At 74.2% G+C, this 54,489-nt stretch carries 56 protein-coding genes, 3 pseudogenes and 1 riboswitch (2 of these 60 only partly in view); of the genes and pseudogenes, 33 read left to right on the top strand and 26 right to left on the bottom strand.

Features of this window, described 5'->3' with window-relative positions; genetic code table 11:
- The 5 genes from F3L20_RS11520 to F3L20_RS11500 all read right to left on the bottom strand — a co-directional run.
- A protein-coding gene (locus tag F3L20_RS11520) for an urease accessory protein UreF (protein WP_150154154.1) crosses the window boundary here: on the bottom strand, positions 1–367 show its 5' portion. It extends 308 nt beyond the left edge of the window; 367 of the gene's 675 nt are visible here — the first part of the coding sequence; it begins with the start codon at positions 365–367; the stop codon falls past the left edge of the window.
- Entirely contained in the window at positions 367–2,088 is a 1,722-nt protein-coding gene (locus tag F3L20_RS11515; protein ID WP_150154153.1) for an urease subunit alpha, read from the bottom strand. The genes F3L20_RS11520 and F3L20_RS11515 overlap by 1 nt, the downstream gene beginning before the upstream one ends.
- Positions 2,081–2,392 carry an urease subunit beta gene (locus F3L20_RS11510; RefSeq protein WP_024884914.1) on the bottom strand — a complete coding sequence of 104 codons (312 nt, stop codon included), beginning with the start codon at positions 2,390–2,392 and terminating at the stop codon, positions 2,081–2,083. The genes F3L20_RS11515 and F3L20_RS11510 overlap by 8 nt, the downstream gene beginning before the upstream one ends.
- 14 nt (positions 2,393–2,406) lie before the next feature.
- Positions 2,407–2,709, bottom strand: a complete 303-nt coding sequence (locus tag F3L20_RS11505) for an urease subunit gamma (RefSeq protein ID WP_150157298.1) — start codon at positions 2,707–2,709, stop codon at positions 2,407–2,409.
- A gap of 355 nt (positions 2,710–3,064) precedes the next feature.
- Positions 3,065–3,694, bottom strand: a complete 630-nt coding sequence (locus F3L20_RS11500; RefSeq protein WP_150154152.1) for a TetR/AcrR family transcriptional regulator — start codon at positions 3,692–3,694, stop codon at positions 3,065–3,067.
- Positions 3,695–3,797: 103 nt separating this feature from the next.
- On the opposite strand from F3L20_RS11500, the gene F3L20_RS11495 reads away from it, so the two are divergent.
- Positions 3,798–4,799 (top strand): ABC transporter permease, encoded by a 1,002-nt coding sequence (locus tag F3L20_RS11495; RefSeq protein WP_150154151.1) that lies wholly within the window; start codon positions 3,798–3,800, stop codon positions 4,797–4,799.
- 250 nt (positions 4,800–5,049) lie between these two features.
- Here F3L20_RS11495 and F3L20_RS11490 read toward each other — a convergent pair whose 3' ends face one another.
- Positions 5,050–5,337, bottom strand: coding sequence for a type II toxin-antitoxin system Phd/YefM family antitoxin (locus F3L20_RS11490; protein WP_150154150.1), 288 nt, complete (start codon positions 5,335–5,337; stop codon positions 5,050–5,052).
- A gap of 64 nt (positions 5,338–5,401) precedes the next feature.
- On the opposite strand from F3L20_RS11490, the gene F3L20_RS11485 reads away from it, so the two are divergent.
- From F3L20_RS11485 to F3L20_RS11475, 3 genes are all read left to right on the top strand, one after another.
- Complete coding sequence (locus F3L20_RS11485; RefSeq protein ID WP_150154149.1) at positions 5,402–6,037, top strand: ATP-dependent Clp protease proteolytic subunit; 636 nt, start codon at positions 5,402–5,404, stop codon at positions 6,035–6,037.
- Between the two features lie 7 nt (positions 6,038–6,044).
- Entirely contained in the window at positions 6,045–6,353 is a 309-nt protein-coding gene (locus F3L20_RS11480; protein WP_150154148.1) for a hypothetical protein, read from the top strand.
- A 346-nt stretch (positions 6,354–6,699) separates the two neighbouring features.
- Positions 6,700–6,887: riboswitch (cyclic di-AMP (ydaO/yuaA leader) on the top strand.
- A 3-nt stretch (positions 6,888–6,890) separates the two neighbouring features.
- Positions 6,891–7,364, top strand: coding sequence for a C40 family peptidase (locus tag F3L20_RS11475; RefSeq protein WP_145826058.1), 474 nt, complete (start codon positions 6,891–6,893; stop codon positions 7,362–7,364).
- 130 nt (positions 7,365–7,494) lie between these two features.
- Here the strand turns inward: F3L20_RS11475 and F3L20_RS11470 are convergent, their stop codons facing one another.
- Positions 7,495–7,971, bottom strand: a complete 477-nt coding sequence (locus F3L20_RS11470; protein ID WP_150154147.1) for an ATP-binding protein — start codon at positions 7,969–7,971, stop codon at positions 7,495–7,497.
- Positions 7,972–8,183: 212 nt separating this feature from the next.
- Here F3L20_RS11470 and F3L20_RS11465 point away from each other — a divergent pair, with 212 nt between their 5' ends.
- Together F3L20_RS11465 and F3L20_RS11460 are read left to right on the top strand one after the other, a co-directional pair.
- Positions 8,184–9,044, top strand: coding sequence for a helix-turn-helix domain-containing protein (locus F3L20_RS11465; RefSeq protein WP_145826060.1), 861 nt, complete (start codon positions 8,184–8,186; stop codon positions 9,042–9,044).
- A 9-nt stretch (positions 9,045–9,053) separates the two neighbouring features.
- On the top strand, positions 9,054–9,278 hold the full coding sequence (locus F3L20_RS11460; protein ID WP_145826061.1) for a DUF397 domain-containing protein: 225 nt from the start codon (positions 9,054–9,056) through the stop codon (positions 9,276–9,278).
- Positions 9,279–9,480: 202 nt separating this feature from the next.
- On the opposite strand, the gene F3L20_RS11455 is transcribed toward F3L20_RS11460, so the two are convergent.
- A complete protein-coding gene (locus F3L20_RS11455; RefSeq protein ID WP_150154146.1) occupies positions 9,481–10,608 on the bottom strand; it encodes an 8-amino-7-oxononanoate synthase in 1,128 nt (375 codons plus the stop codon).
- A 146-nt stretch (positions 10,609–10,754) separates the two neighbouring features.
- On the opposite strand from F3L20_RS11455, the gene bioB reads away from it, so the two are divergent.
- The 4 genes from bioB (at position 10,755) to F3L20_RS11435 (ending at position 14,757) form a co-directional block, all read left to right on the top strand.
- Complete coding sequence (gene bioB, locus F3L20_RS11450) at positions 10,755–11,987, top strand: biotin synthase BioB (RefSeq protein WP_150154145.1); 1,233 nt, start codon at positions 10,755–10,757, stop codon at positions 11,985–11,987.
- The gene (locus F3L20_RS11445; protein WP_150154144.1) at positions 11,980–13,260 is read left to right on the top strand and encodes an adenosylmethionine--8-amino-7-oxononanoate transaminase; all 1,281 of its coding nucleotides are present in this window, start codon (positions 11,980–11,982) and stop codon (positions 13,258–13,260) included. Before bioB ends, F3L20_RS11445 begins: the two co-directional genes overlap by 8 nt.
- A gap of 1 nt (position 13,261) precedes the next feature.
- On the top strand, positions 13,262–13,978 hold the full coding sequence (gene bioD, locus F3L20_RS11440; RefSeq protein WP_150154143.1) for a dethiobiotin synthase: 717 nt from the start codon (positions 13,262–13,264) through the stop codon (positions 13,976–13,978).
- Between the two features lie 68 nt (positions 13,979–14,046).
- A complete protein-coding gene (locus tag F3L20_RS11435; protein WP_150154142.1) occupies positions 14,047–14,757 on the top strand; it encodes a class I SAM-dependent methyltransferase in 711 nt (236 codons plus the stop codon).
- Here the strand turns inward: F3L20_RS11435 and F3L20_RS11430 are convergent, their stop codons facing one another.
- The gene (locus F3L20_RS11430; protein WP_150154141.1) at positions 14,758–15,132 is read right to left on the bottom strand and encodes a fic family toxin-antitoxin system, toxin component; all 375 of its coding nucleotides are present in this window, start codon (positions 15,130–15,132) and stop codon (positions 14,758–14,760) included.
- Positions 15,133–15,135: 3 nt separating this feature from the next.
- A complete protein-coding gene (locus tag F3L20_RS11425) occupies positions 15,136–15,375 on the bottom strand; it encodes a toxin-antitoxin system antitoxin component (protein ID WP_024884898.1) in 240 nt (79 codons plus the stop codon).
- 174 nt (positions 15,376–15,549) lie between these two features.
- On the opposite strand from F3L20_RS11425, the pseudogene F3L20_RS11420 reads away from it, so the two are divergent.
- The 8 genes and pseudogenes from F3L20_RS11420 to mug form a co-directional block, all read left to right on the top strand.
- Positions 15,550–16,344: pseudogene (locus F3L20_RS11420) on the top strand (ABC transporter ATP-binding protein); the annotation flags it as partial.
- Between the two features lie 401 nt (positions 16,345–16,745).
- Positions 16,746–19,313: an ABC transporter permease gene (locus F3L20_RS11415; RefSeq protein ID WP_150154140.1), complete on the top strand. Its 2,568-nt coding sequence runs from the start codon at positions 16,746–16,748 to the stop codon at positions 19,311–19,313.
- 77 nt (positions 19,314–19,390) lie between these two features.
- The gene (locus tag F3L20_RS11410) at positions 19,391–19,816 is read left to right on the top strand and encodes a GNAT family N-acetyltransferase (RefSeq protein WP_150154139.1); all 426 of its coding nucleotides are present in this window, start codon (positions 19,391–19,393) and stop codon (positions 19,814–19,816) included.
- A 157-nt stretch (positions 19,817–19,973) separates the two neighbouring features.
- Positions 19,974–21,356, top strand: a complete 1,383-nt coding sequence (locus F3L20_RS11405; protein WP_150154138.1) for a hemolysin family protein — start codon at positions 19,974–19,976, stop codon at positions 21,354–21,356.
- Positions 21,353–22,366: a hemolysin family protein gene (locus tag F3L20_RS11400; protein WP_150154137.1), complete on the top strand. Its 1,014-nt coding sequence runs from the start codon at positions 21,353–21,355 to the stop codon at positions 22,364–22,366. The genes F3L20_RS11405 and F3L20_RS11400 overlap by 4 nt, the downstream gene beginning before the upstream one ends.
- 71 nt (positions 22,367–22,437) lie before the next feature.
- Positions 22,438–23,229, top strand: a complete 792-nt coding sequence (locus F3L20_RS11395; RefSeq protein WP_150154136.1) for an SGNH/GDSL hydrolase family protein — start codon at positions 22,438–22,440, stop codon at positions 23,227–23,229.
- A 73-nt stretch (positions 23,230–23,302) separates the two neighbouring features.
- Positions 23,303–24,745, top strand: a complete 1,443-nt coding sequence (purB, locus tag F3L20_RS11390; RefSeq protein ID WP_150154135.1) for an adenylosuccinate lyase — start codon at positions 23,303–23,305, stop codon at positions 24,743–24,745.
- Positions 24,746–24,789: 44 nt separating this feature from the next.
- Entirely contained in the window at positions 24,790–25,290 is a 501-nt protein-coding gene (gene mug, locus F3L20_RS11385) for a G/U mismatch-specific DNA glycosylase (RefSeq protein WP_150154134.1), read from the top strand.
- 60 nt (positions 25,291–25,350) lie between these two features.
- Here the strand turns inward: mug and F3L20_RS11380 are convergent, their stop codons facing one another.
- Positions 25,351–25,785 carry a hypothetical protein gene (locus tag F3L20_RS11380; protein ID WP_145826073.1) on the bottom strand — a complete coding sequence of 145 codons (435 nt, stop codon included), beginning with the start codon at positions 25,783–25,785 and terminating at the stop codon, positions 25,351–25,353.
- A 144-nt stretch (positions 25,786–25,929) separates the two neighbouring features.
- Between F3L20_RS11380 and F3L20_RS11370 the strand changes: the two are divergent.
- A pseudogene (locus F3L20_RS11370) lies at positions 25,930–26,265 on the top strand (response regulator transcription factor); the annotation flags it as partial.
- Positions 26,266–26,372: 107 nt separating this feature from the next.
- Positions 26,373–27,530: an ROK family transcriptional regulator gene (locus tag F3L20_RS11365; protein WP_024884885.1), complete on the top strand. Its 1,158-nt coding sequence runs from the start codon at positions 26,373–26,375 to the stop codon at positions 27,528–27,530.
- A 45-nt stretch (positions 27,531–27,575) separates the two neighbouring features.
- On the opposite strand, the gene F3L20_RS11360 is transcribed toward F3L20_RS11365, so the two are convergent.
- Both F3L20_RS11360 and F3L20_RS11355 read right to left on the bottom strand, forming a co-directional pair.
- Positions 27,576–28,337, bottom strand: coding sequence for a GntR family transcriptional regulator (locus tag F3L20_RS11360; protein ID WP_150154133.1), 762 nt, complete (start codon positions 28,335–28,337; stop codon positions 27,576–27,578).
- A 176-nt stretch (positions 28,338–28,513) separates the two neighbouring features.
- Positions 28,514–29,401, bottom strand: coding sequence for an RNA polymerase sigma-70 factor (locus F3L20_RS11355; protein WP_150154132.1), 888 nt, complete (start codon positions 29,399–29,401; stop codon positions 28,514–28,516).
- 164 nt (positions 29,402–29,565) lie between these two features.
- Here F3L20_RS11355 and F3L20_RS11350 point away from each other — a divergent pair, with 164 nt between their 5' ends.
- The 7 genes and pseudogenes from F3L20_RS11350 to F3L20_RS11320 all read left to right on the top strand — a co-directional run bounded on the left by F3L20_RS11350 (position 29,566) and on the right by F3L20_RS11320 (position 36,569).
- Entirely contained in the window at positions 29,566–30,396 is an 831-nt protein-coding gene (locus tag F3L20_RS11350) for an alpha/beta fold hydrolase (protein WP_150154131.1), read from the top strand.
- A 212-nt stretch (positions 30,397–30,608) separates the two neighbouring features.
- A complete protein-coding gene (locus F3L20_RS11345; protein WP_240810877.1) occupies positions 30,609–31,598 on the top strand; it encodes a DUF4129 domain-containing protein in 990 nt (329 codons plus the stop codon).
- Entirely contained in the window at positions 31,595–32,128 is a 534-nt protein-coding gene (locus F3L20_RS11340; protein ID WP_150154129.1) for a hypothetical protein, read from the top strand. The genes F3L20_RS11345 and F3L20_RS11340 overlap by 4 nt, the downstream gene beginning before the upstream one ends.
- A 64-nt stretch (positions 32,129–32,192) precedes the next feature.
- Positions 32,193–33,199: pseudogene (locus tag F3L20_RS11335) on the top strand (AAA family ATPase).
- A complete protein-coding gene (locus tag F3L20_RS11330) occupies positions 33,196–34,542 on the top strand; it encodes a DUF58 domain-containing protein (protein WP_150154128.1) in 1,347 nt (448 codons plus the stop codon). Before F3L20_RS11335 ends, F3L20_RS11330 begins: the two are co-directional and overlap by 4 nt.
- Entirely contained in the window at positions 34,539–35,141 is a 603-nt protein-coding gene (locus F3L20_RS11325) for a hypothetical protein (RefSeq protein ID WP_150154127.1), read from the top strand. Before F3L20_RS11330 ends, F3L20_RS11325 begins: the two co-directional genes overlap by 4 nt.
- A 159-nt stretch (positions 35,142–35,300) precedes the next feature.
- Positions 35,301–36,569 (top strand): GNAT family N-acetyltransferase, encoded by a 1,269-nt coding sequence (locus F3L20_RS11320; protein ID WP_150154126.1) that lies wholly within the window; start codon positions 35,301–35,303, stop codon positions 36,567–36,569.
- A 566-nt stretch (positions 36,570–37,135) separates the two neighbouring features.
- Here F3L20_RS11320 and F3L20_RS11315 read toward each other — a convergent pair.
- Positions 37,136–38,323 (bottom strand): trans-sulfuration enzyme family protein, encoded by a 1,188-nt coding sequence (locus F3L20_RS11315; RefSeq protein WP_150157297.1) that lies wholly within the window; start codon positions 38,321–38,323, stop codon positions 37,136–37,138.
- A gap of 60 nt (positions 38,324–38,383) precedes the next feature.
- Here F3L20_RS11315 and F3L20_RS11310 point away from each other — a divergent pair, with 60 nt between their 5' ends.
- On the top strand, positions 38,384–38,875 hold the full coding sequence (locus F3L20_RS11310) for an Lrp/AsnC family transcriptional regulator (RefSeq protein WP_024884874.1): 492 nt from the start codon (positions 38,384–38,386) through the stop codon (positions 38,873–38,875).
- Between the two features lie 32 nt (positions 38,876–38,907).
- Positions 38,908–40,596, top strand: coding sequence for a DUF885 domain-containing protein (locus tag F3L20_RS11305; RefSeq protein WP_150154125.1), 1,689 nt, complete (start codon positions 38,908–38,910; stop codon positions 40,594–40,596).
- A 15-nt stretch (positions 40,597–40,611) separates the two neighbouring features.
- On the opposite strand, the gene F3L20_RS11300 is transcribed toward F3L20_RS11305, so the two are convergent.
- The 3 genes from F3L20_RS11300 to F3L20_RS11290 are packed head-to-tail and all read right to left on the bottom strand — an operon-like array spanning position 40,612 to position 42,546.
- The gene (locus F3L20_RS11300; protein ID WP_150154124.1) at positions 40,612–41,457 is read right to left on the bottom strand and encodes an SDR family oxidoreductase; all 846 of its coding nucleotides are present in this window, start codon (positions 41,455–41,457) and stop codon (positions 40,612–40,614) included.
- A gap of 57 nt (positions 41,458–41,514) precedes the next feature.
- Positions 41,515–42,027: an immunity 21 family protein gene (locus F3L20_RS11295; protein ID WP_150154123.1), complete on the bottom strand. Its 513-nt coding sequence runs from the start codon at positions 42,025–42,027 to the stop codon at positions 41,515–41,517.
- 45 nt (positions 42,028–42,072) lie between these two features.
- Positions 42,073–42,546, bottom strand: a complete 474-nt coding sequence (locus F3L20_RS11290) for a rhodanese-like domain-containing protein (RefSeq protein WP_150154122.1) — start codon at positions 42,544–42,546, stop codon at positions 42,073–42,075.
- 94 nt (positions 42,547–42,640) lie between these two features.
- Between F3L20_RS11290 and F3L20_RS11285 the strand changes: the two genes are divergently transcribed.
- The gene (locus tag F3L20_RS11285; RefSeq protein ID WP_150154121.1) at positions 42,641–43,087 is read left to right on the top strand and encodes an Lrp/AsnC family transcriptional regulator; all 447 of its coding nucleotides are present in this window, start codon (positions 42,641–42,643) and stop codon (positions 43,085–43,087) included.
- A 10-nt stretch (positions 43,088–43,097) separates the two neighbouring features.
- Here the strand turns inward: F3L20_RS11285 and F3L20_RS11280 are convergent, their stop codons facing one another.
- The 5 genes from F3L20_RS11280 to F3L20_RS11260 all read right to left on the bottom strand — a co-directional run bounded on the left by F3L20_RS11280 (position 43,098) and on the right by F3L20_RS11260 (position 49,268).
- Positions 43,098–46,088: an AAA family ATPase gene (locus F3L20_RS11280; RefSeq protein WP_150154120.1), complete on the bottom strand. Its 2,991-nt coding sequence runs from the start codon at positions 46,086–46,088 to the stop codon at positions 43,098–43,100.
- Positions 46,085–47,239, bottom strand: coding sequence for an exonuclease SbcCD subunit D (locus F3L20_RS11275; RefSeq protein ID WP_150154119.1), 1,155 nt, complete (start codon positions 47,237–47,239; stop codon positions 46,085–46,087). The genes F3L20_RS11280 and F3L20_RS11275 overlap by 4 nt, the downstream gene beginning before the upstream one ends.
- Before the next feature lie 117 nt (positions 47,240–47,356).
- Positions 47,357–47,983: a YigZ family protein gene (locus F3L20_RS11270; protein WP_150154118.1), complete on the bottom strand. Its 627-nt coding sequence runs from the start codon at positions 47,981–47,983 to the stop codon at positions 47,357–47,359.
- A 23-nt stretch (positions 47,984–48,006) separates the two neighbouring features.
- The gene (locus F3L20_RS11265) at positions 48,007–48,546 is read right to left on the bottom strand and encodes a SixA phosphatase family protein (RefSeq protein ID WP_150154117.1); all 540 of its coding nucleotides are present in this window, start codon (positions 48,544–48,546) and stop codon (positions 48,007–48,009) included.
- The gene (locus tag F3L20_RS11260; protein ID WP_206338887.1) at positions 48,543–49,268 is read right to left on the bottom strand and encodes a hypothetical protein; all 726 of its coding nucleotides are present in this window, start codon (positions 49,266–49,268) and stop codon (positions 48,543–48,545) included. Before F3L20_RS11260 ends, F3L20_RS11265 begins: the two co-directional genes overlap by 4 nt.
- Positions 49,269–49,437: 169 nt before the next feature.
- Here F3L20_RS11260 and F3L20_RS11255 point away from each other — a divergent pair, with 169 nt between their 5' ends.
- Entirely contained in the window at positions 49,438–49,851 is a 414-nt protein-coding gene (locus F3L20_RS11255) for a CoA-binding protein (protein ID WP_150154116.1), read from the top strand.
- Between the two features lie 50 nt (positions 49,852–49,901).
- Positions 49,902–51,122: a 4-hydroxybenzoate 3-monooxygenase gene (locus F3L20_RS11250; RefSeq protein WP_150154115.1), complete on the top strand. Its 1,221-nt coding sequence runs from the start codon at positions 49,902–49,904 to the stop codon at positions 51,120–51,122.
- Between the two features lie 56 nt (positions 51,123–51,178).
- Here F3L20_RS11250 and F3L20_RS11245 read toward each other — a convergent pair whose 3' ends face one another.
- From F3L20_RS11245 to F3L20_RS11235, 3 genes are all read right to left on the bottom strand, one after another.
- The gene (locus F3L20_RS11245) at positions 51,179–51,736 is read right to left on the bottom strand and encodes a YbaK/EbsC family protein (protein ID WP_150154114.1); all 558 of its coding nucleotides are present in this window, start codon (positions 51,734–51,736) and stop codon (positions 51,179–51,181) included.
- Positions 51,737–51,779: 43 nt separating this feature from the next.
- Positions 51,780–52,352: a helix-turn-helix domain-containing protein gene (locus F3L20_RS11240; RefSeq protein WP_167534508.1), complete on the bottom strand. Its 573-nt coding sequence runs from the start codon at positions 52,350–52,352 to the stop codon at positions 51,780–51,782.
- Between the two features lie 112 nt (positions 52,353–52,464).
- Complete coding sequence (locus F3L20_RS11235) at positions 52,465–53,295, bottom strand: acyltransferase (RefSeq protein WP_150154112.1); 831 nt, start codon at positions 53,293–53,295, stop codon at positions 52,465–52,467.
- A 106-nt stretch (positions 53,296–53,401) separates the two neighbouring features.
- On the opposite strand from F3L20_RS11235, the gene F3L20_RS11230 reads away from it, so the two are divergent.
- Positions 53,402–53,932 (top strand): gamma carbonic anhydrase family protein, encoded by a 531-nt coding sequence (locus F3L20_RS11230; RefSeq protein WP_150154111.1) that lies wholly within the window; start codon positions 53,402–53,404, stop codon positions 53,930–53,932.
- A gap of 109 nt (positions 53,933–54,041) precedes the next feature.
- Here F3L20_RS11230 and F3L20_RS11225 read toward each other — a convergent pair whose 3' ends face one another.
- Positions 54,042–54,489 carry the 3' portion of a DedA family protein gene (locus F3L20_RS11225; RefSeq protein WP_150157295.1) on the bottom strand. The gene runs 206 nt beyond the window's last position, so 448 of the gene's 654 nt are visible here — the last part of the coding sequence; its start codon lies off the right edge, out of view; it ends in the stop codon at positions 54,042–54,044.

Raw genomic sequence — 54,489 nt, 5'->3', positions numbered from 1 at the left:
CCGGCTGGTGCGCCCCCTTGGGGAACCGACGGGCCAGCTCGTCCAGTTCGTCGCCCGGCCAGGTGGCGCGAGCGGCCCGCAGCAACTGCCGGCCCAGCCTGCGGGCCGCGGTGCGCAGCGCGGGCGAGGGGGTGCGGGCGTCGGCGGCCGCGTCCAGGGCCGCCGGGTCCACGCCCAGGGCGGCGGACGCTGCGAGCGCGGCCGCCACCCGGCCCGTGGTGTGCAGCCGTCCCCGGCAGAAATCCTCCAGGCTCGCCGCCCCGGTGATCCGCCCGGCGTGGACGGCGGCCTCCGCCCCGCCGGAGTGGGCGTGCCCTCCGGCGGGGAACCGTCCGTCGGCCAGGACGAGCAGTGCTGCTCTGGACATCAGAAGAGGAAGTAGCGCTGGGCGAGCGGGAGTTCCTCGGCCGGTGTCGCCTCGACCAGCTCCCCGTCGATGCGCACGGCGAAGCTGTCGGGGTCGATCCTCACGTCGGGCAGGGCGTCGTTCTCCCGCATGTCCGCCTTGGTCACCGAGCGGGTGGAGTCGATGACCGCCCAGCGTTTGCCCAGGCCCAGCCGGTCGGGCAGGCCCGCGTCGAGGGCCTCCTGCGCCACGAAGTTGACCGAGTTGGCCACGGGCGCCCGGCCGATCGCGCCGAACATGGGCCGGGGCAGGACCGGTTGCGGGGTCGGGATGGACGCGTTGGCGTCCCCCATCTGCGCGTAGGCGATCTGCCCGCCCTTGAGGACGAGATGGGGCTTCACCCCGAAGAACTTCGGCTCCCACAGCACCAGATCGGCCAGCTTGCCGCTCTCCACCGAGCCGATCTCGCCCGCCATGCCCTGGGCCACCGCCGGGTTGATGGTGTATTTGGCGACATAGCGACGCACCCGGTGGTTGTCGGCACGGCCGTCACCCGGGAGCGCGCCACGCCTGCGCTTCATCACGTGGGCGGTCTGCCAGGTCCGCATGATCACCTCGCCGACGCGTCCCATCGCCTGGGAGTCGGAGGAGATGACCGAGATCGCGCCGAGGTCGTGCAGCACGTCCTCGGCGCCGATGGTGGACGGCCGGATCCGCGACTCGGCGAAGGCCACGTCCTCGGGTACGGCCGGGTTCAGGTGGTGACAGACCATCAGCATGTCGAGGTGCTCCTCGACGGTGTTGACGGTGAACGGGCGGGTCGGATTGGTGGAGCTGGGCAGCACGTGCGGCTGGGAGACCACGGTCATGATGTCCGGGGCGTGCCCGCCGCCCGCGCCTTCGGTGTGGTACGCGTGGATGCCGCGTCCGGCGATCGCGGCGAGCGTGTCGCCCACGAAACCGGCCTCGTTGAGGGTGTCGGTGTGGATGGCGACCTGCACGCCGGTCCGGTCGGCCGCGGTGAGCGCGGCATCGATGACGGCGGGGGTGGAACCCCAGTCCTCGTGCAGCTTCAGCCCGACGGCGCCGCCCCGGACCTGGGACAGCAGCGCCTCCTGCGACACCGTGTTGCCCTTGCCGAGCAGCCCGATGTTCAGCGGGTACGCCTCCATCGCCGCCAGCATCCGCGCCAGGTGCCAGGGGCCGGGGGTGACGGTGGTCGCCTTGGAGCCCTCGGCGGGTCCGGTGCCGCCGCCGACCAGGGTGGTGATGCCGGAGGCCAGCGCCTCGTCGGCGATCTGCGGGCAGATGAAGTGGACGTGCGCGTCGATCGCCCCGGCGGTCAGGATCCGTCCGTTGCCCGCGATGACCTCGGTCTCGGGGCCGATGACCAGGTCCGGGTGGACCCCGCCCATCGTGTCGGGGTTGCCGGCCTTGCCGATGCCGGTGATCCGGCCGTCGCGGATGCCGACGTCGGCCTTGACGACACCCCAGTGGTCGACGACGACCGCGCCGGTGATCACGGTGTCGGGGGCGCCGTCGGCACGGGTGGCGGTGGACTGCCCCATCGACTCGCGGATGACCTTGCCGCCGCCGAACACCGCCTCGTCGCCGGAGCGTCCGGGGCCGCCGCAGCGGTCCTCCTCGATCTCGATCAGCAGATCGGTGTCGGCGAGCCGGACGCGGTCACCGGTGGTCGGCCCGAACAGGTCGGCGTACGCCTCACGGGAGATCTCAGGCATCGAGGGCGCCCCCCGTCTCGCCGCGCAGCCCGGGCACGGTCCGCGTCCCGGCCAGCGGCACCAGCCGTACCTCGGCGGGGATGCCGGGCTCGAACCGTACGGCGGTGCCGGCGGGCACGTCGAGCCGCTTGCCGCGGGCCGCCTCCCGGTCGAACTCCAGGCCGGGGTTGGCCTCGGCGAAGTGGTAGTGGGAGCCCACCTGCACGGGCCGGTCGGCCGCGTTGAGGACGGTGAGCCGGGTGGTCTCGCGGCCCTCGTTGTAGACGATCGGGCCCTCGGCGAACAGGATCTCTCCGGGTGTCACGGCGGTTCCTCCCGTCAGACGATGGGGTCGTGGACGGTGACGAGCTTGGTGCCGTCCGGGAAGGTGGCCTCCACCTGCACGTCGGGGATCATCTCGGGGACCCCGTCCATGACGTCGTCCCGGGTGAGTACCTTCCGCCCGGACGCCATCAGTTCGGCGACGGTACGGCCGTCGCGGGCGCCCTCGAGGATGTGGGAGGTGAGGAGCGCGACCGCTTCGGGATGGTTGAGCTTGAGTCCGCGCTCGCGGCGCTTCGCCGCCACGTCGGCCGCCACATGGATGAGCAGCCTCTCCTGCTCGTGCGGGGTCAGTTGCACGGCATCCACCTCACTGTCCTCGCTCCGGGCCGTGCGGGGCCCGGTGGCCGCGGCCACGGGAAGGCTCCCCGGTGGCGTGGACCCGGAGGCTAGCCGGGCGGCGTTTCGAGGACGTTAACCGCGCGGCGCCCCGGCTCGGGTACCGGAGGCGGCACGGTGTGTCGTCCTCCGGGCCGGCGCACCTCCCGGCTCAGGCACCGGGAGCGGCGCGGCGTGTCGGCGTCAAGGCCCGTGTGCTCCCGGTTCAGGCCGCGGGAAGCGGCGCGGCCCGCCGCCGTCGAGGCACGCGTCCCCTCCCGGCTCAGGGGCGGGGAGGAGGCGCGGGTGTCGTGGTCCGGCCCGCACGCCTCCCGGCTCAGGCGGGGGAGGCGGTGCGGCCGGTGGCCATCAGGGCGCGTGTGCCCTCGGCGAGAACCTGCGGCGGGATGTCACCGAAGATCGCCATCTGGGCCGCGAAGCCCTGCACGAGCGCGATCATCGCGCGGGCCATCGCGTCGACGTCGGCGTCCTCGGGCAGCAGGCCGGCGTCCTTGTAGCTCTTCGCCATGGCCCCCCACGCCTCGCGGATCTTGGCGTAGCCCTCGGTGAGCACGGCCGTCAGCGCCGGGGTGCGGGTGCTCTCGGTCCACACCTGGATCATCAGCCGCGGGAACAGCCACTCCCCCGTCTCCAGGGTCGCCGGCCGCACCTGCCGCATCAGGGCCAGGGCGCGCGGGACCATCACGTCGGGGGTGGGCGGCGGGCTCTCCTGGGCGGCCTGCTCCAGGGTGCCGCGCACCGTCTCGAGCACCTCGGAGGCGATGGCCTCGATCAGTTCCTCCTTGCCGCTGAAGTACCGGTAGACGGCACCGGCGGAGAGGTCCACCTCTTTCAGCACGTCCTGCATCGACGTGGCGTGGAAGCCGTTGCGGGCGAAGCAGACGGCGGCGCCGTCGAGGATCTGCCGACGGCGGGCTTCGAGGTGTTCCTGGGAGACGCGAGCCATGCCGCCAACTTAAAACGAACATTCCTTCTTGACAAGAGGAGGGATCGGCGGGACGGTGAGGACAAAGCAAAACGAACGATCCTTCTTTTTAACGGAGCCCTTGATGTCTCCCACCTCCCTGCCGCAGCACCGCCGGATCGCGGCCGTCCTGGTGCTGGTCCCCATCCTGGTGGCGTTGGCCCTGTGGGCCTTCGCCTGGCCTGCGGCCCGCACGGCGCCGCGGGACCTGCCGATCGGCGTCGCGGGCCCGCCCGCGGCCACCGCGCCGCTCGCGCAGCAACTGGAGGAGCGGAAGGGCGCCTTCGACCTCCACCGCTACCCGGACGAAGCCGCGGCCCGCGACGCGATCGAGGACCGCGAGGTGTACGGAGCGGTCGTCGTCACCGGGCAGGGCCCGAAGCTGCTGACCGCGTCGGCCGCGAGCCCGGCGGTGGCGCAGCTGCTCCAGCAGGCGGTGGAGCACCGGGCGGCCGCCTCCGGCGGGAAGGTCGTGACGGAGGACGTGGTGCCGGCCGCGGCGAGCGACCCGCGCGGGGCGGTGCTGAACACGAGTGTGCTGCCGCTGGCGCTGGCCGGGATCGGCGCGGGGGTGGCGGTGACGGTGCTCGGACTGAGGGGCCTCGCCGCGTTGGCCGCGCTGGCCGGCTCCGCGACACTGGTCGGCGTGGTCGCCGCCGCCCTCGCGCACAGCTGGCTGGATGCCCTGCCGGGCGACCGGTGGGCCGTGGCGGGCACCTTCGCCCTGGCCACGCTGGCCGTGAGCGGGGCGGTCGCAGGGCTCGCGGCCTTGCTCGGGCGGCCCGGTCTCGGGCTCGGCGCCCTCCTCATGATGCTGCTGGGCAACCCGTTCTCGGGCGCCGCCTCGGCACCGGAGATGCTGCCGGAGCCGGTCGGGGCGATCGGCCAGTGGCTGCCGCCGGGCGCGGGGGTGTCGCTGCTCCGCTCGGTGTCCTTCTTCGACGGGGCGGCGGCGGTGGGGCCCGCCCTCACCCTGACGTGGTGGGCGGCCCTGGGACTGGGCGCGGTACTGGTGGGCCACGCGGTGCGTGGGCGTACGGCACCCGCACGGGAGACACCCGAGCGTGAGCCGGCGTTGGCGAACTGACCTGGCCCCTTCCGGAGCGACCGCGCGCCCCCGCTGTGGCGGACGGGGGTGCGCGGTTCCGTGCGCGGGGGCGCAGTCTGCGGAGGGGCTCGTCAGCCGCGGACGGCCGTACCGCTGGGGCACTTTCACCGGTCGCGGGCAGTCGTGCCGCTGGAGCAATCTCGCCGGTCGCCGGCAGTCATGCCGCCCTGGGGCACGACTGCCCGCGGCTGAATGGGGCGAGGCGCCCCCGGGGCTGGTGGCGCCGCTGTCAGGAAGGGGCCGGGCCCCGGTGTTCCGCGGCGATGCCGAAGCGGTGGTGTTCGCGAGGGGCGGACGCGACCTCGCGTACGCCCGCCACCGTACTGATCACCGGTTCCTCCGCCCCCTCCGGCACATCCTTCAGCTCGTCGAGTCGTCGCAGGTCATCGGCGGAGACAAGGGCGACGAGCGGCTTCCCGTGCCGGGTCACGACGACCCGCTCGCCGCCGTACACCACGCGGTTGATCAGGTCGGCGAGCTCGGCCCTGGCCTGGGTCACCGGAATCTCGTAAGCCATGCGACCATCATAACGTGACGTACGTCCTGTACATTTTTTACAGACAACGAGCCAGGAGGGCACCATGACCCGACCGTCCGCCCGCCACGTCCTGCCCGAGTTCACCGACCGCACGGCATCCGGGCACCGGACGACGGATCCGTACGCGAGGCTGCTCGAGGAGCGGATCGTGGTCCTCGGGACGCGGATCGACGAGACCGCGGCCAATGACGTGACGGCCCAGCTCATGTACCTGGAGCACCACTCCCCCGACCGGGACATCTCGCTGTACGTCAACTCCCCCGGCGGCCCCTTCCACGCCATGTCGGCGCTCCACGACGCCCTGACCTACGTCACCTGCGACGTCGAGACGGTCTGCCTGGGCCGGGCGGAGGGCACCGCCGCGCTGCTGCTGGCCGCCGGCACCCCGGGCAAGCGCTACGTACTGCCCGGCTCCCGCCTGGTGCTCCGTCAGCCCGCCCTGCCGGAGCCGGTGGAGGGCAGGGCGAGCGACCTGGCCGTCCAGGCCGACGAGCTGAACCGGATCAGGGTCCGCACGGAGGAGATGCTGGCGCGGCACACCGGCCGGCCCGTGCAGCGGGTGCGCGAGGATCTGGAGCGGGACACGGTCCTCGACGCCCGGGCGGCGGTGGACTACGGCCTGGCGGACCGGATCGTGCCGCACCACAGGGCCGCCCGCCCCGCCACCGGCGCGAGGTGAGCCGCGGATGCTGCCACCGGAACTTCCCCCGCTGCCCGCACTGACCCGCGCCGAGGCCGAGCTGATCGACCGTTACCTGGAGGTCGTCGACCAGCTCGGCCGGGTCAATCCGGCCCAGGCCGGCGACACCTACCGAAGCCTGCGCGCCGCCCAGGCGCTGGTCGGCAAGGCGGTCGCGCTGCGCGACGCCCTGACGTTGATGCACCGGCGCGGCGAGAGCGAACTGCACGCCCAGACCCTGGCACGGGCCCTGCGGGTCCTCGACGGCGAGCGGCGTACGGCCAGGGTCACGCTACCGCCGCAGACCGGGAGTTGACACGAGCGGGCGCGGAACGCCGGGCCCGCAGACGGAACACGCCGCGCACGGGTGAAACGGACCGCACGGCGTACCACCATCCGGCGTAGACACGCCTCCTGTTTCGGTGCTGTCCAAGTTGCACCACACGCGCGCCCGTCAGGCGGAATTGACCATTCCGTCGCTGGTCCGGGGCTCCTCCGGCTCGTCGACGGCGAGTCGAACGGACAGCTGTCCACCCGAACGGGTGAGTGGTGAGTAACAACACAAACCCCCCGTTCCGTTGGGAAATCGACCGCGAAATGAAGCAAGATCCCTGACTGACGACAAGCCCCCGCCGCCGCGGCGGGGCGATCCGGGCGGACGCCGAGTCCTGCCGCCGCCCGGATGACCGGTCGACAGGAGTGGATCGGCAGGAGTGGAGGACCCAAGCACGACGGGTCGCCGGAGCTCACGTTCCGAGCAGCCCTTGGGGTGAAGCCGCTGACGCGGCCGGGCTACTTCGCCAGCCCGAATCCGACAGGTCATCCTTCACAGGCGGCTGACGAAGGGTTGCGCATGAGTGCGCTCAATCGTGTCCCGTCTCTCATGGCCCGGGCCGGCACGGCCGGGGCCCTCACCCTGGCCGCCGTGGGCGGCTCCATCGCGGTCCCCGGAGCGGCCTCGGAGGCCGCGGCGGCGACCACGGGCGTCAAGGCCCTGAAGGTCGCGGCGTCCAAGAAGGGTGCGCCGTACGCGTGGGGTGCCACCGGGCCGAACCGGTTCGACTGCTCGGGCCTCACGCTGTACTCGTTCAAGAAGGCGGGCAAGAAGCTGCCCCGCACGGCCGCCCAGCAGTACAACAAGTCCCGGCACATCTCCAAGAGCAGCCGGAAGGCCGGGGACCTGGTGTTCTTCCACTCGGGCAGCTACGTCTACCACGTGGGGATTTACGCGGGTAACAACAAGATCTGGCACGCCCCGAAGACCGGGGACGTGGTGCGGCTGCAGAAGATCTGGACCAAGAGCGTCTGGTACGGCCGCGTGAAGTGACCGACGGTGGCGGCGGTGTCCGCGGGAGCGCCGCCGCCCAGCCGTGACCGCCCCCGTGGGCCGGGCGCCGCCCACGGGACGTCCTGCGGGCCTTCAGTGCCCCCCGGCCCGCCCGTGCCGTGACGTGCCGTCAGAGCTCCGGCTGCACCGCTGCCGTGACCGCCTCCGTCGGCTGGGCGGTGACCGTGGTCCCCGGCCAAGGGAGTTCGACGGCGACGGTCTTGCCGCCCTGACGCGTGGGGCGGACTCTCAGCCTGCCCCCGTATTCCACGGTCAGCCAGCGGATGATGACCAGGCCGCGCCCGTTGTCCTGCTGGACCGCGGCGGGCAGCCGCTTGGGCAGACGCGGGTGGCTGTCCGTCACCCCGATGTGCACCCGTTCCTCACGGACCAGGACGACGTCGACCGTGAACGTGGGTGACTGGCCGAAGGTGTGCTGCACCGCGTTGGTGGCCAGTTCCGAGACGATCAGCCGCACCGTGTCGTACAGTTCGGCGTCCGGTGGCAGCCCCCATTCCGCCAGCGCGCCGGCCACGTGGGCCCGCGCCGCGGCGACCGAGGCGGGATCGCTCGGCAGAGTGACGGATGCTTCCAGATGGTCTGCCATGGCGACGTCGTCCCTTTCCCACGGGACCGCAGTCCGACACGGAGCGGCTGGTTCGAGTACGGTCCCGCACTGGTGCTTCGTCGCCAGACTGCCATCACCGCAGGGCGCGGCGCGGCGATCCACCAAGATATGCATATATCTGTCGCTCAAAGCGGTGAACTCTGCGACGGGAGACCGTATCCGGGCGGCTCGGAAGGAGTAAGGAGAGGCCCATGCAGCACGGTCCCGCGGTGCGCCGCAGGAAACTGGGCGCCGAACTGCGCGCGCTGCGCACCGCGGCGGGACTCACCAGTGGGGACGCGGCCCGGCTGGCAGGCTGGCACCAGTCGAAGGTGAGCCGCATCGAGACGGGCACGAGCGGGGTGAAACCGGCCGACGTGCGGTTACTGCTCGACGTCTACGGCGTGGACGAACCGCAGTTGCGGGAGTTGCTGCTGGTGCTGTCGGGCTCCGGGAAGGGCGACGGGCGGGACCACTGGTGGCACGCCTACCGGGGTGTACTGCCCCCGACCTACCGGGACTTCATCAGCCTGGAGTCCCAGGCGAGCGCGATGCGCACCCTGGAGACCACGGTGATCCCGGGACTGCTGCAGACCCCGGAGTACGCGCGTGCGGTGACGGAGGCGGCCCTGGAGGGTGCCTCGGAGGAGCGACTGGACGCGCTGGTGGAGGTACGGCTGGCCCGGCAGGACGTCCTGCGGGCCGATCCGCCGCTGGAGCTGAACGCGGTCCTCGACGAGGCCGTGCTGCGCCGGGAGGTGGGCGGCCCCGAAGTGATGTCCCGCCAGCTGGACCGGCTGATCGAGGCCGCCCGGCTGCCCCAAGTGCGCCTGCAGGTACTGCCGTTCAGCGCTGGCGCGCACATCGGTGTGACGGGTCCGTTCGTCATCTTTTCGTTCTCGCGCACATCTGACCTGGATGTGGTGGTTCTCGACCACTTGACGAGTAGTCACTACCTGGAACGGAAAGAAGACCTCCGGGCGTACTCGGAGGCCTTCGACGCCCTCTCGACGCACGCCCTGTCACCCGAGGAGTCGTTGGATTTCATCGCCGGCGCAGCGGCCGGCGCGTAAGGAGGCACGATGCCCGCACCGCCTCGGACCATCCCTTCCAGCCTCGCCCTGCGCGATGTGCGGTGGCTGCGCAGCAGCTACAGCACGGGGGCGAACAACTGTGTGGAGACGGCCCGGCCGGCCACCGGCCCCCTGGCCGGACTGCTCGCCGTGCGTGACAGCAAGGCCCCGGACGGGCCGGCGCTGCTCTTCTCCCCCGACAGCTGGGCGGAGTTCGTGACCGCGGTCCGCTGACCCGGCCGCGTCCGCGCCCCTGATCCGGCCGAACCCGGCCTTTCCGTCGGGACAACCCGTCCGAACGATCCGGCCCGTCCGTTCGATCCCTACGATCCGACGACCGGTCCCTACGATCCGACCGGTCCGAACGTTCCGACTCATCCGAACGTTCCGACCGATCAACCGTTCATCGCGCGACGCACGGCCGTGCCCCGCCGACTCATGGCCGCGTATCGCCGATCACCCGTACAGCGCGTTCGATCTCCGCCCCGGACAGGTCCGCCCGGGCGGTCAGTCTGAGCCGTGAGATGCCGTCGGGCACGGAAGGAGGACGGAAGCAGCCCACGGACAGACCGGCCGCCCGGCAGTCGGCCGCCCAGCGCACGGCCTGCTCCGGGGACGGGGCGCGCACGGAGACGACCGCGGCGTCCGGACGTACCGCTTCCAGACCCGCGGCCGTCAGCCGGGTGTGCAGTTCCCGCGCCACCGCTCCCGCCCGCGCCGCGCGCCCCGGTTCGCGGCGCAGCAGCCGCAACGCCGCCAGGGCCGCGCCCGCCGCCGCCGGCGCGAGACCCGTGTCGAAGATGAACGTCCGTGCCGCGTTGACCAGATGGCCGATCACCCGGGCCGGACCCAGCACCGCGCCGCCCTGGCTGCCGAGCGACTTGGACAGCGTCACCGTGACGACGACGTCGTCAGCGCCCGCGACGCCCGCCGCGTGCGGGGCGCCCCGGCCGCCGTCGCCGAGCACCCCGAGGCCGTGCGCGTCGTCCAGCACCAGCCCCGCGCCGTGCTCCCGGCACGCCTCGGCCAGCGCGACGAGCGGGGCCGCGTCGCCGTCCACCGAGAACACCGTGTCCGACACCGCCACCGCGGGGCCCTCGTGGCCGTCCAGCGCCTTGCGTACGGAGTCCGGGTCGCGGTGCGCCACCACCTGCGTGACGCCCCGGGCCAGCCGGCAGCCGTCGATCAGCGAGGCGTGGTTGCCCGCGTCGGAGACGACGAGTGAGCCGTGCGGGGCCAGCGCGGTGACGGCGGCCAGGTTGGCCGCGTAGCCGGAGGAGAACACCAGGGCCGCTTCGAACCCGCAGAAATCGGCCAGTTCGTGTTCCAGTTCGGCGTGCAGCTCGGTGGTGCCGGTGACCAGGCGGGAGCCGGTCGCGCCGCCGCCCCAGGTCCGGGCGGCCCGGGCCGCCCCCTCGGTGACCTCGGGATGACGGGCCAGCCCGAGGTAGTCGTTGCTCGCGAGGTCGAGGAGCGGCGTGTCGGCCGGCCGGGGGCGCAGGGTGCGGACGAGCCCGGCACTGCGGCGCTGCTCCGCCTGCTCGTCGATCCAGCCGAACGCCATGGGTCCTCCGGGATTTTGTAGGCAGTGCACAGACATTAGCGGCAGGCCGGCCGGACCTCTGTGTGGTGATACCCACACCGCCGGACGGCTTCGTTGTACGAAGTCTCCTTGGCCCGGACGGGCCGGGTAGGACAGGATCGGCTCTCATGGACCTGCTGAACACGCTGGTGGACAAGGGGCTTCGGCGCGAGACGCCGACACGGGCCGAGGCGCTGGCCGTCCTCGCGACGTCCGACGAGGAGCTGCTCGACGTGGTGGCGGCGGCCGGGAAGGTGCGCAGGCACTGGTTCGGCCGCCGGGTGAAACTCAACTATCTGGTCAACCTCAAGTCCGGGCTGTGCCCGGAGGACTGCTCCTACTGCTCGCAGCGGCTCGGCTCGAAGGCCGACATCCTCAAGTACACCTGGCTGAAGCCGGACGAGGCGTCCCGGGCGGCCGCCGCGGGCCTGGCCGGCGGTGCGAAGCGGGTGTGCCTGGTGGCCAGTGGGCGCGGTCCGACCGACCGTGACGTGGACCGGGTGTCCGACACCATCAGGACCATCAAGGAGCAGAACGAGGACGTCGAGGTGTGCGCCTGCCTGGGCCTGCTCTCCGACGGCCAGGCCGAACGGCTGCGCGAGGCGGGCGCGGACGCCTACAACCACAACCTCAACACGTCCGAGTCGACGTACGGGGAGATCACGACCACGCACACCTACGCCGACCGGGTGGACACGGTGCGCAAGGCGCACGCGGCCGGTCTGTCCGCCTGTTCCGGGCTGATCGCCGGCATGGGCGAGACCGACGAGGACCTGGTCGACGTCGTGTTCTCACTGCGCGAACTGGACCCGGACTCGGTTCCGGTCAACTTCCTGATCCCGTTCGAGGGCACCCCGCTCGCCAAGGAGTGGAACCTGACCCCGCAGCGCTGCCTGCGCATCCTGGCGATGGTGCGGTTCGTCTGCCCGGACGCCGAGGTGCGGATCGCGGGCGGCCGCGAGGTCCATCTGCGCACGATGCAGCCGCTCGCGCTGCACCTGGCCAACTCGATCTTCCTCGGCGACTACCTCACCAGCGAGGGCCAGGCCGGCAAGGCCGACCTGGAGATGATCGCGGACGCCGGCTTCGAGGTGGAGGGCGCCGGGGAGGTCACGCTGCCCGAGCACCGGGCGGGCGGTGGCTGCGGGTCGCACGCGAGCGGCGGGGCATGCGGATCCCAGGGCGACCCCGGCTGCGGGTCCCACGACGGCGCGGAGGGCGGCTGCGGCTCGCACGAGGGCGGCGGTGTCTGCGGAACGGCCCCCGCCGCCGCCCCCGCCGCCTCGGCCGACGAGCCGCGTCCCGACCTGGTCGCCGTGCGCCGCCGGGGCGCCGGAACGGACCTCGCGCCCAATGCCTGAGCAGTCGGTCGCCGCGCTGCTGGAGCTCGACCGGCGGCACGTGTGGCACCCGTACGGGCCCATGCCGGGCCGTCAGGAACCGCTCGTCGTCGCGTCGGCGAGCGGGGTGCGGCTCACCCTGGCCGACGGTTCGGGCGAGCTGGTCGACGGCATGTCGTCCTGGTGGTCGGCGATCCACGGCTACAACCACCCGGTGCTCAACGAGGCCGCCCACGACCAGCTCGGGCGGATGAGTCACGTGATGTTCGGCGGGCTCACGCACGAGCCCGCCGTACGGCTGGCGAAGCTCCTTGTCGACATGTCGCCGGACGGCCTGGAGCACGTGTTCCTGGCCGACTCGGGGTCGGTGTCGGTCGAGGTCGCCGTGAAGATGTGCCTGCAGTACTGGCGTTCGCTGGGCCGTCCGGAGAAGTCACGGCTGCTGACCTGGCGGGGCGGCTACCACGGTGACACCTGGCACCCGATGTCGGTGTGCGACCCCGAGGGCGGGATGCACGAGCTGTGGTCCGGGGTGCTGCCACGCCAGGTCTTCGCCGACGCCCCGCCCGGCCCCTACGAGGAGGCGTACGCCGACCACCTGCGGGAGATGATCGAGCGGCACGCCGGTGAGCTGGCCGCGGTGATCGTGGAGCCGGTGGTGCAGGGCGCGGGCGGGATGCGGTTCCACTCCCCCGCGTATCTGCGGGTGCTGCGGGAGGCGTGCGACGCCCACGACGTGCTGCTCGTCCTCGACGAGATCGCGACCGGCTTCGGCCGTACCGGCGCCCTGTTCGCGGCGGAGCACGCGGCCGTGTCGCCGGACGTGATGTGCGTGGGCAAGGCGCTGACCGGCGGTTACCTCACCATGGCGGCGACGTTGTGCACCGCGCGGGTGGCCGAGGGCATCTCGCGCGGCGAGGTGCCGGTGCTGGCGCACGGCCCGACCTTCATGGGCAACCCGCTGGCGACGGCCGTCGCCTGCGCCTCCGTGGAGCTGCTGCTCGGCCAGGACTGGCGGGCGGAGGTCAAGCGGATCGAGTCCGGGCTGCGCGAGGGGCTGGCCCCGGCCGCCCGGCTGCCCGGGGTACGGGACGTCCGGGTGCTCGGCGCGATCGGGGTCGTCCAGCTGGACCACGACGTCGACATGACCGCGGCCACCCGGGCGGCGGTGCGGGAGGGCGTCTGGCTGCGTCCGTTCCGCGATCTGGTGTACACGATGCCGCCGTACGTCACGGGCGACGAGGACGTGGCCCGTATCGCCCGCGCGGTGTGCGCGGCGGCGAAGGAGGGATGACATGCCGGTGCTGGTGGTGACGGGCACGAACACCGAGGTCGGCAAGACGGTGGTGACGGCCGCGGTCGCCGCGACGGCGTCGGCGGGCGGCCGGTCGGTGGCGGTGCTGAAGGCCGCGCAGACGGGGGTCGGGCCAGGGGAACCCGGGGACGCCGCCGAGGTCGAGCGGCTGGCCGGGCCGGTGACGTCGGCCGAACTGGCCCGCTATCCCGAGCCGCTGGCGCCCGCCACGGCCGCCCGCCGGGCGGGCCGGGCGCCCGTGCATCCGCACGAGATCGCCGAGCGGGCCGCCAAACTGGCCACCGAGCACGACCTGGTGCTGGTGGAGGGCGCGGGCGGCCTGCTCGTCCGGTTCGACGCGGCCGGCGGGACCCTGGCGGACGCGGCGGCCCTGCTGCGCGCCCCGGTTCTGGTGGTGGCGTCCGCGGGTCTGGGCACCCTCAACGCCACGGAGCTGACGGTCCGGGAGCTGCGGGGGCGCGGGCTCGACCCGGTGGGGGTGGTGATCGGCAGCTGGCCCGCGGACCCCGGCCTCGCGGAGCGCTGCAACCTGCTGGACCTGCCGGACGTCACGGGCGTCCCGCTGCTGGGCGCGGTGCCGGAGGGGGCGGGACGGCTCGGCCCGGACCGGTTCCGGACGGCCGCCCCGGACTGGCTGGCGCCCCGCCTGGAGGGCACCTGGGACGCGGACGTCTTCCGGGCCCGGGAGGCCGCCTGACCGGCACGGTGGTTCGCCGGGCGGGCCGACGGGGAGAATCGCCGTAGGTCCGTCCCGGGGAGGTCCCCATGCAGTTGCGGTCCCCCCGCTCCGCCCAGGCGGCGCGGGATCCCGTGCACCATCCGGTCTTCGCGCGCTGGTACGCCCGTTGCAGCGTCGCCGCCGAGAGCCGCGCGGGGATGGCGGACGTACGGCGCCGGCTGCTCGGCGGTCTGTCGGGGCGGGTGATCGAGATCGGCGCGGGCAACGGCCTGAACTTCGCCCACTACCCGCGCACCGTCGCGGAGGTCGTCGCCATGGAGCCGGAGCGCGCGTTGCGCACGCTGGCCGTGGAGGCGGCGCTGCGGGCCGAGATGCCGGTGGACGTGGCGCCCGGAGTGGCGGAGGCGCTGCCCGTCAAGAGCGAGGCGTTCGACGCGGCGGTGCTGTCGCTGGTGCTGTGCAGCGTGCGCGACGTGGAGCGGGCGCTCGCCGAGGTGCGGCGTGTGCTGCGGCCCGGCGGCGAGGTGCGGTTCTTCGAGCACGGCGCGGGCGGCGGCCGGGTCATGCACCTCACTCAGCGGGCGCTGGACCGCACGGTGTGGCCACCGCTGGCCGGTGGCTGCCACCTGGCCCGGAACCCGGTCGGCGCGCTGCGGGCGGCCGGGTTCGAGCTGGGCCCCTACCGGCGGATGACCGTCCCGGAGAACGGGCCGGCGCTGCCGCAGTCGTTCTGCGTCATCGGCACCGCGTGGCGGCCCGTGGGGGACGCGGAGAGCACGGAGGCCGCAGGGCGCTGATCACGCGCACCAGCGGCGCAGTTCGGCCGCGATGGTGTCGACGTCCGCGCCGTCGCGCTTCACCAGGTGGGCCAGGTCGCGCACCTGCTCGGGCGAGGTGACGACCTTCAGGCCGCTGGCGACCAGGTAGGCGTACGCGACGGCGGAGGCGAAGAGCGCGTTGGAGCGCTCCAGCGCGGGGACGTGGATCAGCAGCTGGAGCAGCGCGGCGGCGCGGCTGTGCGGGGTGTCGTAGACGGGGACGTCGAATATCCCGGCGTCGTGACGGGCGACGGCTGCGACGAGCGCGCCCCAGTCGGTGACCTGGGGGTCGCCGGGGGTCTGCTGCTCGGCGAGCATGAGCAGCCAGGCGAGGTCGATGCGTACGTGGTCCAAGGGTCAGCGGTGACCTTCGCGCGCGCCCTCGCGGTCCCTGCCGAACTCCTCGGCGAAGACGCTCTCGTACTGCTTCATGAAGTCGGCGGCGGCCTCGACGAAGGCGCGTCCGGACTCGCCGGTGTCCTGCCGGACCAGTTCCTCGATGTAGCGGTTGACGCTGATGCCTCGCGCCAGGGCACGCTCCCGGGCCGCGCGGGCGGTGCCCTCGTCCACGCGCACGTTCAGCTGGGTCTTCGCCATACCTCGAAGCTAGCGCCAGGATGCTAGCAACGGCAAGGAAACGGGCGTGCGAGCTCATGTGTCCCTTACATCGGAGTCCGGAACCGGCACTCCCGGGGGATGTTCCGCGGGCACCGGGCCCCCTTACCCTCGGCGCGACATGCTCGACCCGGCTGTTCACCGGAGGAGGCGGCCTTGTCCACACCCGCTGAGGAGCACACCCCCGGCCTCGCGCCGCGCGACGGGACCGCGGCTCGCGCCCGCGGTCTGACCAAGGCGTACGGCACGGGCGAGACGGCGGTGATCGCCCTGGACTCGGTGGACGTCGACATCGCGCGCGGGCGCTTCACCGCGGTCATGGGACCGTCCGGCTCCGGGAAGTCCACGCTGATGCACTGCCTGGCCGGGCTGGACACCGTCTCCGCCGGTCAGGTGTGGCTCGGGGACACCGAGATCACGGGGCTGAAGGACCGTGAGCTGACCCGGCTCAGGCGGGACCGCGTCGGCTTCATGTTCCAGTCGTTCAACCTGATCCCCACGCTGACGGCGCGGGAGAACATCACCCTGCCCATGGACATCGCCGGCAAGAAGCCGGATGAGGCGTGGCTGGACCAGGTCATCGACACGCTGGGCCTGCGGGACCGGCTCAAGCACCGGCCCGCGCAGCTGTCGGGCGGTCAGCAGCAGCGCGTGGCCTGTGCTCGGGCGCTGGCCTCGCGGCCCGAGCTGATCTTCGCCGACGAGCCGACGGGCAATCTCGACTCGCGGGCAGGGCTCGAAGTGCTGGGCTTCCTGCGGGAGGCGGTGGACCGGCTCGGCCAGACGGTGGTCATGGTCACCCACGACCCCGGCGCCGCCGCACACTCCGACCTGGTCCTGTTCCTCGCGGACGGCCGCATCGTGGACGAGACACGGCGGCCCACGGCGGAGTCGGTACTGGAACGGATGAAACGGTTCGACGTCGTCCGCGCGACAACGCCCCAGGACGGCGGCCCGCCGCCCACCGCCGCAGGCCCGGTCCCGGTGCCGCCGCCGGACGGCGCGATCCCGAGCCCGGTGCCGCCGCTCGACGCCGGACAGCCGGGCGACGCATCACCGGACGGAGGGGGGCCGGGGGCCGCGCCCTCCCGCGCCGGACAGCCGGGCGACGCATCACCGGACGACGGGCGACCGGACGGCCCGCTGCCGGACGGCGGGCACACGGGCACAGCGGCCTCGGGCACCGCGGGGCTCCGCGCCGCGCCGCCGGACGGCGGACAGCAGGAGCGCGGGGCTCCGGGTGCCGGGGCGTCGGGCCGGGGGGCGGGTGCAGCGTCGGACGACGGTGGGCCGGGCGGGGCGCCCCCAGGTGGGGCCGCCCCCGCTGGGCCGGGCGGCGGGAGGGGCTGACGGTGCTGAAAGCCACCCTGCGGAGCTTCCTCGCGCACAAGGGGCGGCTTCTGCTGTCCGCCCTCGCCGTCGTGCTGTCCGTGGCCTTCGTCGCGGGCAGCCTGATCTTCTCCGACACCGTCACCCGCACCTTCGACCGGCTGTTCGCGTCCAGTTCCGCCGACGTGACGGTGCAGCCGCGCGACGACCTGGAGTCGGCCGTGCCGACCGGAGCGGTGGCGACCGTGCCCGCCGCGCTCGCCCGGCAGCTGTCCGGCGTCGAGGGTGTCGCGTCGGCCCACCCGGACGTCGAGGTGGAGAACGTCACCGTCGTCGACGCGCGCAACGAGTCGGTGGGGCCGACGACCGGCGCGCCGACGCTCGCAGTGGACTGGCACGTCACCGAGCGCAGCGTGGTGGAGCTGACCTCCGGCCGCACTCCGCGCGGTGACGGCGAGGCCGTGCTGGACGCGGACACCGCGGACGCCAAGGGCGTGGAGATCGGCGACACGCTGACCGTGCAGGCGCAGCCCGGCTCGTTCCGCGTCGAGATCGTCGGCATCGCCACCTTCACCACCACCAACCCGGGCGCGGCCCTGGTGTTCCTTGACCCGCAGGTGGCGGCCGCCCGCCTGCTGGGCTCGGCGGACAGCGCCACGAGCGTGTCCGTCGAGGCGGCGCCCGGCGTGGCCGACGCGGACCTGAAGCGGCGGATCACCGCCGAACTCGGCGCCGGCGCCTACGAGGTGCGGACCGCCGGCGAACTCGCCGAGACGGCCTCCGACGAACTGGGCGCGTTCCTCGACGTGATCAAGTACGCGATGCTGGGCTTCGCCGGGATCGCCGTGCTCGTGGGCGTCTTCCTGATCGTCAACACGTTCTCGATGCTGATCGCCCAGCGCACCCGCGAGCTGGGGCTGCTGCGGGCGCTCGGCGCCGACCGGCGGCAGGTGCGGCGGTCGGTGCTCACCGAGGCGGTGCTGCTGGGCCTGGCCGGCTCGACGGTGGGTCTGGCGGCCGGCGTCGGGCTGGCCTTCGGCCTGATCCGGCTCATGGGCGCCTTCGGGATGAACCTGAAGACCACGGAGATGGTCGTCGGCTGGGCCACGCCCGTCACGGCGTACGTCGTGGGCGTGGGTGTCACCTTCGTCGCGGCGTACCTCCCGGCACGCCGGGCGGCGGCCGTGTCGCCGATGGCCGCGCTGGCCGACGCGGAGGTCGCCGGGGTGGGCCGGCCGCTGCGGACCCGCGCGGTGGCCGGTTCGGTGGTGGGTGCGCTCGGCGCGGCGGCGCTGCTGGGCTGCGTCCTGTCCGGGGACACGGCCTCGGCGTCGTCCCTGCTGGGGCTCGGGGTGCTGCTCACCCTGGTCGCCACCGTCGTCGCGGGCCCGCTGCTGGTGCGGCCGGTGATCCGGGTGCTGGGCGCGGCCTTCCCCGCCGTGTTCGGCGCCGTCGGCCGGATGAGCCAGCGCAACGCCCTGCGCAACCCGCGCCGTACCGGCGCCACCGCCGCCGCGCTGATGGTGGGGCTGGCCCTGGTCGGCGGGCTGTCGGTGGCCAGCGCCTCGATGTCCCGGTCCTTCGACGACCAGATCGACAAGACGCTGGGCGCCGACTTCATCGTCCAGAACGGCAACTTCATGCCGTTCCCGCGGGAGATCACCGACCGGGTGCGGGACACCGAGGGGGTGGGTCTGGTGGTCCGGCAGCGGTTCGCGCCGGTGGCGGTGCGGCTGCCGGACGGCGAGCGGATCGAGACCACCGCCTCCGGGTACGACGACGGCGTCGACGACGTCGCCCGGGTGACGTACGCCGAGGGTGGCACGGCGGCGGCGCTGGCCGAGGGCGGCCTCGCCATGGACGCCGGTTTCGCCGCCGAGCACGGCGTCCGCCGGGGCGACACGGTGCCGGTGGAGTTCCCCGGTAGCCGGAGTGCCGAGTTCACGGTGGCCGCCCTGACCGACATGGCGGGCGGCGAGGGCTTCGGGATGAGCGGCGGGCTCTTCCTCGGCATCGCGGCCGTGGAGGAGTACGTACCGGGCGGGCAGGACTCCGCGCTCTACGTCAACGCGGCCGCCGGGACGTCCCCGGACGACCTGCGCGACCGGCTGGAGGCGGCCCTGGAGCCCTTCCCGCAGGTGCAGGCGCGCGACCAGGCCGACTACAAGGAGCTGGTGCACGACCAGATCGCCGTGCTGCTGTACCTGGTGTACGCCCTGCTGGGGCTGGCCATCGTGATCGCGGTGCTGGGCGTGGTCAACACGCTCGCGCTGTCGGTGGTGGAGCGCACCCGGGAGATCGGGCTGCTGCGGGCGATCGGTCTGGGCCGGCGGCAGCTGCGGCGCATGATCCGGCTGGAGTCGGTGGTGATCGCGGTGTTCGGCGCGGTGCTGGGGCTCGGGCTGGGGCTGGTGTGGGGCGTGTGCATCCAGCAGGTGCTGGCGCTCGAGGGCCTGACCGCGTTCGCCGTCCCGTGGGGCACCGTGGTGGCGGTGGTCGTCGGGTCGGCGGTGGTGGGCATCGCGGCGGCGCTGCTGCCGGCTCTGCGGGCGTCCCGGATGAACGTGCTGGAGGCCATCGCCCACGAGTGAGCGCGCCTGCGCGGCGGCCCGGTCCGCATCGTGGAATTCCGTGATCACGGCCGGAACGCCGTGCTGGGATCGGACCCATGAGCGAACTGCGGACACGGGCCGCCGGACCCGAGGACCTCGACGACGTGCTGGCCTTCTGGAAGTCGGCCGCGGAGGGCACCAGCATCAGCGACGACCGGGAGGGCGTGGAACGGCTGGTCGCCCGCGATCCCGAGGCGCTGATCCTCGCCGAGCGGGACGGCGAACTGGTCGGCACGGTGATCGCCGGCTTCGACGGCTGGCGGTGTCACCTGTACCGCCTGGCGGTGCGCCCGGACCGGCGCCGGCAGGGCATCGCCACGGCCCTGCTGACCGCCGCCGAGGACCGGTTCGTACGGCTCGGCGGGCGCCGCGCGGACGCGATGGTGCTCCAGCGCAACGCGACCGCCCATCATGCGTGGGACGCGGCGGGGTATGCGCCGGAGGAACGCTGGCGGCGCTGGGTGAAGCCCCTGACCGGGTGAACCACGGCCCGCCGGCCGACCTTTGCCCATCCTTTACCCGGTGAGGGCCACTCGGTTCTCCATGAAAGGTCGTGTCTCCGCCCGTGGGCCCCGCTTCCGGTCTCCGACACCGCGCGTCCGACCCCGTCCTGCCCGACCATGGGACTGAGGTGACCCGATGACCGAAGTGCTCCTCCTTCTGGCGGCCATCCTGCTCTCGCTCCTGTGCGGGGCGTTCGTGGCCGCCGAGTTCTCCCTCACCACGGTCGAGCGGGCCGAGCTGGAGCGGGCGGTGGAGCGCGGCGAGCGGGGTGCCGCCGGCGCGCTCCAGGCCGTGCGCAGCCTGACCTTCCAGCTCTCCGGGGCCCAGCTGGGCATCACGGTCACCAATCTGGTGGTCGGCATGCTCTCCGAACCGTCGATCGCCGCGCTGATCAGAGGCCCCCTGCGGGACATCGGCGCCTCCGAGCCGGTCGCGCGCTCGCTGGCACTGGTGATCGGCACGGGTCTGTCGACGGTGTTCCTGATGGTCGTCGGCGAGCTGGTGCCGAAGAACTGGGCGATCTCCTCCCCGCTGGCCGTCGCCAAGCGGGTCGGCAACGCGCAGCGCTGGTTCAGCGCCGCCTTCCGCCCGTTCATCACCCATCTGAACAACCAGGCCAACCGGATGGTGCGCCGTATCGGGCTGGAGCCGGCCGAGGAGCTGGAGTCCGCGCGCGGGCCCCAGGAACTGGCCGCGCTGGCCCGGCACTCCGCCAAGGAGGGCGCACTGGAGCCGGACACCGCGGAACTGTTCGTCCGCACCCTGAACCTCGCCGACCTGACCGCGGAGAACGTGATGACGCCCCGCGTCCAGGTCATCGCCCTGGAGGTGCGGGCGACGTGCGAGGACGTGGCGAACGTGACTCGGGCGACCGGGCTGTCCCGGTTCCCCGTCTACCGCGAGACGCTCGACGCGGTGGTCGGCACCGCTCATGTGAAGGACGTCCTGGGGGTGCCCGCCGAGCGCCGCCCCGAGGTGCCCGTGTCGGAGCTGATGCGCGAACCGCTGCTGGTCCCCGGGTCGCTCACCGTCGACCGGCTCCTGGACCGCCTGTCGGGCCGCCGCACGATGGCCGTGGTCATCGACGAGTACGGCGGCACGGCGGGGGTGGCCACCCTGGAGGACATCGTGGAGGAGGTCGTCGGCGAGGTCCGGGACGAGCACGATCCGCACGAGACCCCCGACCTGGCCCGGGCCGGCACCGACGAGGAGGGCCGCACGCTGTTCTCCGCGGACGGCTCCGCCCGCCTGGACCAGCTCGCCCGCGTCGGACTGCGCGCGCCGGAAGGGCCGTACGAGACGCTGGCCGGGCTGGTGGCCGCCCAGCTGGGCCGCATACCGGAGGAGGGCGACGTCCTGGAGGTCGCCGGCTGGCGGCTGGAGGTGGCGGACGCCTCCGGACGCCGCGCGGCGCGCGTGCTGCTGCGCGCGCCCCGCGACGACGGGCAGCTGACGCGGCACGAGGCCGGCGCGTCCGCGGCCGGTGACACGGAGGACGACCGGGGGGCGCGACGATGACCGCCGTACAGCTGCTGATCGGCCTGGCCACGCTGGTCGCCAACGCCTTCTTCGTGGGCGCCGAGTTCGCCCTGATCTCCGTCCGCCGCAGCCAGGTCGAGCCGCACGCCGACCAGGGCGACCGGCGCGCCAAGAGCGTGCTGTGGGGCCTGGAGCACGTGTCGGTGCTGCTGGCGGCGGCGCAGCTCGGCATCACCCTGTGCACGCTGATCCTCGGCATCGTCGCCGAGCCGGCCATCGCCCACCTGCTGGAACCGGTGTTCCACGCGGTGGGCGTGCCCGACGGCGCGGGACACGCGGTGTCGTTCGTGATCGCGCTGACGCTCGCCACGTACCTGCACATGCTCCTCGGCGAGATGGTGCCGAAGAACATCGCGCTCGCGGAGCCGGTGCGCAGCGCGCTGATGCTGGGCCCGCCGCTGGTGGCGCTGTCCCGCGCGCTGCGGCCGGTGATCTTCACGGTCAACGCCTTCGCGAACACGCTGCTGAAGCTGCTGCGGGTGGAGACGCGGGACGAGGTGGTCGCGTCGTTCTCCGACGCCGAGCTGGCCCAGATCGTGAAGGACTCCGGCCAGGCGGGCCTGATCGACGACCGCGCCCTGGAGCGGCTGAACGACGCGCTGGAGCTGGGCCGGCGTCCGGTGCGGGACGTCGTGATGCCGCTGGAGCGGGTGGTCTACGCGCGCGTGGGCGTCACCCCGGAAGGGCTGGAGCGGCTGTCGGCGGAGTCCGGGTTCTCCCGGTTCCCCGTGGTGGACGAGCAGCGGCGGATCGTCGGCTACCTGCACATCAAGGACGCCCTGGACGCCTCGCCGCGGGACATGCCGTTCCGGCTGCGGGACATGCGGTCCATCGCCCGCGTCCGGGAGAGCACCCCGCTGGACGACGTGCTCACCGCGATGCGGGGCAGCCGTACGCATCTGGCGGCCGTCTCCGGGACGGACGGGCGGCTGGCGGGACTGGTGACCATGGAGGACGTGCTGCGGGAGCTGTTCGGGCAGCGGGCCTGAGTGCTCCTTTCCGCGCGAAAGGAAGGCGACCGACCGACGGGTATGTTCCAGGGGCTACCATTTCTGTCGCCATGCAGACGAACCCCGCCTCCAGCAGCCCCGCCCACACCAGCCTCGTCGCTCTGGGCGACTCCTTCACCGAAGGCATGTCGGACCTCCTGCCCGACGGCACCTACCGCGGTTGGGCGGACCTCCTCGCCGCCCGGATGGCGGCCGTCGCCCCCGGCTTCCGGTACGCCAACCTCGCGGTGCGCGGCAAGCTGATCCAGCAGATAGTCGACGAGCAGGTGGAAACGGCGGCGGCCATGGGGGCGGACGTCATCACCCTGGTCGGCGGCCTCAACGACACCCTGCGCCCCAAGTGCGACATGGTCCGGGTCCAGGACCTCCTCACCGAGGCCGTGGAGCGGCTGGCCCCGCGCTGCGAGCGGTTGGTGCTGATGCACAGCCCCGGCCGCCGGGGCCCGGTGCTGGAGCGCTTCCGGCCCCGCATGGAGGCGCTGTTCGCCTGCATCGACGAGCTCGCCGCCAAGCACGACGCGCTGGTGGTCGACCTGTACGGGGCGCCGGCGCTCGGCGACCCCCGGCTGTGGGACGTGGACCGGCTGCACCTGACCGGGGAGGGTCATCGCAGGGTCGCGGAGGCGGTCTGGCAGGCGCTCGGCCACCCGGCCGAGGACCCGGAGTGGCACCTCCCTCCGGAGGCCACGCTGCCCCCGCACTGGGTCGCGCGGCGGGTCGAGGACGCCCGGTTCGCCCGCCGGCACCTGCTGCCGTGGATCGGCCGCCGGCTCACCGGCCGCTCCTCGGGCGACGGCCTGCCGCCCAAGCGCCCGGAGCTGCTGCCGTACGAGACGGCGTAGCCGCCCCCTTGTACGTTCCTCCAGGTCACCCCGTGGCGCGGGCCTGCACGAATCGCCAGTAGACTCCCTGTACGTGACTGCTGCGCCCGCCAAGCCCCGTATCCCCAACGTCCTCGCCGGACGCTACGCCTCCGCCGAGCTCGCCACGCTCTGGTCGCCCGAGCAGAAGGTGAGGCTCGAGCGGCAGCTCTGGCTCGCCGTGCTGCGGGCCCAGAAGGACCTCGGGATCGAGGTGCCCGACGCGGCGATCGCCGACTACGAACGCGTCCTCGACACCGTCGACCTGGCCTCGATCGCCGAGCGGGAGAAGGTCACCCGCCACGACGTGAAGGCGCGGATCGAGGAGTTCAACGACCTAGCCGGGCACGAGCACGTGCACAAGGGCATGACCTCCCGCGACCTCACCGAGAACGTCGAACAGCTGCAGGTCCGGCTGTCGCTGGAGCTGATGCGCGACCGCACGGTCGCCGTGCTGGCCCGCCTGGGCAAGCTGGCCGGGGAGTACGGCGAGCTGGTCATGGCCGGCCGCTCGCACAACGTGGCGGCGCAGGCCACCACCCTCGGCAAGCGGTTCGCGACGGCGGCCGACGAGCTGCTCGTCGCGTACGGGCGGCTGGAGGAGCTGCTGGGCCGCTACCCGCTGCGCGGCATCAAGGGCCCGGTCGGCACCGCGCAGGACATGCTGGACCTGCTCGGCGGGGACGCCGCCAAGCTGGCCGACCTGGAGCGCCGGATCGCCGGTCACCTGGGCTTCTCGCAGGCGTTCACCAGCGTCGGCCAGGTCTACCCGCGCTCCCTGGACTACGAGGTCGTCACCGCGCTGGTGCAGCTGGCCGCCGCGCCGTCCTCGCTGGCCAGGACGATCCGGCTGATGGCCGGGCACGAGCTGGTCACCGAGGGCTTCAAGCCGGGCCAGGTCGGCTCCTCGGCGATGCCGCACAAGATGAACACCCGCTCCTGCGAGCGCGTCAACGGCCTGATGGTGATCCTGCGCGGCTACGCGTCGATGACCGGCGAGCTGGCGGGCGACCAGTGGAACGAGGGCGACGTCTCCTGCTCGGTGGTGCGCCGGGTCGCGCTGCCGGACGCGTTCTTCGCGCTCGACGGGCTGCTGGAGACGTTCCTGACCGTGCTCGACGAGTTCGGCGCCTTCCCGGCCGTCGTGGCCCGGGAGCTGGACCGCTACCTGCCGTTCCTCGCCACCACCAAGGTGCTGATGGGCGCGGTGCGCGCGGGCGTCGGCCGTGAGGTCGCGCACGAGGCGATCAAGGAGAACGCCGTCGCCACCGCCCTCGCCATGCGGGAGCAGGGTGCCGAGCGCAACGACCTGCTCGACAAGCTCGCCGCCGACGAGCGGCTGCCGCTGGGCCGCGCGGAGCTGGAGGCGCTGATGGCGGACAAGCTGTCCTTCACCGGCGCCGCGAGCGACCAGGTGGCCACCGTGACCGGCCGGATCGACGAGATCGTGAAGCAGCACCCGGAGGCCGCCGGCTACACCCCCGGAGCGATCCTCTGAGGCGCTTCACCCAGGAGGAACTCGAGGCCGCCCGCGACCGTCTGGTGCCGGACGTGGTCGCGGACGGTCTGCGGGTGCTGTTCTGCGGCATCAACCCGGGCCTGATGACGGCCGCGACCGGCCACCATTTCGCCCGCCCGGGCAACCGCTTCTGGCCCGCGCTGCACCGCTCCGGTTTCACCCCGAGGCAGCTGGCGCCGTCGGAACAGCACGAGCTGCTGTCGTACGGGCTGGGCATCACGAACGTGGTGGCGCGGGCGACCGCGCGGGCCGACGAGCTGAGCGCCGAGGAGTACCGGCAGGGCGGGCGGGAGCTCGCCGTGAAGGTGGGCCGGCTGCGTCCGCGCCTGCTGGCGGTGCTCGGGGTGACCGCGTACCGCGCGGCGTTCGACGACCGCACCGCCAAGGTGGGGCCGCAGGTGCGGACCATCGGCGAGTCCCGGGTGTGGGTGCTGCCCAATCCCAGCGGGCTGAACGCGCACTGGACGCCGACGACGCTCGCGGAGGAGTTCGCCCGGCTGCGGGAGGCGGCCGAGCAGGACTGACGGCACGCGGGAGCGCCCGCGCGGAAGTTGAGGCGCGAAGGTGACGGCGACGCCCGTCGGCTAGGGAGGCGCGGTCTCCGTGACCACGGCCAGCAGCTGGACGGCGCCGCCCGCGTCCCGGTCGGCGAGCGCGACGGCGGCCCAGCGGCCGGTGCCCTGCACCTCCCACAGCCAGGCCACGCCCGCTTCGTGACTGAGCCAGGCCCACGGCTGCGGTACGTCCTCCCGCTCCGTGCGCAGCAGCACCGTCTGCAGGTTCCACGGGTCGACGTCGCCCCAGCGGGAGGCCAGCAGTTCGTACACCGCGTCGCGCTGCTTCTCGAACTGGTCCACCGTCGCCGCCCAGTGCGCCGGGTCGAGGTCCGGGCCGCCGGACTCCAGCACGGCGACATGGTGGCCCGGTCCCGAGAAGCCGACGTCCGACGGGCCGTGCTCCGCCGGGAAGGGCCGGAAGCACAGCTCGTCGATGAGGGCGATGTGCCGGGCGAGGTTCATGGCTCCAGTAAACCCGCCGCCACTGACAGTTGGCGGCGGGTCAGTCGGCCAACCCTCACGCGTCCTGACGGCGGAGCCGCCACGGCCCGGCCAGCAGGGCGGCGGCCGTCCAGCACGCGGTGACGGCACGTCCCGTCCACGGGCCGTCCGGCCGAGATCCTGCACGCGGTGCGACTGATCGCGGAGGGCGAGTCCCTGCTGTTCCCCGCCTCCGTGCGGCAGTTGGCCGCCGAGTACGGCGACGGTGGCGGGAACCGCGCGGCCCGGGCCGTACTGGAGCGCGCCGGGCTCACCGAACGGGAGGGCGACGTGCTCCGGTTGATGGCGCGTGGGCTGTCGAACGCGGAGATCGCCGCGCGGCTGGTGGTCGGCACGGAGACGGTGAAGCCACATGCGAGCGCCGTCCTGGCGAAGCTGGGGGCGCGGGACCGCACGCAGGCGGTGATCACGGCGTACGAGTCGGGTTCGTGGCCCCGGTGAGGGGCCGCGCGGGAGGACGGGCGCGGAGAGCGCCGCCCGGAGGTCGCCGGGGTCCGGCGCGCCGAGTACGATCCGCCCAACACGCGCACGAGCTGGGAGGACGGACGGTGGGTCGGCTGACCGGCGGGGATCCCTCGCTGCTGCGGAGGATCAACTCCGCGGTGGTGCTGCACGCGTTGCGGGCCACGGACTGCGCGACGCTGACCGAGGTGACCCGGGTGACAGGACTGTCCCGGCCGACGGTCGAGGGCGTCGTCGAGGGGCTGATCGAGGCGGGCCTGGTCGTGGAGGCGGCGGCCGACGAGGGCACCGCGCGCCGTCAGGGCCGCCCGGCGCGTCGGTTCCGCTTCCGGGCGGAGGCGGGACATCTGCTCGGCCTGGAGATCGGCGTGCACCGGGTGGCGGCGCTGCTGGCGGACCTGGACGGCCGGGTGATCGGCGCGCAGGTGCGGGACGTGGACGAGACGGTCGACGCCGACGAGCGTCTGGACCGGCTGCGGGCGGCCGTCGCGGAGCTGCTGCGACGGGCCGGGGTGCCGCGCGGCTCGCTGCGGGCGGTCGGCGTGGGCACCCCGGGGATCGTCGACGCGGACGGCACGGTGCGGCTGGGCACGGCGCTGCCCGGCTGGACCGGACTGGGCCTCGGCGAACGGCTGAGCCGCTCCTTCAAGTGCCCGGTGCTGGTGGAGAACGACGCCAACGCGGCGGTGGTCGCGGAGCACTGGAAGGGCTCTGCCAAGGAGACCGACGACGTGGTGTTCGTGCTGGCCGGGCTGAGCCCGGGCGCCGGTTCGCTGATCGGCGGGCGGCTGCACCGCGGGTACGGCGGGGCGGCCGGCGAGATCGGGGCGCTGCACCTGCTGGGCCGGGAGGCGACGCCCGAGACGCTGCTGTCCACCACGGACGAGCCGCTGCACCCGCTGGACGAGCAGGCCGTCGCCGCGGTCTTCGCGCAGGCCCGCGAGGGCGACCAGCGGGCGCTCGCGGCCATGGACCGGTTCATCCAGCGGCTCGTGCACGACGTGGCTGCGCTGGTGCTGGCCCTGGACCCCGAGCTGGTGGTGATCGGCGGCTGGGCGGCCGGCCTGGACGGCGTGCTGGAGCCGCTGCGCCGGGAGCTGTCCCGCTACTGCCTGCGCCCGCCGGAGGTCACCCTGTCCCTGCTGGGCGAGGCGGCGGTGGCCACGGGCGCGGTGCGGCTGGCTCTCGACCACGTCGAGGAGCAGCTGTTCGCGGTGGAGGGCACGGTGACGGCCCGTCGCTGACGGCTGCGCGCCGTGGGGCCGGGCCCCACGGCGCGTCGACGCCTGTCAGGAGGCCTGCCGCTCCGGGCCGTGGTGTATCTCGACACCGCCGGAGTCGCCGAAGGTCAGGCGGCAGGTGTCCGCGCGGTACGTGGCCACCGAGAGTGCGGCGGTGCGGCCGCGGGCGATGTAGCGGGTGGTGACGACGAGGACGGGGGCGCCGGGCAGCCGGTCCAGCTCCTTGGCCTCGTCCGCGCCGGCCGAACCGAGCTCCACCGCGTTCTCCTGCCGCTCCAGCTCCAGGCGCTGCAGCTCGCGCAGCACCGCGCGGGCGCGGGCCGCACCGGAGGGCGCGTCGATGCCGGAGAGGTCGGGCACCGAGGCGGCCGGGATGTACAGCAGCTCGGACGCGACGGGCTGGCCGCGGGAGACGCGGGAGCGCCGCACGATGTGCACGGGCTCGTCGCTGCCGGTCACCAGGACCTCGGCGAGCGCGGCGGACGGCACGTCGAGCCGGCAGTCCACGCTGTGCCAGGCGTCGTGGGGGCCGCCCGGCCAGGCGTGCTGCTCGCTGCCGACGGACACGCCCATGCGCGGCGGGGCGACGGTCGTGCCGACGCCGCGGCGGCGCTGCAGGCGGCCTTCCAGTTCGAGCTGTTCCAGGGCTTGCCGGAGCGTGGCGCGCGCGACGCCGAAGCGGGCGGCGAGATCGCGCTCGTTGGGCAGGATCTCGCCCACGGAGAACTCCGAGTCCAGCGCCTCGCTGAGCACGGTCTTCAGATGCCAGTACTTCGGTTCCGGCACCGATTCCAGCTGCGTGGTCCCCACCCTGTCCTCCACGATCGCCGTGTCCGGCGGCGTTTTAGCGCCCTTGTTTATTAAAGGTTGTTTCACTTCTCTGCGACGATAAGGGCGCCGTGGGACTTGGTCAATACCAATCGGCGCTCCACGGGAAAGCCCCGTCGCGCGGTGCGACGGGGCCCTCCCGGGCGGGCGGGACGTGGTTACCGGAGCGCGGCGAGCGCGGCCAGTTTGTCGGGGTTGCGGACGACGTAGACGGTACGGACGCGGCCCTCGTCGACGTCGAGCTGGACGACCGTGTCGGGCTTGCCGCCGGACAGCACGAGCACCGCGGGCCCGCCGTTGAGTTCCACCAGGAGGACGAAGGCGTCCGGCACGCCCTTGCCGGCCACACCGACGAAGAAACGTCCCACGTGGTCGGCGCCGTCCAGCACCCGCAGGGGGGCGCGAGCCTTGCCGCCGCTGTCGCCGACGAGCCGTACGTCCGGGGCGAGCAGTTCCATCAGGCCCGCGAGATCGCCGCCGGCCGCGGCGGCCAGGAAGCGTTCGGTGAGGGCGCGGCGCCGGGCGGGGTCGACGTCGTAGCGGGGGCGCCGCTCGTCGACGTGCCGGCGGGCGCGGGCGCCGAGTTGGCGGACGGCCGCCTCACCACGGCCGGTCATGGCCGCGATGTCGGCGTAGGGGTGGCCGAAGGCCTCGCGGAGCACGAAGACCGCGCGTTCCAGCGGGGAGAGGGTCTCCATGACCACGAGGACCGCGAGGGAGACGGAGTCGGCGAGCACGGCCCGCTCGGCGGTGTCGGCCACGGTGCCGCCGAAGTCGGTGACGTAGGGCTCGGGCAGCCACGGGCCCACATAGGTCTCGCCGCGCGCCTTGATCCGGCGGAGCCGGTCGATGGCGAGGCGGGTGGTGACGCGCACCAGGAAGCCGCGCGGCTCGCGCACGCCGGACCGGTCGTCGGCGGACCAGCGCAGCCAGGCGTCCTGCACGACGTCCTCCGCGTCGGCCACCCGGCCCAGCATGCGGTAGGCGACGCCCATGAGCAGGGGCCGGTGTTCCTCGAACACCTCGGTCGCGGGGTCCACGGTCACGGCACCATCCCAGCCGACGCGCGCGTGTGTGTCCAGGCGGCTCCAGGGCGCCGGGCCCTCCGGTGGCGGGCGGCGCGGGGGCTACCCGTCGGTAGCAATTGCTGACAAGCTGTCTACGACGTCGGGCGACGTCCGTTCCCGCGAGTCCCGAACGAGGAGCCCTCATGTCCGCGACCGTCTCCTTCAAGGTCACCTCTCCGCAAGGCCCGCACACCGTCACGCTGTCCTACGCGCGCGTGGGCCGTGGCGCCCCGCTGCTCCTGCTGCACGGCATCGGCCACCACCGGCAGGCCTGGGACCCGGTGGTGGACATCCTGGCCACCGAGCGCGAGGTGTTCGCCGTGGACCTGCCGGGCTTCGGCGCCTCCCCCGCCCTCCCGGACGGTCTCGCCCACGACCTGCCCACCATGAACGCCGCGCTCGGCGGTCTGTGCGAGGCGCTGGAGCTGGACCGGCCGCACGTCGCCGGCAACTCCCTCGGCGGTCTGCTGGCCCTGGAGCTGGGCCGCTCACGGCTCGTGCGGTCGGTGACGGCGCTGTCCCCCGCGGGCTTCTGGACCCCGGCCGAACGGCGGTACGCCTTCACGGTGCTGTCCGGCATGCGCGGGATCGCGGAGCGGATGCCGCCGCGGCTGGTGGAGAAGCTGGCCCGGTCCGCGGCCGGCCGGGCCGTGCTGACCAGCACGATCTACGCACGTCCCGGGCGCCGCGCCCCGGAGGCCGTGGTCGCAGAGACCCGGGCGCTCGTCGAGGCGACCGGCTTCGCCCGCACCCTGCGCGCGGGCGGCTCGGTGCGGTTCACCGAGGACGTGCCCGGCATCCCCGTGACGGTGGCCTGGGGTTCACGGGACCGGCTGCTGATCCCCCGTCAGGGCGTCCGCGCCAAGCGGATCATTCCCCGGGCGCGCCTGGTCAGGCTGCCCGGCTGCGGTCACGTCCCGATGAACGACGACCCGGCGCTGGTCGCCCGCGTCATCCTCGACGGCAGCCGCTGACCGGCCCCTGCCCCGGCCGGCGGTCCCCGGGCACCACGGCAGGGTGCCCGGCCGGCCGTCGCCGGACGACGGCATGAAAGGGTGCGGAAGTATTGCCGTACGCGGGCAATGTGGCGGCACGTCTCGTCGTGTCAGGCTTGCGTCGCGCCGGGGGGGTCGGCGACCGGCGCGGGTGCGGCGCGTACGCCTGGTGTGCACGAGGGGGTGTGGCGGTGGGGCGGGAGCGGACGGCGGACGGGCGACGGCGGCACGGCACGATCGGCGCCGCGCGGGCCGCGCTGACGGTGCTGCTGGTGGCCGGACTGGCCCTGGCGGCACTGCTGCTGCGCCCCGACGCGAGCCTGTGGGCCAAGGGCAGCGGGCCGCTCGGCGGCAACCCCGTCCTCGTGTTCGGCCTGGCCCTGCTCGCCCTCTTCGGTGGCCTGTCGCTGCGCGAGAAGTACCGGCAGCGGGTCGACGCCGCCGGCGAACTCGGCCTGGTGCGGGAGCGGGTGACCGACGCCGTGAACCGCGTCCTGCTGGGCGCGTCGCTGGTCGTCCCGCTGCTCGTCCTGGTCCTGCACCGGTTCGGTTCGTCCGGCGACGCCTACGGGCCCGGCGTGGACGACGGCCTCGATGCGCCACCGTTCCCGAGCCCGGCTCAGGACCCCGCGCGCACCCTGCCGCCCCCACGGGACGCCGGGGACACCGGCGACGGCCTGGACCTGGGGCTGACGCGCATCCTGATCGGAATCGGCATCGCCCTGCTCGTCGTGGCCGTCGTGATCGCCGGGCTGCGTCTGTGGCGCCACCTGACCCGGCCGTTGGTGCCCGAGGCCACGGCGACGTACGCGACGCTCGACGACGAGCAGGAACGCCTGGCCCGCGCCGTGGACTCCGGACGCCGTGCCCTGTCGGACGGGGATGACCCCCGCGCCGCCGTCATCGCCTGTTACGCCGCCATGGAGGAGTCGCTCGCCGACTCCGGCGTGGCCCGGCGCGCCTCGGACAGCCCGCGGGACCTGCTGGAGCGGGCCGTCGCCGGGGGCCTGCCCATGGGGGCGGCCGCCGCCGCGCTCACCGCGCTGTTCCGCGAGGCCCGTTACTCCACGCACCCGATGGACGCCGGCCACCGCGACCGGGCCGCCGCCGCGCTCACCGAGATCGCCGACGGTCTGCGCGCGCGGGCCTCGGAACCCGAAGCCGTGGGGGGTACCTCGTGAAGGCGCCCGCCCGGATACGAACCCTGGCCGGCTCGGTGCTCTCCGAGCCCGGTTCGGTGCGCCACTCGCTGGCCGTACTGGGCACCGTCGCGGTCGCGACCGAGGTGCTGCTCGCCCTGGCCGACGGGGCCGCCGCGGCCGCCACCGGCCTCGCCCTGTTCACCGCGGTCGCACTGGGTCTGGGCCGCTACGCCGCGGGCGGTGCCGCCCAGGACAGCGGCTTGCGGGAGCCCGTACGGCTGCTGACCAGCCGGGCACCGGCTCTCGGCGGATGGCGGCGCATCGTCTCCCACACCCTCGCGGACGACGGCGACACGCACCTCGACACCGTCATGCGGCCGCAGTTGCAGCGGCTGTTCGCCGCCCGGCTGGCCGAACGGCACGGCGTACCGATGTACCGGGACCCACGACGTGCCCGGGCACTGGTCGGAGTCGAGTTGTGGCCGTGGATCGATCCCGGTGCGCCCCCTCGCGGCCACGCTCCCCGAGCCCGTCCTGCGCTCCTGCTCGACCGCCTGGAAGCCCTGTGACCGGTGGCGCCGCGTCCGGCCCCGCAGTCCGCGCACCCCGACCCCGCACCGTGAGGAACCGACCGTGACCAGCCCCCACCTCATCCCGGACCACGACACCCTGACACCCCGGCAGGCGGGCGAGCGGGCCGCGGCCGTGCTCGACGAGATCGGCACGGCCGTGGTCGGCAAGAAGGAGCCCCTGGCGCTGGTGATGCTCGGCGTCCTCGCCGGCGGCCACGTCCTCATCGAGGACCTGCCGGGACTCGGGAAGACGCTGCTGGCACGCTCCTTCGCCACCACCCTCGGCCTGGACTTCCGCCGCATCCAGTTCACCCCCGACCTGCTGCCCTCCGACGTCACCGGTGCGCCGTTCTACGACCAGCGGACCGGCGAGATGGTCTTCCGGCCCGGACCGGTCTTCACCCACCTGCTGCTCGCCGACGAGATCAACCGCACCCGCCCAAGACCCAGGCCGCGCTCCTGGAGGCGATGGCCGAGTCCCAGGTGTCCGTCGACGGAAGCACCCGGCCGCTGCCGGAGCCCTTCGTGGTCGTCGCCACCGCCAACCCCATCGAGTACGAGGGCACGTACTCCCTTCCCGAGGCCCAGCTCGACCGGTTCCTGCTGCGGGTGCGGATGGGTTATCTGGAGGCGTCCGAGGAGAAGGGCATGCTGCGCGCGCGGGTCGACCGGGCGGCGCCCGAGGCCGTGCTGCGCACGCTCAGCGGTCCGGACGAGGTGCTGGCCATGCGGGCCGCCGTCGAAGGCGTCGAGGTCGACGACGACCTGCTGGAGTACGTCGTCGCGCTGGTCCGCGCCACCCGCGACCACCCGCACGTCCAGGTCGGCGCCTCCCCGCGCGGCGGCCTGGCCCTGGTGCAGCTCGCCCGCGCCCGTGCCGTCATGGACCTGCGGGACTACGTGACCCCGGAGGACGTCAAGTCCGTGGCGGTGCCCGCCCTCGCGCACCGTGTCACCCTCAAGCCGGAGCTGTGGGTCCGGCAGATCGACGGCGACGACGTGATGCGCGAGATCGTGCGGTCCGTGCCCGCCCCGCAGACCGTGCCGCGCACGCCGATCGCGTCATGACGGACCACGTCCCGGACCGCAGGGCGGCCGCCGCCGTGCGGCGGGCCCTGGTCGGCCGTCACGACGTGACCGCCCAGCCACCGCCGCCGCCCCCGTCCGGCCTGCGCGCGAGTGAACGCGCGCTGCGGCTGGGCACGTTGGCCGTCGTCGCGCTGGCCGCCGCGCTCGTCACCGGGCACCCCTGGGTCCTCGCTCTCGCCGCACCGCCCCTGGTGCTGCTCGCCCTCGGCCTGCCGGGAGGGCCGCGCCCGGAGGCGGTGACGGCCGAGGCCGAGGTGGAGCCGCGGCGGCTCTTCGAGGGCGAGCGGGTGAGGGTGCGGATCGCGGTGTCCTACGACGGTGCGACCGGCCGCCTGGACCCCGGCATCACCCTCGGTCACGGGGTCCGGCTCGACCGTCTCGCGGTCGGCGCGCACCACGTCGATCTCGTCCTGACCGCCCGGCGCTGGGGCCGCTGGTCGCTCGGCACGGTCGACGTCGACGTCTACGACCAGGGCGGGCTGGCGCGGCGCACGGTGCGGGCCGAACTCGGGGAGATCGCCGTGTTCCCGCTGCCCGGACACGCCGGCCTCACGCCGATCCCGGTCCGGCTGCCGCAACGGCTCGGCGAGCACGCCGCCGTGCAGCGCGGTGAGGGCGTCGAGGTCACCGGCGTGCACCCGTACGTGCGCGGTGACCGGCAGCGGCGGATCCACTGGCCGGCCACCACCCGGCGCGGGTCCCTGCAGGTGCACCAGTTCGCCGCGGAGCGCGCGGCCGACACCGTGGTGCTGCTCGACGTCCTCGCCGACGTGGTCGACCCGGCCACCGGCGCGTCCTCGCTCGACGAGACCTTCCGGGCCGCCGCCGGGCTGGTCCGCGCCTACCTGCGCACCCACGACCGGGTCGGTGTCGTGTCGGTCGGCGGCACCACCCGCTGGCTGCAACCGGGCAGCGGCCAGGGGTACCTCTACCGCATCGTCGAGAGTGTGCTGGAGGTCCGCAAGGACCGCGCGCACCGCACGGAGGGGCTCGGCCTGCTCCCCCCGCCCGCGCTGCCGGAAGGAGCGCTGGTGTACGTCATGACGCCGCTGACGGACCAGCGGATCTTCGACGTCCTGCACCAGGTGCGCGGGCGGGCCAACCCGATGGTCGTCGTCGAGATCCCCGCAGGCGAGCCGGTCGTGGAACCCGGCGACGCCGAAGGCGAGCTCGCGCTGCGGCTGTGGCGGGCCGACCGGGACGCCATGCGCTTCACCCTGGTGGAGCGCGGCATCGCGGTCGTCGCCCACCGGCCCGGTGAGAGCCTCGACCTCGCTCTCGCGCCGCTGCTCCGCACCCGCATCCACGGGGGGTCCCGATGACCACCGGCCCCGTCCGGACCGCCCGGCCGGGCACGGCTTCGGCCGACAGCCCGGTCGCCCGGCTCCTCACCCGTCTCACGTCCCGCGTCACGGACCGCCTCCTCGGCACGGCCCTGGCCGTCGCCGCCTGCGACCCGCCGGCCGCGCTGCACGCGTCGCCGCTGGTCAAGATGCTGGTCGTGGGGGCGGCGGCGGCCGCGTGGTGGGCCGCTCCGATGGTCGACGCCCGCCCCGTCCTGACGTCCATGCGCCTACGGTCACTGGCGGCCCGCCGCAGGACGACCGTGCTGCCGGCGGCGGCGATCGCGGTCGCCGCGTTCACCGGCCCGCCCTTCTGGCTGGTCGTCTGCGTCGCCGCCCTGCTGCTCGCCTATCTGCTCGTCACCGACCCGTGGACCGCCGGCGTCACCGCCCCGGCCGGGTACCCCCGGGCGGCACCCGCGGCGGCGGCCGCCGCCGCGACCGCGGTGGTCCTGCTCGTCGCCCAGGCGCCGGTCGCGGGGACATCGTGGGCACGGCTGCCCGCCTCACTCGCCGTCGCGGCGACCGTGGTGTGCCTGGTGCTGGCGCTGCGCGCCCGTCGCCGCCCGCCCGGCTGACCGCCTGGATCACCGGCGGGTCCGGCGCGCGCTGTCAAGTGACCGCATCGCGGCCGGGCTTCGCCGGTCGGTACCGCAGAAATTCGGACAGAAGCACGCTTTACTCGTCAGTCACAGTACGTTCGTGATCACGAAACACGGTTCCTTCACAGTGACGGTATGAGTCGAGACATGTCTGATGTGACGAACGACCGTGACGGAGGGCGCGCGGCGGCCCGCTGGAACCCGATGGCCCGCGCCGCGCGGTGCGGGGAGGCGTTCCACGCATGGTGGGCACGCCGCCACGGCCACGCGCCGCCGGCGCACGATACCGGCGACGCCCCGCCGTTGCCCGAGCCGACGGTGGTCGAGAGCGTGCTGTGGCGGATGCGGACGACGGTGCGGGACGAACCGGGTGCGCTGGCGGCCCTGTGCACGGCGCTGGCCGAGCGGCGGATCGACATCCTGAGCCTGCAGACGCACCCGCTGGGCGCGCACACCGTCGACGAGTTCCTGCTGCGGGCACCGGCCGGTGCGGACCTCGTCGCCGCGGTGACGGCGGGCGGGGGCGCGGACACCTGGGCCGAGCGGGCCGACGCGCACGACCTGGTGGACGGACCGACCCGGATGCTCGGCCTGGCCGCCCGCACCGCGACGGACGCTGCGGAACTGCCGCTCGCGCTGCGGCAGTTGCTGGGGCGCTGCACCATCCGTTCGCAGCCCGCCGGTCGCGCGACGGCCGGCGCGGTCCCGCCGGAGGGCTCGCTGGAGGACACCGTGATCCGGCTGCGCGACCCGGAGGGCGGTGTGATCACCGTGGAGCGCCCCTATCTGCCCTTCACCCCGACGGAGTTCGCCCGCGCCCGGGCCCTGGTGGAGCTGGACGCCCGGCTCGGACCGCGGATGCCGCGCGGCCGTGACGTGCTGACGCTGCCCGAGGGCGGTGACATCTCCGTGCGCCGGGCGGACACCGCCGACCTGGAGGCCGCGCGGGCGATGCACGAGCGGTGCTCCACCGAGACGCTGCGCCGCCGCTACCACGGGCCCGTCGGGGACGCGAGCCGCTACCTCAGCCACCTGCTCAGCCCGCGCTTCGGCCGCACCCTCGCCGCGCAGACCGCGTCGGGCCGCATCGTCGCCCTCGGCCACCTGCTGTGGGACGGCGACGAGACCGAGGTCGCGCTGATCGTCGAGGACGCATGGCAGCGACGGGGCGTCGGCGCCGAACTGCTCTCCCGCCTCGTGGGGATGGCGGTCGAGGCGGGCTGCGCCCACGTGTACGCCGTGACCCAGGCCTCCAACACCGGCATGGTCGCCGCGATGCGCGGCCTGGGCCTCCCGCTCGACTACCAGGTCGAGGAGGGCACCCTGGTGATCACCGCCCGCCTGACCCCGGCCCCGGCGGCGCGCCCCACGCCGGAACCCGGCGAACGGGTCACCCGGTCCTGACCGGCCCCCCGCCCCCGCAACGAGAAACGGCCCGGCACACCGCGGTGTGCCGGGCCGTCCCCCGTTCATCCGGGCCATGGGCCCGGTCGGCGCTCCCCCGCGCGTGAACGCGGACCCCGGGGGCCGTCCGCAAGCAGGCGGAGGGCGGCAGCCCACACCGCACCCGCAGGCCGTCACTCCTGGCCGGGGCCGACCCCGGCCGGCTCCGAGCCCCGCGCGTCCGAGGCACCCGGCCTGAGCCGTCGCCCCTTGTCCACGCAGCGCGTGCGCGGACGTCGGTCCTGGACCGACACCTGCGGGCGAGTGGGATTTCGACCTGCGGCCGGTGCGTCGCACGCCGACTCAGGCCCCTCGTGCCGGATCCCCTGCGCAGCGGGCCGGCGGCCCGGCCACGCCGCACGCGTGCGACGCCCGGCACGTTCGGCGAGAGACGCGCGCACCGCGGTGCGGGCCCCCGAGCCTCGGCACCAACAGGCGACCATGCCTGGGTCGGCGTCCCATCGACGGGGCCGGGTGCCCGACCGGGCTCCCGGTCGGTCCCGCCGGCCTCCGTGGCAGCGGGGCCCTCAGCCCTGGGCCATGGCCTCGTGCCGGGCAGGACGGGCGGGCGTCGCGCCGAGTGCGCCGTCGAGGTCGGTCCAGAGGTCCTCGACGTCCTCCAGGCCGACCGAGAGGCGCAGCAGTCGGTCGGAGACGCCGGCGTCCCTGCGGTCGTCGGCGTCGACGATGCGGTGGCTGATGGACGCCGGGTGCTGGATGAGCGAGTCCACGCTGCCGAGGCTCACCGCCGGGGTGACCAGCCGGACGCCCGCGATCACCTCGTGAGGGTCGCCGTGCACCTCGAAGGAGACCATCGCCCCGCCGATGCTCGGGTAGTGGACCCGGGCCACCCGCGGGTCCGCGGCGAGGCGGGCGGCGAGCTCGGCGGCGTTCGCCGACGCGGCCCGTACCCGGACCGGGAGGGTGGACAGGCCCCGCAGCAGCAGGTAGCCGGCCAGCGGGTGCAGCACCCCGCCGGTGGCGAACCGTACCTGCCGCAGCCGCCCGGCGAACTCCTCGTCGCAGGCCACCACGCCCGCCAGGACGTCACCGTGCCCGCCGAGGTACTTGGTGGCGCTGTGCAGCACCAGCCGCGCCCCGTGCTCGGCCGGACGCTGCAGCACCGGCGTGGCGAAGGTGTTGTCGACGAGCAGCGGCACGGAGCCGCAGGCGTGGGCGACGGCCCGCAGGTCGATCTCGGCGAGCGTGGGGTTGGCGGGCGTCTCCACCAGCACCAGACCGGTGTCCGGACGGAGCGCGTCGGCGACCCCGGCCGGGTCGGTCCACGTGACCTCCGAGCCGAGCAGCCCGGCGGTCAGCAGGTGGTCGCTGCACCCGTACAGCGGGCGTACGGCGACGACGTGCCGCAGGCCCATGGAGCCGCGGACCAGCAGCACGGCGCTGAGCGCGGCCATGCCGCTGGCGAACGCGACCGCAGCCTCCGTCCCCTCCAGTCGCGCGAGGGCGGTCTCGAAGCGGGCGACGGTGGGGTTGCCGAGCCGTCCGTAGACGGGCGGGCCGTCCGGTTCGGCGCCGGTCGCGGCGAAGGCGTCGATGCGGGCGGCCTCGGCCCGGCTGTCGTACGACGGGTAGGTGGTGGACAGGTCGATCGGCGGGGCGTGCAGTCCGAGTCCGGCGAGGTCGTCCCGGCCGGCGTGCACGGCCTCGGTGGCGAGTGCTCTGGTGGTGCGTCGCGTGTCCATGCCGTTGTCCATGGCGCTCAGGGTGAACACCGAACGGTTCTACGCGGCGGTGCCCCGTGCTACGTTCGGCGCGTGGCCGAATCTGTCGTACTGGATCCGGTGGACCTCCATCTGCTGCGGCTGTTGCAGAACGACGCCCGGACGACGTACCGGGACCTCGCCGCGCAGGTCGGGGTCGCGCCGTCGACCTGCCTGGACCGGGTGACCCGGCTGCGCCGCTCCGGCGTGATCCTCGGGCACCGGCTGGAACTCGACCCGGCGAAGCTCGGCCGAGGTCTCCAGGCGCTGCTGTCGGTCCAGGTGCGGCCGCACCGGCGGGAGTTGGTGGGGCCGTTCGTGGAGCGGATCCGGGCGCTGCCCGAGTCGCTGACCGTGTTCCACCTGACCGGCCCGGACGACTACCTGGTGCATGTCGCGGTCGCCGACATGACGGATCTGCAGCGGCTGGTCCTCGACGAGTTCACCTCGCGGCGGGAGGTGGCGCGGGTGGAGACCCGGCTGATCTTCCAGCGGTGGGACTGCGGTCCGATGCTGCCGCCTTCGCCCTCGGCTCAATCCGGGTGACGTGCGGCGGACGTCGTACCAGGATGGTCCGCATGTCACCAACCAACAGCGCGCTCCCCCGTCAGGTCGCCGACTCCTACGTCGACGAACTCATCGCCCTCGATCCGATCACCGGGACGTACCTCGGCGTCAAGGAGAGTTCCTCCCGGCTGCCCGATCTCTCGCCCGCCGGTCAGGAGGCGGTCGCCGGGCTGCTCAGGACGACCCTCGCGCGGCTCGACGAGGCCGAGCGGCTGCCCGGCGCGGACAGCGACGCCGAGCGCCGCTGCGCCCGGCTGCTGCGGGAGCGGCTGACCGCCGAACTCGCCGTGCACGAGGCCGACGAGCACCTGCGCGCGGTCGGCAACCTGGGCACGGTCGCGCATTCGGTGCGTGAGGTGTTCACGGTGACCCCGGCGGAGACCGAGGAGGACTGGCGGGCGATCGCGGAGCGGCTGCGCGCGGTGCCGGCCTCGCTGGCCGGGTACCGGGAGTCGCTGGAACTGGGCCTGGAGCGCAAGCTGTACGCGGCGCCGCGCCCGACCGGGACGTTCGTCGGGCAGCTCGGCGAGTGGGCGGACACCGGCAGGGGCCGCGGCTGGTTCGAGGACTTCGCCGCCGCCGGCCCGGACGCGCTACGCGCGGAGCTCGAGGAGGGCGCCCGCGCGGCGACCGCGGCCGTGGTGGAGCTGCGGGACTGGCTGCGGGACGTGTACGCCCCGGCGATCGAGGGCGCGCCGAACACGGTCGGGCGGGAGCGCTACGCCCGCTGGTCCCGCTACTACAACGGCACCGACCTGGACCTGGACGAGGCGTACGCGTACGGCTGGTCCGAGTACCACCGGCTGCTGGGCGAGATGAGGAAGGAGGCCGAGAAGATCCTTCCGGGGGCCCGGACCCCGTGGGTGGCGCTGGCCCACCTCGACGAGCACGGCCGGCACATCGAGGGCGTGGACGAGGTCCGCGACTGGCTGCAGGGCCTGATGGACCAGGCGATCGACCGGCTCGACGGCACGCACTTCGACCTCGCCGAACGGGTGCGGAAGGTGGAGTCACGGATCGCCCCGGCGGGCAGCGCGGCGGCGCCGTACTACACGCAGCCGTCGGAGGACTTCTCCCGGCCGGGCTGCACCTGGCTGCCCACGATGGGGCTGACCCGTTTCCCGGTGTACGACCTGGTGTCCACCTGGTACCACGAGGGCGTCCCCGGCCATCACCTCCAGCTGGCGCAGTGGGTGCACGTGGCGGAGACCCTCTCCCGCTACCAGGCCACCGTCGGCATGGTCAGCGCCAACTGCGAGGGCTGGGCGCTGTACGCGGAGCGGCTGATGGACGAGCTGGGCTTCCTGACGGACGCGGAGGAACGGCTCGGGTACCTGGACGCGCAGATGATGCGGGCGACCCGGGTCATCGTCGACATCGGCATGCACCTGGAGCTGGAGATCCCCGCGGACTCGCCGTTCCACCCGGGCGAGCGGTGGACACCGGAGCTGGCGCAGGAGTTCTTCGGCGCGCACAGCAGCCGCCCGGCGGACTTCGTGGAGAGCGAGCTGACCCGCTATCTGACGATCCCGGGGCAGGCGATCGGCTACAAGCTCGGTGAGCGGGCCTGGCTGCTGGGCCGGGAGAAGGCCCGGGAGCGGCACGGCGACGCCTTCGACCTCAAGTCCTGGCACATGGCCGCGCTGTCCCAGGGATCGCTGGGCCTGGACGACCTGGTGGACGAACTGGCGGCGCTGTAGGGCCGGTTCAGGGGTTCAGCGCCGGAAGCCGCCCTCGGAGTCGATGACCTGGCCGGTGATCCAGCCCGCCTCGTCCGTGGCCAGCCACGCGATGAGGCGGGCCGGGTCGTCGGGCATGGCCCAGTGCCCGGCGGGGAAGCGTGCGGCGATCGCGTCGTAGACCTCGCCGGTGAGGTAATCGGTGTCGACGGGGCCGGGGTTGACGGTGTTCACGGTGACCGCGTGGTCGGCCAGCGTGGTCGCCAGGGACCGGGTGACGGAGGCCAGGGCGCCCTTCTGAAGGGCGTAGGCGATCTCGCCGGGCATGCCGCCGGCGATGTCCTGCCCGGACGTCATCATCGTCACGCGTCCGCCGGGGGTGCCCGGGGGCAGCGTGGCCCGGTGCCGGGCGTGGGCCTGGACGAGCAGCAGCACGGAGCGGGTGTCGACGGCCCAGTGCGCGTCGAGCATGGCGGCGTCGACGGTGTCGAGGTCGCCGTCGGAGCCGCTGAGGGCGTGGTTGGCGACGAGGACGTCGAGGCGTCCGCCGAGCGCCTCGACGGCGCGGGCGTGCAGGGCGGCCGGTTCGTCGGGGTCGCCGAGGTCGCCGGGTCCGGCGACCACCCGCGCGCCGGGGTCGCCGAGGGCCTGCCGCACGGAGGCGGTCACGTCCTCGATCCGGTCGGCGCCCCAGGGCATGGCGGCGTCGTGGGGCACATGATGGTGCAGATAGACGCTCGCGCCGTACGCGGCCAGCCGGCGGGCCACGGCGTGACCGATGCCGCCGCGCCGGCTCGCACCCGTCACCAGGGCGGTGCGGCCCCGCAGCGGCAGCGGGTCACGGCGGAGATCCTCGGGCGGGGGCGGGGGAAGCTTCGGCATGATCCCCATGATGGGTCGTGCCGCCGGCGAGGGCACCCGAACAACGGCGCCCGCGGGTCAGGACAGCGGCCGGAGCTCCACCAGGACCAGCCAGGTCTCCGGACCGGGGCTGACCTGTGCGGCGCGCAGGGAGTAGGGGCCAGGGGCGAGGGCGAGACGGGCGTGGTCGGTGCCGGCGGCGTGCGTGCCGGGCCAGGCCGCGTCGAACAGCACGACGGGACCGGGCACCTTCCACCGCGTCTCCTGTTGCCACTGGGCGGTCGCGAGCGCGGCGGGGACGCTCGCCAGCAGGTCCTCCTCCGCGTGTCCGGCGATCCAGCGGACGAGGACGGAGTGCTCGGGGAGGAAGGCGGTGGCGGCGGGTTCGTCGCCCAGGACGAGGGCGGCGGCGTCGCCGACCGGGAGGAGCCCGACGAGTCCGTCGACCTCGCAGGCCCGGTCGTAGTCCGATTCCGTCTCCTCGCCGTCGGCTCCCGTCCAGAACGGCAGCACCGTCTCCGGCACCGCGACGAGCGGCCCGCCGCCCGACTCCACCCACTCGACCGTGCCCGGCTCCGCGTATCGCTCCATGGCGGCACAACCTATCGGCTCGACCGCCTTACCGGACGGGCGGGTTCAGCATCCGCACGCGTCGCCCGTCAGGGGTGCCGTCAAGGGATCGGGGGCGCGGCGCTCGCGGCCCCGCGCGGTCTCGAACGCGAAGCCCTCACGCACCCAGTACTCGAAGCCGCCGAGCATCTCCTTGACCCGGTACCCGAGTTCGGCGAGGGCGAGCGCGGCGCGGGCGGCGCCGTCGCAGCCGGGCCCCCAGCAGTACGTCACGACCGGCACGGACGGGTCCAGGAGTGCGGCGGCCCGCTCGGGGATGTGGGCGGTGGGCAGGTGCACCGCACCGGGCACGTGGCCCTGGTCCCACGCCTCGGCGGAACGGGAGTCCACCAGGACGAAGCCGGGGTCGCCGCCGGCCTCCAGCGCTGCGGCCACGTCGGAGACGTCGGTGTGCAGGGCGAGACGCGCGCGGAAGTGGGCGGCGGCCGCGGCCGGAGAGGCGGGGGCGTCGCGCAGGACGGAATTCACGGTGGTGGTCATGGGAGGGAAACTACGGTCGCGCGGTGCGGCCCTGAAGGGACGATCCCCGGCCCCACCCTTGATCTGCCGACGAGATCCCTGGTAGTTCTCGGGAATGACCGCGTATTCCCCGGACGCCACGGACTGGCGCATCCTCGACGTCCTCCAGCGGGACGGAAGGGCCAGTTACGCCGAGCTCGCCCGCGCCGTGTCGATGTCCGCGAGCGCGGTCACCGAGCGGGTGCGGCGACTGGAGGAGGCCGGGGTCATCCAGGGCTACGCGGCGGTGGTGGACCCCGAGCGGCTCGGACTGCCGGTCCTGGCGTTCGTGCGGCTGCGCTACCCGACCGGCAACTACAAGCCGTTCCACGACCTCGTCGCCGCCACGCCCGAGATCCTGGAGGCTCATCACGTGACGGGCGACGACTGCTTCGTCCTGAAGGTCGCCGCGCGGTCCATGCGGCATCTGGAGGAGGTCTCGGGGCGGATCGGCGCGCTCGGTTCGGTGACCACCAGCGTGGTCTACTCCTCGCCGCTGCCGCGCCGTCCCGTGGGCCGCTGACCCGGCCCCGTCACGCCCCGCGCTGCCGCAGCCGCGAACCGGACCGCCCCTTCTCGACCTCCAGTTGGGCGTGTACGCGGCGGCGCAGGTCGGCGACGTGGCTGACGATCCCCACGCTGCGGTCGCGCTCGCGCAGGGAGTCGAGGACGTCGAGCACCTCGTCGAGGGTCTGGTCGTCGAGGCTGCCGAAGCCCTCGTCGATGAACAGCGTGTCCAGCCTGACCCCGCCCGCCTCGTCGGTCACCACGTCCGCGAGACCGAGCGCGAGGGCCAGGGAGGCGAAGAAGGTCTCCCCGCCCGAGAGGGTCGCGGTGTCTCGTTCCCGGCCGGTCCAGGCGTCGACGACGTGCAGTCCGAGGCCGCTGCGGCCGCGGCCGGCGCGGTCGTCGGAGTGGACGAGGGTGTAGCGGCCGGACGACATGCGCAGCAGTCGCGCGGTCGCGGCGGCGGCGACCTGTTCCAGGCGCGCGGCGAGGACGTACGACTCCAGGCGCATCCGTCGTTCGTTCTCCGCGGAGGTGCCCGCGGTGAGGGCGGCCATGCGAGCCACCCGGTCGTACTCCTCGCGCAGCGGGCCGAGCCGGCGCACCGAGGCGGCGGCGCGGGCGGAGAGCCGGTCCAGTTCGGCGCAGCGGCGGGCGGCGGCGTCGCGGGCGGAGGCCGCCTCGCGGACGGCACGGTCGGCGTCCTCGGCGGCGCTCCGGGCGGCGGTGAGATCGGCGGCGGGCTGCCGGGCGGCGGCCACGGTCTCCGGTTCGGCGAGGACGGCGCGGACGGCGGCCTCCTCGTCCTGCCAGGCGTCCAGGCGCCGTTGCAGATCGCGGTGCGCGGCGTCGTCCAGGAGGGCGTCCGCGGCGGCCTGCGGGGTGTCGAAGCCGGCGCGGAAGGCGGCGTCCGCGAGGCGGGCGTCGGCGTCCTTGAGCCTCCGGGCGGCGGCCTCGGCGGTCCGGGCCGCGTCGGTGGCGTCGGTGAGCAGGGCGACGTCGCGTTCGAGCTGCCCGGCGCGCACGGCCACGCTCGGGGCGTCCCCCCGGGCGTGGGTCAACTCCGTCTCCAGGGAGACCCGTTCGAGGTCGAGGCGCTCCCGGTGACCGACGCGGGCGGCGGCCCTGACCTCCGCGTCGCGCTGGGCGGCCGTGCGCAGTTCGTGTTCACGCTCCGCGGCACGCAGCTGTTCCTGGGCGGCGTGCAGGGTGGAGGCGGCGTCCCTCGCCCGCGCGTACTCCTCCTCCGACTCGTCGAGCTCGCGGGCGAGTCGCTCGGTCGGGGTGTCCCCGGCTCCGGCGCCCGCCGCGGCCAGTTCCTCCCGTACGGCGGAGAGCCGCCGGTCCGCCTCGGTGCGCCGGTCCTCGGCGCGCTGGTAGGCGGTGAGGGCGCGTTCCTCGGTCTCGCGGTCGACGTGCCCGGCGTCCCTGCGGGCCGGGGCGGGGTGTTCGGTGGCGCCGCAGACCGCGCACGGGGCCCCGTCGGAGAGGCCGGCGGCCAGTTCCGCGGCGATGCCGTTCAGCCGCTGTTCCTTGAGGTCGAGCCAGTGCTGCCGGGCCGCCAGTGCCTGTTCCCGGGCGGCGCGGGCCTGTTCGGCTGCCGTGCCGGCGTCCCGGGTCAGCCGGTCCCGGGTCCGGGCCGCCTCCAGGCGGCGTCGGGCGGTGTCGCGCTGTCCGGCGAGTTCCCCGGCCCGGGCCGCGGCCTGCTGTGCGGACGCGATGCGGTCCTGGAGGGCGGTGCGGGTGGCCTCCCAGTCGGCGAGCCAGGTCTCCGTGTCTTCCCGCGCCTCCTCGTCGGCGCGTTCCTGACGGTCCAGGTCCGCGCGCTCGTCGAGGAGTTCGGCGAGGCGCCGTTCGGCGCGGCGGGCCGACTCCAGTCCGCCCAGTTCCTCGGCGGCCCGGCGGGCCGCCGCCGCGAGCCCGTCCACGCCGGCGTCCGTGAGGAACGCGGGGAGCAGGGCGCGGGCGTGCACCTCGGCGTCGGCCGCCCGGCGGTGCTCGGCGTCGGCGGAGTCCCGCAGGTCCAGGGCGGGGGCGACGGTCTCGGCCTTGCGGGCCCGCTCCATGCGGTCCTGTGCCTCACGGTGGGCGCCGGAGCGCTCCCGCAGCCGCTCGGCGCGCTCCCGCGCCTCGGCGAACCGGCGTTGCAGCCGGTGCCGTTCGCGCTCCTCGTCCAGGGTGCGCGATGCCTCCGCGCGGACGGATTCGGCGGTGGCGAGCCGGCAGTGGGCGGCGGTGAGCTGTTCGCGGGCGGTGCTGCGGGCGACGGCGGCCGCGGTCAGCACGGCCTCGGCGAGGCCCGGTTCGCCCGGGGTCAGCTCGGGCAGTTCCATGGTGCCGTCCGCGGCCTGCTGCATGCGGTGGGCGTCGGCGAGCAGGTCGGCGTCGCCGTCGCGCACCCGGGACTCGGCGGCCCGGCGGCGTTCGGCGAGGCGCTTCTCCACCTCGGCGAAGCGGTGCGTGTCGAAGAGGCGGCCGAGCAGCTTGCCGCGGGCCTCGGCATCGGCGCGCAGGAAGCGGGCGAAGTCGCCCTGCGGCAGCAGCACCACCTGGCAGAACTGCTCCCGGCTCATGCCGAGGAGCTGGGTGATCTCCTCGCCGATCTCCTGGTGCGAGCGGCTGAGGTCCTTCCAGGTCCCGGAGGCGGCGTCGCGCTCCCGCAGCCAGGTCTGGGCCTTGTCGACGGTGCTGCCGGTGCCGCGCTTCTTCGGGCGCTCCCAGGGCGGCTGCCGGGTGATCTCCAGGCGGCGTCCGGCGACGGTGAGGTCGAGGGTGACGGAGGTGCGGGTGCCGGGTGCGGCGTGATCGCTGCGCAGGGTGATGCCCTGGCCGCCCTGGCGGGCGCCGGGGACGGAGCCGTAGAGGGCGTAGCAGACGGCGTCCAGGACGGAGGTCTTGCCGGCGCCGGTGGGGCCGTGCAGCAGGAACAGGCCGGCGGTGGACAGGGCGTCGAAGTCGACGCTCTGGGTGGTGCCGAAAGGTCCGAAGGCGGTGATGTCGAGCCGGTGCAGCCTCACCGGGCCACCTCCCGCACGGCTTCGTCGGCGCGGACGGCGTCGAAGGCGTCGCGGAGCACGGACCGCTCACGGGGGTCGGGTCCGGCACCGCGGACGTGGGCGACGAAGTCCTCGGCGATCTGCTGGTCGTCTCGGCCGGCGAGGCGGCGGGCGTAGGAGACGTCGGGGTCGTCCGGCGGCCGGTCCGGGTCGAAGACGAGGGCGAGGGTGTGCGGGAACCGCTCGGTGAGCCGGGCCATCGGGTCGGCGGGGCGGACCGGGTCGGTGAGGGTCGCCTCGACCCACGCCTCCTCGTGCCGGGTGAGCGCGGGGTCGGCGAGGAGGTCCTCGAGGGTGCCGCGGACGCGGGCCAGGGGGCGTGGCACGGGGCAGTCGACGCGCTCGGCGGTGACGGTCCCGCCGGCGTCGAGGTCGACGAGCCACATGCTCTTGCGGTGCCCGGCCTCGGAGAAGGAGTAGGGCAGCGGGGAGCCGGAGTAGCGGACGCGGTCGGTGAGGGTCTGGCAGCCGTGCAGATGGCCGAGCGCCACGTAGTCGACGCCGTCGAACACGGCGGCGGGCACGGACGCGACACCGCCGACGGCGATGTCCCGTTCGCTGTCGCTCGGTTCGCCGCCGGTGACGAAGGCGTGGGCGAGGACGACGGAGCGGGTGCCGGCCGGGCGGGCGGCGAGGTCGGCGCGTACCCGGTCCATGGCGGCGGCGAGCACCGTCTCGTGCCCCGGCCGCTCCACGCCCAACGCGTCCCGCACCAGGGCCGGTTCCAGGTACGGCAGGCCGTAGAAGGCGACGTCCCCGTGCGCGTCGGACAGCATCACGGGGGTGCCGCACGCGGAGGGGTCGGTGCGCAGGTGGATGCCGGCGCGGCCCATGAGTCCGGAGCCGACGCGGGCGGAGTCGTGGTTCCCGGAGATCATCACCGTGGGCACGCCCAGGGCGGCGAGCCGGTGCAGCGCGTCGTCGAACAGCTCGACCGCGGCGAGCGGCGGCACGGCACGGTCGTACACGTCCCCCGACACCACCACCGCGTCCACCTCGCGCTCGCGAGCGGTGGTGACGAGGTGGCCGATGAAGTCGGCCTGGGCACCGAGCATGCCGACCCGGTGGAAGGACCGGCCGAGGTGCCAGTCGGACGTGTGCAGGAATCTCATGACCCCGGCAGCCTAACCGGCGCCTCGGACAGCGCGGGCGGTTGCTCCCGTAACACCCGTCATGACCCGAACCGGTATGCCCGTTATCTCCGCGAGAGGGGTGATACGGACGGGGCGTCAGGCGTCTCCGTACGCCTCCCCGCCGAGTTCAAGGCGGGCGCTGCCTGCCGTGGCGTCGGCGAGCCAGGAGCGGAAGGCGTCCACGTCGGCGTCCGGGAGGCCGATCTCGATGGTGACCTCCTCGCCGTAGCGGACGTCGCGCACCTCGCGGCCGGTGGCGCGCAGGTCGTTCTGCACCCTGCCGGCCCGCTGGTGGTCGACGGTCACGGTGGCCAGCCGGAAGCGTCGCCGGGTGATCGTGCCGAGGGTGTCCAGTGCCTCTCCTACGGCGCCGCCGTAGGCGCGGATGAGTCCGCCGGCGCCGAGCTTGACGCCGCCGTAGTAGCGGGTGACGACGGCGACGACGTACCGCATGTCGCGGCGCAGCAGCATCTGCAGCATGGGGACGCCGGCGGTGCCGCCCGGCTCCCCGTCGTCGCTGGCCTTCTGGACGGAGGCGTCGGCGCCGATGACGTACGCCCAGCAGTTGTGGGTGGCGTCGGCGTGCTCCTTGCGGACGGCGGCGACGAAGTCCTGCGCCTCCTGCTCGGTGGCCGCCGGGGCGAGGGCGCACAGGAAGCGGGAGCGGTTGATCTCGGTCTCGTGCACACCCGCGCGGGCCACGGTGCGGTACTCGTCCTGCATCCGCCCAGCCTATGCGCCCCTGGTCAGCGTCTGCCCCGGGGGACGGTGAGGGAGGTCAGCAGGGCGCCGCCCGGGTGGAGGTCGCGCCAGGTGGCGCCGCGCCAGTCGAGCACCGCGACGGCGGAGGTGGGGAACTTGGCGCGGACCCGGTCCAGGGTGTCGTCGAGGCCGTCGTCGGCGAGGGTGAGCACGAGGTCCGCCAGGCCCGGGTTGTGGCCGACGAGCAGCAGCGTCTCCACCTCGGCGGGCACCTCGCGGACCACGGTCAGGAGGCCGGGGACGTCCGCGTGGTAGAGGCGCGGGTCGTGCCGGACCGGCGGGGGTGTGCCCCACTGTTCGGCGGCCAGCTCCCAGGTGCGGCGGGCGCGGACGGCCGTGGAGCACAGGGCGAGGCCGGGCAGGCAGTCCGCGGCGGCGAGCGCCCGGCCGGCGGCGGGGGCGTCCCTGCGGCCGCGGGCGGACAGGGGGCGCTCGTGGTCGGTGACGCCTGCCGGCCGGGCCGACTTGGCGTGCCGCAGGACGACCAGCCGGCGCAGCGGTCCCGCGGCGGAGCGCTCGATCATGCCGGGTTCCCCAGGTCGCGGGCGAGGTCGAGGCCGAGCAGCCGGTCGGCGTAGGCGTACGTCTCGAAGCGGGCGCCGTCGGCCAGGCCGGGTCCGGACTCCACCGCGCGCAGGACGTCCAGCACGGCGGCCGTGTCCAGGTCGTCCTCCCAGGCGGCGCGCAGGTCCGCGCGCACCGTGTCGGGCACGGGACGGGAGGGGCGCCGCGCCCAGTCGGCGACGGCGCGGCGCCAGCGGGCGAGGGTGTCACCGGCCTCCGTCAGGGCCCCCGCGTCGACCCGCACGGGCGTACGCCGGGGGTGTGCGAGCAGGGCGAGGCGCAGCGCGGCCTGGTCGGTCCCGTCCGGCGGGCCGGGCGCCTCCCACCGCACGGGGGCGACGGCGATCCGTACGCCGTCGGGTTCCGGGCCGTCCTCGCCCACCACGTGCAGCACCTGTGCCTCGCCCAGGCCTGCGCCGCTGTCCCCACCCTCCTCGAAGGGCCGGACGCCGAGGGCGACGCCCGCCGCGCGCAGCTCCTCGCGCTGCCGTTCGCCGCGGAGCAGCCCCCACACCGGTGTGCCGCCGAGTTCCAGGGCGCGCACGAGGAGGTCCGCGGCGAGCAGCACACGGAGGTTCGTCAGGTCGAGCCCCTGGGTGTGGGCCTCGACGCGGGTCAGGCCCCGGCGGGCCGGGGCGGCGTCCACGGGCTCGCCGGTTCGGGCGTCGGTGATGCGCAGCACGAGGCGAGCGTAGGCGTGCGAGCGGGCGCACGCAGGTATCTCGCACGCTTTTCGGGTCACCGCTTGCGGATCGCCCGCCCGGGCCGGCGGGCGCGCGGCTCGGGGAATCACCGTGCGCCGCGCCTGGTTGTCCGGGAGAAACGCCACTTCGACCCGCAGGAGGCCCACGGTGTACGGCGACGAGGCAACGGTCCGCAAGATCCTCACCGGACTCGGTGACACCTGGGCCGTGGTGGGCCTGTCCTCCAACGAGGGCCGTGCCGCGTACGGCGTGGCGCGGGTGCTGCAGCGGTTCGGCAAGCGCGTGGTACCGGTGCACCCGAAGGCGGAGACCGTGCACGGGGAGCAGGGTTACGCCTCGCTGGCGGACATCCCGTTCGACGTGGACGTCGTCGACGTGTTCGTGAACAGCGACCTGGCGGGGGAGGTCGCCGACGAGGCGGTGGCCAAGGGCGCCGGGGCGGTGTGGTTCCAGCTCGGGGTCGTCGACGAGGCGGCGTACGAGCGGACCCGCGCGGCGGGGCTGGAGATGGTGATGGACCGCTGCCCCGCGATCGAGATCCCCCGGCTGGGCCTCGGCTGAGCGACGCCCCCCGCCTGCCGGACGGACGCGACGGCCGCCATAATGGCGCGATGACTGACGCGTCCCCCCACGCCAACTCCCCTGCCACGCAACGGTTTCCGGTGGTCGTGGTGGGTGCGGGACCCGCCGGGCTCACGGTGGGGTGCGTCCTGCGGGCGGCCGGTGTGGACTGCCTGGTCCTGGAGACGGAGACGCGGGAGTTCGTGGAGCGGCTGCCGCGGGCCGGGGTGATCGAGGAGCCGGCGGTGCGCGGGCTGGAGCGGCGCGGGCTGGCCGGGAACCTGCTGGAGCGCGCCCAGCGGCACACCGCCTGTGAGTTCCGCTTCGACGGCGGGCGCCACCGCTTCGCCTACGAGGAGCTGACGGGCCGTCGTCACTGGGTGTATCCGCAGCAGTTCCTCGTCACGGATCTGGTGCGGGAGTACGCGGACGTGCGCGGCGGGGCGGTCCGGTTCGGGGTGCGCGACGTGCGCCTGCACGAACCGGACAGCGACCGGCCGTCGGTGTCGTACGTCTGCCCGGAGAGCGGCCGGCGGGAGGTCGTCGCCTGCGAGTTCGTCGCGGGCTGCGACGGCTCCCGCGGGGTGACCCGGGCGTCCGTCGCGGAGCGGGCCGCGGTGGCGCGGCACGACTACGGCATCGGCTGGCTGGCGCTGCTGGCCGAGGCTCCGCCGTCCGCCGACCGCGTGCTGTTCGGCTGCCATCCGGACGGGTTCGCCGGCCAGATGCCCCGCGGCCCGGAGGTGACCCGTTACTACCTCCAGTGCCCGCCGGGTGACGACCCCGGCAACTGGCCGCACGAGCGGGTCTGGACCGAGCTGCGCCGCCGTCTTGGGGCGGCCGGCGCGGAGCCGTTGACCGAGGGGCGGCTGATCGAGAAGCGCGTGCTGGACATGCACGACTACGTCACCGAGCCGATGGCGTTCGGCCGGCTGTACCTCGCCGGGGACGCGGCGCACCTGGTCGCGCCGATCGCCGCGAAGGGCCTCAATCTCGCGCTGTACGACGCGTTCGCTCTCGGGGACGCCCTCGCCGCCCGGCTCCTGAAGGGCGACGGGACCGGGCTGGACGGCTACTCGGCGTCCTGTCTGCGACGGGTGTGGGACTACCAGGAGTTCTCGCAGTGGCTCTCCGAGCTGTACCACGGCAGCGCGGCCGGGGATCCGTTCCGCGCGGGCACCACGCTCGCCCGGCTGCGCCGCCTGTTCAGCTCGCCGGCCGCCGCGGCGGCCTTCGCGGAGCGGTACCTGGGCACGGCGGAGCGGTACTGAGGGGACGGGGCCGATCCCTCAAGGCCTCAGGGCTCCGTGAGAGCCGACCGGAGTCCTCAGGCCACCCCGAGTCCCTCCAGCACGACCGCTCCCGGCAGCTCCGCGAACGCCTTGCCCGGCACCAGGAGCTTGCCGCGCCGCCGGCCGCTGCCGACGAGCACGTACGGCAGGTCCACCACGGCCGCGTCGACCAGGACGGGCCAGCTGTCCGGCAGCCCGACGGGGGTGATGCCGCCGTACTCCATGCCGGTCTCCCCCGTGGCCGTGTCCATCGGGGCGAAGGAGGCCTTGCGGGCGCCGAGGTGCCGGCGCACCACGCCGTTGACGTCGGCCCGGGTGGTGGACAGCACGACGCACGCCGCGAGTGTGGATGCGCCGCCGCGCCTGCCCGCCACCACCACGCAGTTCGCCGACCGCTCCAGCAGGTCGCGGCCGTAGTGCTCGACGAAGACGGCGGTGTCGGCCCAGCGCGGGTCGGTCTCGACGTAGAGGATCTGGTCGGCGGGGACGCTGCCGCTCCAGGCGCGGACCGCGGCCGCGACGGGGGCGGTGAGCTCGTCGAGGCACTCGGGGGCGGGAGTGGCGTGGTCGAAGTCTCCGATGGGTGCGCGCATGGCGGCACCGTAACAGCGGGTGCGGCGGCTGCCCGAGGGCGTCTCAGTGTGCGGGCGGCACCGACACCGCCATGATCATTTCCACCGGTTCGTCGCCCGTGTTGCCGTAGGTGTGCGGGGTGTTGGCCTCGAAGGAGGCGCTGGCGCCGGCCGGCACCCGGTGCTCGTCACCGTCGACGGTGAGTGTCAGCTCCCCGGCCGTGACGTGGAGGAGCTCGACCGTGCCGTCGGGGTGCGGGTCGGAGTCGCTGCTCTCCCCCGGCATGAGCCGCCACTCCCACATCTCCAGCGGCCCTGACGCCTCGGTGCCGGTCAGCAGCCGGCTGTGGCTGCCGCGCCCGGTGTGCCACAGCCGCACCGTCTGGTCCGCGGGGACGATCCGGACGTTCGGGCCGCGCTCGTAGTCGAGCAGGGTGGGCACGCTGACACCGAGCGCGTCGCCGATCTTGACGACCGTGCCGATGCTCGGGTTGGTGCGGGCCTGCTCGATCTGGATGAGCATCCCGCGGCTGACGCCCGCCCGGGCCGCGAGGGTGTCCAGGGTGAAGCCCCGCTCGGTGCGCCAGCGCTTGACGTTGCGCGCCAGGGACCGGGTCAGCAGGTCGAGGTCCGCCACATTCCGTCCGTTCGACATTCCGGATGACCGGGTCCGGCGTCCGTGCGACTGCGGTGCACCCGGTCGTTCACCGCACTGTACTGCGGCGGCCGCCGGCCACCGGGTGCGGGTGTCAGGCGCCGCGTTCCACCTCGGCCAGCCGCGCGGTCCCGTTCGCGTCGGACCGGGCGAGCCGTGCGGCGCCCTCCTCGTCCAGCTCGGCGAGCCGGGCCACGCTCTCCTCGTCGAGTTCCGACAGTGCCCGCAGCTGGTCGGGCGTGGTGCCGTCCGGGATCGGCACGGGCGGCGGGGTGCGCAGCGGCGGCTGCCAGCCCTCGTCGGGCGTCCAGCGCCGCACCACCCGGGCGGGGGCGCCCGCGACCACGCAGTGGTCCGGCACCTCGCCGCGGACGACCGCCCCCGCGGCCACCACCACGTTCCGCCCGACGCGCGCGCCGGGCAGGATCACCGCGCCGGTGCCGATCCAGCAGCCGGGGCCGATCTCCACCGGCTCCATCCGCGGCCACTGCTTGCCGATGGGCTCGTGCGGGTCGTCGTAGGAGTGGTTGGTGGAGGTGACGTAGACGTACGGGCCGAAGTAGCAGTCGCTGCCGATGATCACCGTGGTGTCGGCGATGACATGACTGCCGCGGCCGAGGACGACCCCGTCGCCGATGCGCAGGATGGGCTCGGGGCCGAGGTCGAGCCCGGGCATGAGGCCGGCGGTGAGGGTGACCTGCTCGCCGACGATGCAGTGCGCGCCGATCCGGATCCAGGGTTCGCCGAAGACCGTGCCGAGCGGGAAGGCCAGTCTGGTACCTGTTCCCATGGCGCCGAAGCGGAAGCGGCCGGGGTGCTCGGCGGTCACCGAACCGGTGCGCTGCGCCCAGGCCCAGCCCGCGTGGACCGCGCGCTGGGCGAGGCGGCGCGGCCAGGACGAGAACGTGTTCTTGCGCTTCGGCACCCGCTCACCGTAGTCCGCGGGCACCATGACCACGGTCCGACGCCCCTGTGATCTTCACCCCACCGGGTGGCGTACGGTTCCCCCCACACCCGACGAGGAGGCGACGATGACGCACCAGGCTCTGATCACCGGCATCGGCGGCAAGGAGCCGCGCATCGACGAGGGGGCGTTCGTGGCGCCCACGGCGAGCGTGATCGGTGACGTGACGCTGCACGCCGGCGCGAGCGTCTGGTACGGCGCGGTGCTGCGCGGCGACGTGGAGCGGATCTCCGTGGGCGCGAGCAGCAACGTGCAGGACAACTGCACGCTGCACGCCGACCCCGGGTTCCCGGTCACCGTCGGTGAGCGTGTCTCCGTCGGGCACAACGCGGTGGTGCACGGGGCGACCGTCGAGGACGACTGCCTGGTCGGCATGGGCGCGACCGTGCTGAACGGCGCCGTGATCGGCGCGGGGTCGCTGGTCGCCGCGCAGGCGCTGGTGCCGCAGGGGATGCGGGTGCCGCCGGGTTCGCTGGTCGCGGGGGTGCCGGCGAAGGTACGGCGGGAGCTGACGGCCGAGGAGCGGGAGGGGCTGACCCTCAACGGCACGATGTACGCGGAGCTGGCGAAGGCGCACCGGGATCAGCACGAGGGCTGAAACGGGTCGCGGGCCGGCGGGCGGTGACCTCGAGGGTGCCGGTCGGGCAGCGCGCCCAAGGGCGCGGGGAACTGCGCGACAAGCCCCCACCGGCCCACAGCGCCGTACGTCAGTCGCCCACAGGCGCCGGAGCGGGCGTCGGTTCCGTGGCGGCGGCGGCCGTCGCCTTCTTCGCCTTGCGCTTGAGCACCAGCATCGACGTGACGCCGATCAGCACGGCCAATACCAGGCCGAGCCACGAGAACCGCTTCAGCCAGGACTCGGCGACGATGCCCACGTAGTAGATGACGGCCGTGGTGCCGCCCGCCCAGACGATGCCGCCGAGGACGTTGGCGATCAGGAACTTCCAGTACGGCATCCGCAGCACGCCCGCGAGCGGGCCGGCGAAGATCCGCAGCAGGGCGACGAAACGGCCGAAGAAGACCGCCCACATGCCCCACTTCTGGAAGGACCGCTCGGCGGTGGCGATGTGCCCTTCGCCGAAGTGGCGGGGGAACTTCGCGCCCAGCCAGGCCAGCAGAGGGCGTCCGCCCTTGCGGCCGATGGCGTAGCCGATC

Source organism: Streptomyces tendae, from assembly GCF_008632955.1.
Lineage (GTDB): Bacteria > Actinomycetota > Actinomycetes > Streptomycetales > Streptomycetaceae > Streptomyces.
This window is presented reverse-complemented; position numbering and strand designations above follow the sequence as displayed.

Bases quoted from the DNA above. Each gene is read 5' to 3' on its own strand.
- F3L20_RS11515 (WP_150154153.1), bottom strand. From the start codon at position 2,088: ATGCCTGAGATCTCCCGTGAGGCGTACGCCGACCTGTTCGGGCCGACC.
- F3L20_RS11500 (WP_150154152.1), bottom strand. From the start codon at position 3,694: ATGGCTCGCGTCTCCCAGGAACACCTCGAAGCCCGCCGTCGGCAGATC.
- F3L20_RS11495 (WP_150154151.1), top strand. From the start codon at position 3,798: ATGTCTCCCACCTCCCTGCCGCAGCACCGCCGGATCGCGGCCGTCCTG.
- F3L20_RS11490 (WP_150154150.1), bottom strand. From the start codon at position 5,337: ATGGCTTACGAGATTCCGGTGACCCAGGCCAGGGCCGAGCTCGCCGAC.
- F3L20_RS11485 (WP_150154149.1), top strand. From the start codon at position 5,402: ATGACCCGACCGTCCGCCCGCCACGTCCTGCCCGAGTTCACCGACCGC.
- F3L20_RS11480 (WP_150154148.1), top strand. From the start codon at position 6,045: ATGCTGCCACCGGAACTTCCCCCGCTGCCCGCACTGACCCGCGCCGAG.
- F3L20_RS11475 (WP_145826058.1), top strand. From the start codon at position 6,891: ATGAGTGCGCTCAATCGTGTCCCGTCTCTCATGGCCCGGGCCGGCACG.
- F3L20_RS11470 (WP_150154147.1), bottom strand. From the start codon at position 7,971: ATGGCAGACCATCTGGAAGCATCCGTCACTCTGCCGAGCGATCCCGCC.
- F3L20_RS11465 (WP_145826060.1), top strand. From the start codon at position 8,184: ATGCAGCACGGTCCCGCGGTGCGCCGCAGGAAACTGGGCGCCGAACTG.
- F3L20_RS11460 (WP_145826061.1), top strand. From the start codon at position 9,054: ATGCCCGCACCGCCTCGGACCATCCCTTCCAGCCTCGCCCTGCGCGAT.
- F3L20_RS11455 (WP_150154146.1), bottom strand. From the start codon at position 10,608: ATGGCGTTCGGCTGGATCGACGAGCAGGCGGAGCAGCGCCGCAGTGCC.
- bioB (WP_150154145.1), top strand. From the start codon at position 10,755: ATGGACCTGCTGAACACGCTGGTGGACAAGGGGCTTCGGCGCGAGACG.
- F3L20_RS11445 (WP_150154144.1), top strand. From the start codon at position 11,980: ATGCCTGAGCAGTCGGTCGCCGCGCTGCTGGAGCTCGACCGGCGGCAC.
- bioD (WP_150154143.1), top strand. From the start codon at position 13,262: ATGCCGGTGCTGGTGGTGACGGGCACGAACACCGAGGTCGGCAAGACG.
- F3L20_RS11435 (WP_150154142.1), top strand. From the start codon at position 14,047: ATGCAGTTGCGGTCCCCCCGCTCCGCCCAGGCGGCGCGGGATCCCGTG.
- F3L20_RS11425 (WP_024884898.1), bottom strand. From the start codon at position 15,375: ATGGCGAAGACCCAGCTGAACGTGCGCGTGGACGAGGGCACCGCCCGC.
- F3L20_RS11410 (WP_150154139.1), top strand. From the start codon at position 19,391: ATGAGCGAACTGCGGACACGGGCCGCCGGACCCGAGGACCTCGACGAC.
- F3L20_RS11405 (WP_150154138.1), top strand. From the start codon at position 19,974: ATGACCGAAGTGCTCCTCCTTCTGGCGGCCATCCTGCTCTCGCTCCTG.
- F3L20_RS11400 (WP_150154137.1), top strand. From the start codon at position 21,353: ATGACCGCCGTACAGCTGCTGATCGGCCTGGCCACGCTGGTCGCCAAC.
- F3L20_RS11395 (WP_150154136.1), top strand. From the start codon at position 22,438: ATGCAGACGAACCCCGCCTCCAGCAGCCCCGCCCACACCAGCCTCGTC.
- F3L20_RS11380 (WP_145826073.1), bottom strand. From the start codon at position 25,785: ATGAACCTCGCCCGGCACATCGCCCTCATCGACGAGCTGTGCTTCCGG.
- F3L20_RS11350 (WP_150154131.1), top strand. From the start codon at position 29,566: ATGTCCGCGACCGTCTCCTTCAAGGTCACCTCTCCGCAAGGCCCGCAC.
- F3L20_RS11330 (WP_150154128.1), top strand. From the start codon at position 33,196: ATGACGGACCACGTCCCGGACCGCAGGGCGGCCGCCGCCGTGCGGCGG.
- F3L20_RS11325 (WP_150154127.1), top strand. From the start codon at position 34,539: ATGACCACCGGCCCCGTCCGGACCGCCCGGCCGGGCACGGCTTCGGCC.
- F3L20_RS11320 (WP_150154126.1), top strand. From the start codon at position 35,301: ATGAGTCGAGACATGTCTGATGTGACGAACGACCGTGACGGAGGGCGC.
- F3L20_RS11315 (WP_150157297.1), bottom strand. From the start codon at position 38,323: ATGGACAACGGCATGGACACGCGACGCACCACCAGAGCACTCGCCACC.
- F3L20_RS11305 (WP_150154125.1), top strand. From the start codon at position 38,908: ATGTCACCAACCAACAGCGCGCTCCCCCGTCAGGTCGCCGACTCCTAC.
- F3L20_RS11300 (WP_150154124.1), bottom strand. From the start codon at position 41,457: ATGCCGAAGCTTCCCCCGCCCCCGCCCGAGGATCTCCGCCGTGACCCG.
- F3L20_RS11295 (WP_150154123.1), bottom strand. From the start codon at position 42,027: ATGGAGCGATACGCGGAGCCGGGCACGGTCGAGTGGGTGGAGTCGGGC.
- F3L20_RS11290 (WP_150154122.1), bottom strand. From the start codon at position 42,546: ATGACCACCACCGTGAATTCCGTCCTGCGCGACGCCCCCGCCTCTCCG.
- F3L20_RS11285 (WP_150154121.1), top strand. From the start codon at position 42,641: ATGACCGCGTATTCCCCGGACGCCACGGACTGGCGCATCCTCGACGTC.
- F3L20_RS11275 (WP_150154119.1), bottom strand. From the start codon at position 47,239: ATGAGATTCCTGCACACGTCCGACTGGCACCTCGGCCGGTCCTTCCAC.
- F3L20_RS11270 (WP_150154118.1), bottom strand. From the start codon at position 47,983: ATGCAGGACGAGTACCGCACCGTGGCCCGCGCGGGTGTGCACGAGACC.
- F3L20_RS11265 (WP_150154117.1), bottom strand. From the start codon at position 48,546: ATGATCGAGCGCTCCGCCGCGGGACCGCTGCGCCGGCTGGTCGTCCTG.
- F3L20_RS11250 (WP_150154115.1), top strand. From the start codon at position 49,902: ATGACTGACGCGTCCCCCCACGCCAACTCCCCTGCCACGCAACGGTTT.
- F3L20_RS11245 (WP_150154114.1), bottom strand. From the start codon at position 51,736: ATGCGCGCACCCATCGGAGACTTCGACCACGCCACTCCCGCCCCCGAG.
- F3L20_RS11230 (WP_150154111.1), top strand. From the start codon at position 53,402: ATGACGCACCAGGCTCTGATCACCGGCATCGGCGGCAAGGAGCCGCGC.